The 57,261-nt window shown below is 67.1% G+C and carries 49 protein-coding genes (1 of these 49 only partly in view); 19 read left to right on the forward strand and 30 right to left on the reverse strand.

From position 1 onward, the window contains the following. Positions 1–172: 172 nt before the first annotated feature. The 6 genes from QFZ61_RS00005 to QFZ61_RS00030 form a co-directional block, all read right to left on the reverse strand. The gene (locus QFZ61_RS00005; RefSeq protein ID WP_307032147.1) at positions 173–1,186 is read right to left on the reverse strand and encodes a Gfo/Idh/MocA family protein; all 1,014 of its coding nucleotides are present in this window, start codon (positions 1,184–1,186) and stop codon (positions 173–175) included. A 41-nt stretch (positions 1,187–1,227) separates the two neighbouring features. Next, complete coding sequence (locus QFZ61_RS00010) at positions 1,228–2,145, reverse strand: sugar phosphate isomerase/epimerase (RefSeq protein WP_307032149.1); 918 nt, start codon at positions 2,143–2,145, stop codon at positions 1,228–1,230. A 56-nt stretch (positions 2,146–2,201) separates the two neighbouring features. Then, positions 2,202–4,130 (reverse strand): 3D-(3,5/4)-trihydroxycyclohexane-1,2-dione acylhydrolase (decyclizing), encoded by a 1,929-nt coding sequence (gene iolD / locus QFZ61_RS00015; protein ID WP_307032152.1) that lies wholly within the window; start codon positions 4,128–4,130, stop codon positions 2,202–2,204. A 39-nt stretch (positions 4,131–4,169) separates the two neighbouring features. Beyond that, on the reverse strand, positions 4,170–5,105 hold the full coding sequence (locus tag QFZ61_RS00020; protein WP_307032154.1) for a deoxyribose-phosphate aldolase: 936 nt from the start codon (positions 5,103–5,105) through the stop codon (positions 4,170–4,172). After that, a complete protein-coding gene (iolC, locus tag QFZ61_RS00025) occupies positions 5,102–6,103 on the reverse strand; it encodes a 5-dehydro-2-deoxygluconokinase (protein ID WP_307032156.1) in 1,002 nt (333 codons plus the stop codon). Before iolC ends, QFZ61_RS00020 begins: the two co-directional genes overlap by 4 nt. Before the next feature lie 181 nt (positions 6,104–6,284). Then, positions 6,285–7,370 carry an adenosine deaminase gene (locus tag QFZ61_RS00030; protein WP_307032159.1) on the reverse strand — a complete coding sequence of 362 codons (1,086 nt, stop codon included), beginning with the start codon at positions 7,368–7,370 and terminating at the stop codon, positions 6,285–6,287. Positions 7,371–7,418: 48 nt separating this feature from the next. Here QFZ61_RS00030 and QFZ61_RS00035 point away from each other — a divergent pair, with 48 nt between their 5' ends. Beyond that, positions 7,419–10,034: an excinuclease ABC subunit UvrA gene (locus QFZ61_RS00035; RefSeq protein ID WP_307032161.1), complete on the forward strand. Its 2,616-nt coding sequence runs from the start codon at positions 7,419–7,421 to the stop codon at positions 10,032–10,034. Positions 10,035–10,293: 259 nt separating this feature from the next. Then, positions 10,294–10,986: a transglycosylase family protein gene (locus QFZ61_RS00040; protein WP_307032163.1), complete on the forward strand. Its 693-nt coding sequence runs from the start codon at positions 10,294–10,296 to the stop codon at positions 10,984–10,986. Positions 10,987–11,104: 118 nt separating this feature from the next. On the opposite strand, the gene QFZ61_RS00045 is transcribed toward QFZ61_RS00040, so the two are convergent. Further along, complete coding sequence (locus tag QFZ61_RS00045) at positions 11,105–11,677, reverse strand: hypothetical protein (RefSeq protein ID WP_307032165.1); 573 nt, start codon at positions 11,675–11,677, stop codon at positions 11,105–11,107. Positions 11,678–11,822: 145 nt separating this feature from the next. On the opposite strand from QFZ61_RS00045, the gene QFZ61_RS00050 reads away from it, so the two are divergent. The 5 genes from QFZ61_RS00050 to QFZ61_RS00070 all read left to right on the forward strand — a co-directional run bounded on the left by QFZ61_RS00050 (position 11,823) and on the right by QFZ61_RS00070 (position 16,034). Next, positions 11,823–12,737, forward strand: coding sequence for an MSMEG_6728 family protein (locus tag QFZ61_RS00050; RefSeq protein WP_307032167.1), 915 nt, complete (start codon positions 11,823–11,825; stop codon positions 12,735–12,737). A gap of 251 nt (positions 12,738–12,988) precedes the next feature. Further along, positions 12,989–13,900: a nuclease-related domain-containing protein gene (locus QFZ61_RS00055; RefSeq protein WP_307032169.1), complete on the forward strand. Its 912-nt coding sequence runs from the start codon at positions 12,989–12,991 to the stop codon at positions 13,898–13,900. Between the two features lie 55 nt (positions 13,901–13,955). Further along, on the forward strand, positions 13,956–14,855 hold the full coding sequence (locus QFZ61_RS00060) for an SDR family oxidoreductase (protein ID WP_307032171.1): 900 nt from the start codon (positions 13,956–13,958) through the stop codon (positions 14,853–14,855). Between the two features lie 52 nt (positions 14,856–14,907). Next, positions 14,908–15,297 carry a DUF1622 domain-containing protein gene (locus tag QFZ61_RS00065; protein ID WP_307032172.1) on the forward strand — a complete coding sequence of 130 codons (390 nt, stop codon included), beginning with the start codon at positions 14,908–14,910 and terminating at the stop codon, positions 15,295–15,297. Between the two features lie 2 nt (positions 15,298–15,299). Continuing rightward, positions 15,300–16,034, forward strand: a complete 735-nt coding sequence (locus tag QFZ61_RS00070; RefSeq protein WP_307037931.1) for a YqjF family protein — start codon at positions 15,300–15,302, stop codon at positions 16,032–16,034. Between the two features lie 157 nt (positions 16,035–16,191). Here the strand turns inward: QFZ61_RS00070 and QFZ61_RS00075 are convergent, their stop codons facing one another. The 5 genes from QFZ61_RS00075 to QFZ61_RS00095 form a co-directional block, all read right to left on the reverse strand. Then, positions 16,192–18,006, reverse strand: a complete 1,815-nt coding sequence (locus tag QFZ61_RS00075; RefSeq protein ID WP_307032174.1) for a gamma-glutamyltransferase family protein — start codon at positions 18,004–18,006, stop codon at positions 16,192–16,194. A 3-nt stretch (positions 18,007–18,009) separates the two neighbouring features. Next, complete coding sequence (locus QFZ61_RS00080) at positions 18,010–18,153, reverse strand: hypothetical protein (protein ID WP_307032176.1); 144 nt, start codon at positions 18,151–18,153, stop codon at positions 18,010–18,012. Positions 18,154–18,155: 2 nt separating this feature from the next. Further along, entirely contained in the window at positions 18,156–19,550 is a 1,395-nt protein-coding gene (locus tag QFZ61_RS00085; protein WP_307032178.1) for an OFA family MFS transporter, read from the reverse strand. Positions 19,551–19,792: 242 nt separating this feature from the next. Next, positions 19,793–22,258: a Tex family protein gene (locus tag QFZ61_RS00090; protein WP_373427104.1), complete on the reverse strand. Its 2,466-nt coding sequence runs from the start codon at positions 22,256–22,258 to the stop codon at positions 19,793–19,795. Between the two features lie 5 nt (positions 22,259–22,263). After that, complete coding sequence (locus QFZ61_RS00095) at positions 22,264–22,869, reverse strand: heme-binding protein (protein WP_307032181.1); 606 nt, start codon at positions 22,867–22,869, stop codon at positions 22,264–22,266. A 177-nt stretch (positions 22,870–23,046) separates the two neighbouring features. Here QFZ61_RS00095 and QFZ61_RS00100 point away from each other — a divergent pair, with 177 nt between their 5' ends. Further along, positions 23,047–26,694, forward strand: a complete 3,648-nt coding sequence (locus QFZ61_RS00100; RefSeq protein ID WP_307032183.1) for a bifunctional RecB family nuclease/DEAD/DEAH box helicase — start codon at positions 23,047–23,049, stop codon at positions 26,692–26,694. A 141-nt stretch (positions 26,695–26,835) separates the two neighbouring features. On the opposite strand, the gene QFZ61_RS00105 is transcribed toward QFZ61_RS00100, so the two are convergent. From QFZ61_RS00105 to QFZ61_RS00115, 3 genes are all read right to left on the reverse strand, one after another. Beyond that, positions 26,836–27,906 (reverse strand): alkene reductase, encoded by a 1,071-nt coding sequence (locus tag QFZ61_RS00105; RefSeq protein WP_307032185.1) that lies wholly within the window; start codon positions 27,904–27,906, stop codon positions 26,836–26,838. A 98-nt stretch (positions 27,907–28,004) separates the two neighbouring features. Next, the gene (locus tag QFZ61_RS00110) at positions 28,005–28,907 is read right to left on the reverse strand and encodes a hypothetical protein (RefSeq protein ID WP_307032187.1); all 903 of its coding nucleotides are present in this window, start codon (positions 28,905–28,907) and stop codon (positions 28,005–28,007) included. Between the two features lie 36 nt (positions 28,908–28,943). Then, positions 28,944–29,603 carry a DUF6318 family protein gene (locus QFZ61_RS00115; protein ID WP_307032189.1) on the reverse strand — a complete coding sequence of 220 codons (660 nt, stop codon included), beginning with the start codon at positions 29,601–29,603 and terminating at the stop codon, positions 28,944–28,946. A gap of 188 nt (positions 29,604–29,791) precedes the next feature. Between QFZ61_RS00115 and QFZ61_RS00120 the strand changes: the two genes are divergently transcribed. From QFZ61_RS00120 to QFZ61_RS00130, 3 genes are all read left to right on the forward strand, one after another. Further along, positions 29,792–30,226 carry a pyridoxamine 5'-phosphate oxidase family protein gene (locus QFZ61_RS00120; RefSeq protein WP_307032191.1) on the forward strand — a complete coding sequence of 145 codons (435 nt, stop codon included), beginning with the start codon at positions 29,792–29,794 and terminating at the stop codon, positions 30,224–30,226. 39 nt (positions 30,227–30,265) lie between these two features. Further along, complete coding sequence (locus QFZ61_RS00125) at positions 30,266–30,688, forward strand: very short patch repair endonuclease (RefSeq protein ID WP_307032194.1); 423 nt, start codon at positions 30,266–30,268, stop codon at positions 30,686–30,688. Positions 30,689–30,999: 311 nt separating this feature from the next. Continuing rightward, entirely contained in the window at positions 31,000–31,257 is a 258-nt protein-coding gene (locus QFZ61_RS00130; RefSeq protein ID WP_307032196.1) for a hypothetical protein, read from the forward strand. Between the two features lie 33 nt (positions 31,258–31,290). On the opposite strand, the gene QFZ61_RS00135 is transcribed toward QFZ61_RS00130, so the two are convergent. From QFZ61_RS00135 to speB, 10 genes are all read right to left on the reverse strand, one after another. Then, a complete protein-coding gene (locus tag QFZ61_RS00135) occupies positions 31,291–32,556 on the reverse strand; it encodes a restriction endonuclease (protein ID WP_307032198.1) in 1,266 nt (421 codons plus the stop codon). Further along, positions 32,543–34,774: an McrB family protein gene (locus QFZ61_RS00140; RefSeq protein ID WP_307032201.1), complete on the reverse strand. Its 2,232-nt coding sequence runs from the start codon at positions 34,772–34,774 to the stop codon at positions 32,543–32,545. The genes QFZ61_RS00135 and QFZ61_RS00140 overlap by 14 nt, the downstream gene beginning before the upstream one ends. Before the next feature lie 120 nt (positions 34,775–34,894). Further along, positions 34,895–35,149 (reverse strand): hypothetical protein, encoded by a 255-nt coding sequence (locus QFZ61_RS00145; protein ID WP_307032203.1) that lies wholly within the window; start codon positions 35,147–35,149, stop codon positions 34,895–34,897. A gap of 94 nt (positions 35,150–35,243) precedes the next feature. After that, positions 35,244–35,675 carry a thioesterase family protein gene (locus QFZ61_RS00150; protein WP_307032204.1) on the reverse strand — a complete coding sequence of 144 codons (432 nt, stop codon included), beginning with the start codon at positions 35,673–35,675 and terminating at the stop codon, positions 35,244–35,246. A gap of 86 nt (positions 35,676–35,761) precedes the next feature. After that, entirely contained in the window at positions 35,762–37,705 is a 1,944-nt protein-coding gene (locus QFZ61_RS00155) for an ABC transporter ATP-binding protein (protein ID WP_307037932.1), read from the reverse strand. Positions 37,706–37,812: 107 nt separating this feature from the next. After that, positions 37,813–39,546 (reverse strand): ABC transporter ATP-binding protein, encoded by a 1,734-nt coding sequence (locus tag QFZ61_RS00160; protein WP_307032206.1) that lies wholly within the window; start codon positions 39,544–39,546, stop codon positions 37,813–37,815. Positions 39,547–39,802: 256 nt separating this feature from the next. Continuing rightward, positions 39,803–41,956, reverse strand: a complete 2,154-nt coding sequence (locus tag QFZ61_RS00165) for an MFS transporter (protein ID WP_307032208.1) — start codon at positions 41,954–41,956, stop codon at positions 39,803–39,805. 4 nt (positions 41,957–41,960) lie between these two features. After that, positions 41,961–42,446: a MarR family winged helix-turn-helix transcriptional regulator gene (locus QFZ61_RS00170; RefSeq protein WP_307032210.1), complete on the reverse strand. Its 486-nt coding sequence runs from the start codon at positions 42,444–42,446 to the stop codon at positions 41,961–41,963. Between the two features lie 164 nt (positions 42,447–42,610). Beyond that, positions 42,611–44,275, reverse strand: coding sequence for a thiamine pyrophosphate-binding protein (locus QFZ61_RS00175; protein WP_307032212.1), 1,665 nt, complete (start codon positions 44,273–44,275; stop codon positions 42,611–42,613). Then, the gene (gene speB, locus QFZ61_RS00180) at positions 44,272–45,363 is read right to left on the reverse strand and encodes an agmatinase (protein WP_307032213.1); all 1,092 of its coding nucleotides are present in this window, start codon (positions 45,361–45,363) and stop codon (positions 44,272–44,274) included. Before speB ends, QFZ61_RS00175 begins: the two co-directional genes overlap by 4 nt. Before the next feature lie 346 nt (positions 45,364–45,709). On the opposite strand from speB, the gene QFZ61_RS00185 reads away from it, so the two are divergent. After that, complete coding sequence (locus QFZ61_RS00185) at positions 45,710–46,534, forward strand: type IV toxin-antitoxin system AbiEi family antitoxin domain-containing protein (protein WP_307032215.1); 825 nt, start codon at positions 45,710–45,712, stop codon at positions 46,532–46,534. 263 nt (positions 46,535–46,797) lie between these two features. Here QFZ61_RS00185 and QFZ61_RS00190 read toward each other — a convergent pair whose 3' ends face one another. Further along, a complete protein-coding gene (locus QFZ61_RS00190) occupies positions 46,798–47,373 on the reverse strand; it encodes a helix-turn-helix domain-containing protein (protein ID WP_307032217.1) in 576 nt (191 codons plus the stop codon). Positions 47,374–47,629: 256 nt separating this feature from the next. Between QFZ61_RS00190 and QFZ61_RS00195 the strand changes: the two genes are divergently transcribed. Beyond that, positions 47,630–49,156, forward strand: coding sequence for a sodium:solute symporter (locus QFZ61_RS00195; RefSeq protein WP_307032219.1), 1,527 nt, complete (start codon positions 47,630–47,632; stop codon positions 49,154–49,156). A 146-nt stretch (positions 49,157–49,302) separates the two neighbouring features. Here QFZ61_RS00195 and QFZ61_RS00200 read toward each other — a convergent pair whose 3' ends face one another. Further along, the gene (locus QFZ61_RS00200) at positions 49,303–49,539 is read right to left on the reverse strand and encodes a hypothetical protein (RefSeq protein ID WP_307032221.1); all 237 of its coding nucleotides are present in this window, start codon (positions 49,537–49,539) and stop codon (positions 49,303–49,305) included. Positions 49,540–49,845: 306 nt separating this feature from the next. Here QFZ61_RS00200 and QFZ61_RS00205 point away from each other — a divergent pair, with 306 nt between their 5' ends. Beyond that, complete coding sequence (locus QFZ61_RS00205; RefSeq protein ID WP_307032223.1) at positions 49,846–51,036, forward strand: VIT1/CCC1 transporter family protein; 1,191 nt, start codon at positions 49,846–49,848, stop codon at positions 51,034–51,036. After that, positions 51,036–51,971: a matrixin family metalloprotease gene (locus QFZ61_RS00210; RefSeq protein ID WP_307032225.1), complete on the forward strand. Its 936-nt coding sequence runs from the start codon at positions 51,036–51,038 to the stop codon at positions 51,969–51,971. Before QFZ61_RS00205 ends, QFZ61_RS00210 begins: the two co-directional genes overlap by 1 nt. Before the next feature lie 41 nt (positions 51,972–52,012). On the opposite strand, the gene QFZ61_RS00215 is transcribed toward QFZ61_RS00210, so the two are convergent. Both QFZ61_RS00215 and QFZ61_RS00220 read right to left on the reverse strand, forming a co-directional pair. After that, positions 52,013–53,146, reverse strand: coding sequence for an LOG family protein (locus QFZ61_RS00215; RefSeq protein ID WP_307032226.1), 1,134 nt, complete (start codon positions 53,144–53,146; stop codon positions 52,013–52,015). A gap of 9 nt (positions 53,147–53,155) precedes the next feature. After that, the gene (locus QFZ61_RS00220) at positions 53,156–53,650 is read right to left on the reverse strand and encodes a polyketide cyclase / dehydrase and lipid transport (protein ID WP_307032228.1); all 495 of its coding nucleotides are present in this window, start codon (positions 53,648–53,650) and stop codon (positions 53,156–53,158) included. Between the two features lie 65 nt (positions 53,651–53,715). Here QFZ61_RS00220 and QFZ61_RS00225 point away from each other — a divergent pair, with 65 nt between their 5' ends. Further along, positions 53,716–54,543 (forward strand): gamma-glutamyl-gamma-aminobutyrate hydrolase family protein, encoded by an 828-nt coding sequence (locus QFZ61_RS00225; RefSeq protein ID WP_307032230.1) that lies wholly within the window; start codon positions 53,716–53,718, stop codon positions 54,541–54,543. A gap of 78 nt (positions 54,544–54,621) precedes the next feature. Here QFZ61_RS00225 and QFZ61_RS00230 read toward each other — a convergent pair whose 3' ends face one another. Further along, positions 54,622–55,842: an MFS transporter gene (locus QFZ61_RS00230; RefSeq protein ID WP_307032232.1), complete on the reverse strand. Its 1,221-nt coding sequence runs from the start codon at positions 55,840–55,842 to the stop codon at positions 54,622–54,624. 167 nt (positions 55,843–56,009) lie between these two features. Here QFZ61_RS00230 and QFZ61_RS00235 point away from each other — a divergent pair, with 167 nt between their 5' ends. From QFZ61_RS00235 to QFZ61_RS00245, 3 genes are all read left to right on the forward strand, one after another. Beyond that, on the forward strand, positions 56,010–56,459 hold the full coding sequence (locus QFZ61_RS00235; RefSeq protein WP_307032233.1) for a MarR family winged helix-turn-helix transcriptional regulator: 450 nt from the start codon (positions 56,010–56,012) through the stop codon (positions 56,457–56,459). Between the two features lie 136 nt (positions 56,460–56,595). Beyond that, complete coding sequence (locus QFZ61_RS00240; protein ID WP_307032235.1) at positions 56,596–56,949, forward strand: helix-turn-helix transcriptional regulator; 354 nt, start codon at positions 56,596–56,598, stop codon at positions 56,947–56,949. A gap of 2 nt (positions 56,950–56,951) precedes the next feature. Beyond that, positions 56,952–57,261, forward strand: partial view of an SRPBCC family protein gene (locus QFZ61_RS00245; RefSeq protein WP_307032237.1) — the 5' portion only. 185 nt of this gene lie beyond the right edge of the window; only the first 310 of its 495 coding nucleotides appear in the window; it begins with the start codon at positions 56,952–56,954; the stop codon falls past the right edge of the window.

The following is a 57,261-nucleotide window of genomic DNA, read 5'->3' on the forward strand; positions in this document are numbered from 1 at the left end:
TCACCAGAAATCCCTTTGCTGTGACCACAGAGGACGGACGGTTTTATTTCCATCTCGCACCCGATGACGGAGCAGACGTCAACGGCACCGAGTTGTTGACGTACCAAGCCGGCCCTAAGGTGGCGCACGCACTGCGGCTGGATTCCGTCCGTGGCGCCGGTGGCGCGCCCGCCTAGGCGTAGAGGGCGGGCCGGGCGTGCAGCCTGACGGGTACCTTTTCGCCGTTCTTCTGCGCTTCGACGCCCGCCGCGCAGCACGCGGCGGTGGCATAGCCGTCCCACGCGGAGGGGCCGCCGATCTCACCGCGGAGCGCAGCGTCGACCCAGGACTGGATCTCGGCGTCGTAAGCCTTGGCGAAACGTTCTTCGAAACCGGGGGTGACGTTGCCGCCCCAGCGCCCGCCGGCGCGGACATAAGGGCCGTGATCACCGCCGATGCTGACGGTGCCTTCCTCGAAGGCCGCCTGCGTCGCCACTTCGTACCCGAACCGAGCGTTGACGTAGATCTCCACGTCGGCGAGGACCCCGGATTCAGTCTCAATCAGAACGTGTTGCGGGTCGTGCTGCCCGGCGGGCGCGTTCTTGGTGGGCTTGCCCAAACGGACCTGGACGCTGGTGATTTCCTCACCGGTGAAGAACCGGACGGCGTCGAACTCGTGCACCACCGAATCGTTGATCAGCATCTCGTTCGTAAACCCGGGAGGCGTGGTCGGGTTGCGGTGCTGGTGGTGCAGCATCAGCAGGTCACCGAGCTCACCGTTCCGGATCATGGCAGCCAGGGCCAGGTACTCGGCGTCGAACCGGCGCATGAAACCGACCTGGATGCGTTTACGGCCCAGCTTCTCCTCGGCCTGCACCACCTGCCAGGAGGATTCGACGTCCGGGGTGAGCGGCTTTTCGCAGAGGATCGGGATGTCCCGGGCGATCGCCGCCAGCAGGAGCTCCTTATGCAGGAAACCGGGGGTGGCAATGAGGACGGCGTCGACGTCCCCGTTGTTGAGCGCTTCTTCCGCGTCGGCCAGAGCGACGGCGTCCGGGATGCCGTCGACGGCAGCGCGGGCGCGCGCGAGGTCGACGTCGACGACGGCTGCCACGTCGGCCCCGGAGATCCGGGTGTTCAGCCGCTGGATGTGGTCAGCGCCCATACGGCCGGCGCCGATGACAGCGACGCGAAGGGTTTTCGTCATGGAGTCGTCCTTAGGAGTGAGGTGGCCGGCATGGGTGGGCATCAGCTGACCGTGGTGCGTGAGCCGCAGGAGAGCAGGTATTGCCGCGTGCGTTTGGCGATCGGCAGGGGAACGTCGAAGGCGACCGGATACATGTCCTGTTCGACGATGCCGAAGATCGGCCGGTCCAGCCCCTCGACGGCTTCGATGACGGCACGCAGGTCCGGCAGGCCGCCCGGCGGCTCGGTCATGACGCCCTCAAGGTTCGCGGCTGCCCAGGTCATGTTTTCCGCTTTGACCTTCGTCAGGATGTCAGGGTTGATCTGCTTCAAGTGGAGGTAGCCGATCCGGTCCGGGTAGTTCTTGATCAGTTCCAGGCTGGAGGCACCGCAGTACTCAGCGTGGCCGGTGTCCAGGCACAGGTTCAGGTACTGCGGGTCGGTCGCATCGAGCAGGGTTTCGATGTCCTGCTGGGCGCCGACGTGGGAGTCCGCGTGGGGGTGAAACTGTTGCTTCAGGCCGAAGTCCCGCAGCAGCGTCTCGCCCAGACGGTTGTGGCCGGCGAACAGGTCGTTCCAGGCCTCCCCGGTCAGCTGGCTGCTCTCCAGGGCTTCGCCGGTGACATCATCCCGCCACATTCCGGGGATAACCACCATGTGTTCGCCGCCCATGGCCGCGGTAAGCTCAGCGACTCTGCGGGCCGGCTCCCACGCGGTCTCCCATTGGTCCAGGCCGCGGTGGAACGCGGTGAATACCGTCCCGCCGGTGACCTTGAGGTCGCGTTGCTGGAGCTCCTCGGCCAGGCGGGCCGGGTCTGGAGGCAGATAGCCGTACGGGCCCAGTTCGATCCACTTGTAACCGGCTGCGGCGACTTCATCGAGGAACCGTTCCCAGGGGGTCTGCTTGGGGTCGTCGGCAAACCACACTCCCCAGGAGTCCGGTGCGGTGCCGATGATGAGCTTGTTCTCGTGGTCCGTCATGACAGCGTTCTCTTTCTCTTCCGGGAGTCTCTTCCGGGAGCTGGTTCAGCCCGATGTCACCCGAGCAATTTGCGCTGGCGTTTTTTGTGGCCTGCGTACGTCTCGTACGCCTGCCGGGTCGACTCGAGTTCCGATACTTGGGAAACGGGAACGTCCCACCAGGATTCTGAACTCGGGGCGTCCAGCAGGGGGTCGGATTCGACGTGGATCAGGATGGGGCCGCCACGTTCGGGGGCGGCTTTGGCGTCCCGGACGGCCTGTTCGAGTTCGTCGATGGCCTTCTCGCCCGGATCGATCCGGAACACCTTCACACCCAGGCTCTCGGCGTTCAGGGCGAGGTCCACGGGCAGGATGTCGCCCTCATCGAAGCTGTGCTGGTCGTCGTCGAGGCTGCGGTACCGGGTCCCGAACCGTTGGGAGCCAAGTGATTCGGAGAGCGAACCGATGGAGGCGTAGCCATGGTTTTGAATGAGGACCACAATCAGCTTGATCCGCTCCGCGACCGCGGTGACCAGTTCGGTGTGCATCATGAGGTAGGAGCCGTCCCCCACCATTACGACGACGTCGCGGTCCACCCCGCCCCTCGCAGCTTCCGCCAGCACTGCACGTTTGACGCCTAGACCGCCGGGGATTTCGTAGCCCATGCACGAGTAGGCGTACTCCACGTGGTAGCCGAACGGGTCCCGTACCCGCCACATCTTGTGCAGGTCACCGGGCAGGGATCCGGCCGCGCAGACAACAACGTCACGGGCGGCCATGGCCCGGTAAGTGGCACCAATTATTTCGTTCTGGGAGGACAGCGGGCTTGCGCGGGTCTCGAACGCTGCATCCACGGTGGCGTCCCAGCGCTGCTTCTCTGCCGCCACCTGTTCTTCGAGGTCCGCACCAACGCGGTAGCCGCCGAGGGCCCGGTTCAGCTTGACCAGTGCCTTGCGGGCGTCAGCCACGATCGGCAGGGAGCTGCCGTGTTTGTAGGCATCGAGCGGGGCGACGTTGATGTTGATGAACTTGACGTCCGGGTTCTTGAAGGCCGTCCGGGACGCCGTCGTGAAGTCCTGGTAACGGGTGCCGATTCCGATGATGAGATCGGCGTCGGCCGCGAGGGCGTTGGCCGCCGTCGTCCCGGTGGAGCCGACCGCGCCGAGGGAGGACTGGTGGTCCCAGGGCAGAACGCCGACGCCGGCCTGGGTGTTGCCCACCGGGATGCCGGTCAACCGGACGAACTCCGCGAGTTCCTCGTGGGCGTAGGCGTAGAGAACACCGCCGCCGGCGATGATGAACGGGCGTTTGGCGGCGCGGATCAAGTCGGCGGCCCGGCGGATGTCCTCGTCGTCGGCGTCCGGGCGGCGGATCCGCCATTCGCGGTCGGCGAGGAATTCCTCCGGCACTTCGAGCGCCTCCGCCTGGACGTCCTGGGGCAGTGAGATGACCACGGCGCCGGTCTCAGCCGGGTCGGTCAGGACGCGGAGGCCGTTATGGAGGGCGGAAAACAGCTGCTCGGGCCGGGAAACGCGATCGAAGAATTTCGAGAGCGGACGGAAGGCGTCATTGACGGTGATGTCGTAGGCGTAGGGCTGCTCGAGCTGCTGCAGCACCGGGTCGGCGGCGCGCGTGGCGAAGCTGTCGCTCGGGAGCAGCAGCACCGGCAACCGATTCGCTGTGGCCAGGGCGGCGCCGGTCAGCAGGTTCGAGGACCCCGGGCCGATCGAGGTGCTGACTGCGAACGTCGCACGCCGGCGCGTGTGCCGGGCGTAGCCGACAGCCTGGTGGGCCAGGGCCTGTTCGTTGCGGCCCTGGTAGTACGGCATGATCGACGGGTCGAGTTGCTGGTACTGCTTGAGCGCCTGGCCCACTCCGGCGACGTTGCCGTGGCCGAAGATCCCGAAGATGCCCGGGATCAGCCGCTCCCGGTAGTCCTGGCCGGCGATCGAGTCGACGGTGTACTGCCGGGACAGGTACGCGACAACCGCCTGTGCGACGGTCATGCTGCGGGCTCCCGTGGGTGTTGCTGTTCGCATGGTGATCTACTCCGGTCCTTCCGCGGCGTGGTTGAAGAGGGACGCTGCACTGGCGACGGCGCCTGCAACGTCCCCGTCGGCGGGGTACAAGACCGTCCGTCCGACGGTGAGTCCCTGCACCCCTGGCAGCGCCAAGGCTGCCTGCCAGGTAGCGAACACCTCATCCTGGGGGCCGTCCGGGTCACCGCCCAGGAGGACCGTGGGCATGGTGGTGGCGGCCATGACCCGCTCCATCTCGGCCACGACCGGAAGCTTCATCCAGGTGTAGGCGCTGGTGGAACCAAGACCCCCGGCGATGGCAATGGACCTGATCACGGCGTCGGTGGACAAGTCGTTGCGGAGCCTGCCCTTCTCGCGGACCGACAGGAAAGGCTCCACCATGGCGATCAGCTTGCGCTCGGCAAGGGAGTCGATGGCCTTGGCGGTCGCTTCGAGCAGGGACACCGTGTCCGGGTCCCCGAGGCAGATCCGGGTGAGCATCTTCCCGCCGTCAGCACCCAGAGCCTGCAGCGCCGCGGCGGTGTGGCCGGTGAAGCGGTCATCAACTTCGTTGACCAGATCCGCCAGCCCGCCGCGGTTCATCGACCCGAAGACCAGTTTGCCGTCGAGGGCGCCCAGCAGGAGCAGGTCATCCATGACATCAGGGGACGCCAGGACGCCGTCCACGGCCGGATGGGCCAAAGCGATCTGCAAGCGGTCCAGGAGCTGGCGGCGATCCGCCATGGCTGTTGGGTCGGCGCCCACGGCCAGGGCCCCGCGGGCCGGGTGGTCGGCAGCGACAATGAAGTTCTGCCGCCCCGCTCTGGGTCCGGGGTGGCGGCGGCGGGCCGCAGCTGCCCGGGAAACAGCGTCCGGGTCTTCCAGCCGGGTGGTGCTCAGGTGTGCGTACCGGCGGGGATCGTCATTGAGGGCGTTGTTCGAGGCCAGTGGCGTGAGGGTCACAGGGTTGTTCCTTCGAAGCTGAAGGTGGACGGAACCGGCCGGCCGCGTTCCGCGAGCAGCGCAACAACCTCGTCCGGCGTCGGCATCGCATCGGCGCAGGACAGGCGGGATGCCACGATGGCACCTGCCGCGTTGGCGTAGTCGAGAATTCCGGCCAGGGGCCAGCCGGACAGCAAGCCGTGGCAGAAGGCGCCGCCGAAGGCGTCTCCGGCACCCAGCCCGTTGACGGTCTCCACCGGCACCGGCGCGGAGACCACCCGCTCGGTGCGGGTCTTGGCCATGACCCCCGCGGAACCGAGCTTGACGACGGCGATTTCGACGCCCGCGGCCAGCAACCGGTCAGCCTGCTCGTCGGGGGTCCCTTCCCCCACAGCGACCGCGCACTCGGTGTCATTGCCGATCGCCACCGTCACCTGGGGCAGGATCTGGGCGATCTGGGTCCGGGCTTCCTCCCTGGAAGGCCAGAACATGGGGCGGTAGTCGAGGTCCAGAACGGTGAACTGTCCCTCCGCCAGGTCCGACCGGGAGCGGGCTTCATGGGCCTTGCGGTGGGCCGCACGGCTCGGCTCGGCGCACAGGCCGGTGACCGTGGACCAGAAGATCCGGGCTTCCCGGATGGCGTCCAGATCCAGCTCCTCGGGCGTGATCTGCAGGTCCGGAGCCGTCGGCAGCCGGCCGTAGAAGTAGAGCGGGAACTGATCAGGGGGCATGATGGCGCAGAACGTCACCGCCGTCGGCCACTGTCTTACCGGGGAAACAAAGCAATCGTCCACGCCGAACTTCCGCAGCTCCCGGTGCAGGTAGGCGCCGAAGGGGTCGTCGCCGGTGCGGGTAATGACCGCCGCGCGGCGCCCGTGCCGGGCAGCGGCCACTGCCACGTTCGCGGGAGAACCGCCGAGGTACTTGCTGAAGGAGGTGACGTCCTCAAGGCCCACGCCAACATCATTGGGGTAGATGTCGACGCTGATTCGCCCGATCGTGAGTAGTTCGTGGGTCACGGCAGCGGGCCCTTTCTTCTCAGATTCGGTACCTCTTCGACAGCCGGAAACCGTCAGGCAAGCAGTGCGGAACAGCGGAATCCACAGGATGGAACGTGTTCAGGACCACAATATGGATTACTTTGCACTACTGCTCATGTCCAGTCAAATGTATGTTCGGACAAACTTTCCGCGGCGCTCCTTAGCGGCCTGAGGCGGCCAGCTCTGCAAGCAGCTCGGTTTTGCGTTCTTCGCTGGCGAACGAGGACCGGATGGAGTTGGCGGCGAGGCGCACGCAGTCGAACTCGGACAGCCCGATCACGGACCTGAGCTGGGCAAAGTTGTCATCGACATAGCCTCCGAAGTAGGCAGGGTCGTCCGAGTGCACGCTGACGTTCAGCCCGGCGGCGAGCATGCCCGGCACCGGGTGCTCGGCCAGCGTGTCGACAGCGCGAAGGCGCACGTTGGAGAGCGGGCAGACGGTCAGCGGCATGAGTTCGTTGAACAGTCGCTCCACCAGCTCCGGGTCTTCCATGCAGCGGATGCCGTGGTCGATGCGTTCGACGTCCAGCAGGTCCAGCGCCTCGATGATGTACGACGTCGGGCCTTCCTCGCCGGCGTGCGCGGTCCGGTGCAGCCCGGCCTCCTTGGCCCGGGCGAAGAGCCGTTCAAACTTCGACGGCGGATTGCCCACCTCGGCTGAGTCGAGTCCGATCCCCGCGATCGGAGCTTCCATCGCGAGCAGCTGCTCCAGCACCTGCAGCGCCGACTCCTCGGAGAGGTGGCGCAGGAACGCGGCGATCAGCAGGGTCGAGATGCCGAACTCGTGCAGCGAGGTGGCCAGCACGGAAGCGACACCGTTGACGCAGGTCTCCAGGGACACCCCACGGCTCAGATGCGCCTGCGGGTCGATCATGATCTCGGCGTGCCGCACCCCAGCGGCGGCGGCCCGTGTCAGGTACGCCCGGGTCATGTCCGCGAAGTCCTGCTCGGTCTGCAGCACCGCCATGTTCGCATAGTAGAGGTCCAGGAACGAGCTCAGGTCCGAGAATTCGTATTTGGCCCGGAGTTCGTCCACGTCCGCGTAGGGCAGCGCGATCCCGTTGCGTTCCGCGAGCGCGAAGATCAGTTCCGGCTCCAGCGTGCCCTCGATGTGCAGGTGCAGCTCGGCAACCGGCAGCACGTGGACTTCTTCGGGAACCTCGGCGAACTCGGGGCCCCCCTCAGTCTGCGGCTCATCCTGCGGCATGTTCTGCGGCACTTCGGCGCCGACGGCGGTAGTTTCCATTCGGTAAGGATATGCCTGCCGGGGTCAAGGCCGGATACAGTCAACTAGATGCAGAATACCCAGCAGGCTTCCGATCTTCCCGGTCTTATGCCGGACCTCCCCGTGGACGGCTTTGTCCGGGTCCGCGGTGCCCGGGAAAACAACCTGCGCAACGTGGATGTGGACGTGCCGCGCGACGCCATCGTCGCCTTCACCGGCGTCTCCGGCTCCGGCAAGTCCTCGCTGGCCTTCGGCACCATCTACGCCGAGGCACAGCGGCGCTACTTTGAATCCGTCGCCCCCTACGCGCGCCGGCTGATCCAGCAGGGCCACAACCCAAAGGTGGAGCTGATCACCGGCCTGCCGCCCGCCGTCGCGCTCCAACAGCGCCGCGGCACACCCAGCTCCCGCTCCACCGTCGGCACGGTCACCACCCTGTCCAACTCGTTGCGAATGCTGTTCTCCCGTGCCGGCAGCTATCCCGACGGCGCGGCGTCGCTGGACTCGGACGCATTCTCCCCCAACACCGCTGCGGGCGCCTGCCCGGAATGCCACGGCCTGGGCATTGCCCACACTGTCAGCGAGGCCTCCCTGGTCCCGGACCCCTCGCTGAGTGTCCGTGACGGTGCGATCGCCGCCTGGCCCGGCGCGTGGCAGGGCAAGAACCTGCGGGACATCCTCACCCACCTCGGCTACGACGTCGACACTCCCTGGCGGAAGCTGCCCAAAAAGGACCGCGACTGGATCCTCTTCACCGACGAACAACCCGTCGTGGAGGTGACCCCGCAGCGCGACCGCGTCGCCAAACCGTACAAGGGCCGGTTCTGGAGCGCGAAAAGCTACGTGCTGCACACCCTCGCGGACTCCAAGAGCACCACCATGCGCGACCGCGTCCTGCGCTTCATGGAAACCGGCCCCTGCCCGCGCTGCGGCGGCAGCGGCTTGCGGCCCGAAGCCCTCGCCGTGACTTTCGCCGGACGGACCATCGCCGAGCTCAACGCCGTCCCGATGACCGAACTGGCGCAGATTATCCGCCCCACTACCGAGCTCACGTCCGCCGGCACGGCGTCGCGCAAGCTGTCCTCCGGCGAATCCAACGAGGTGGCCGTCGCGATCACCCGCGACTTGCTGCAGCGCGTCACCGTTCTGCTGGACCTCGGCCTGGGCTACCTCGCACTGGGCCGCTCCACCCCAACCCTCTCCCCCGGCGAGATGCAGCGGCTGCGCATTGCCACTCAGCTGCGCTCCGGGCTGTTTGGCGTCATCTACGTCCTGGACGAGCCGTCCGCCGGACTGCACCCTGCAGACGCCGAACCCCTCCTCGCGGTCCTGGACCAGCTCAAGTCATCCGGCAACTCGGTGTTCGTAGTGGAGCACAACATGGACGTGGTGCGGCGCGCCGACTGGCTGGTCGACGTCGGCCCGCGCGCCGGCGAGGGCGGCGGCGAGGTGCTCTACAGCGGTCCGGTCGCAGGACTCGCAGAGGTGGAAGCCTCCGTTACGCGGCCTTATTTGTTCCCGGAGGGCGGGGGCCGCGACCGCGGGCTGCGGGACTCCGACGCCGGTGCTGGCCACCCTGCCGCGTCGGCCGGCTCCCGTTCGGCGTCGGCCGGTTCCCGCCGCGAACCGGCCGACTGGCTCGAACTGCGCGACATCAGCCGCCACAACCTGCAAGACCTCGACGCTACCTTCCCGCTCGGCGTCCTGACCGCCGTCACCGGCGTCTCCGGGTCCGGGAAGTCAACGCTGGTCAGCCACGTCCTCGCCGAGGTGGCGGGCAACTGGCTGCACCCGGGCGCGGATAGGGCGGACCCGGCGGCCTCGCCGGAGGAACTGGCCGAGGACGGCGAGCAGCTGGGCGTGCCGCTGAGCGTCGGTCCGGTGTCGGGGCTGGAACGGATCGACCGCCTGGTAAAGGTGGATCAGAAGCCGATCGGCCGCACCCCGCGTTCCAATCTCGCAACCTACACCGGGCTGTTCGACGCCGTCCGCAAGGAGTTCGCCGCCACGGACGAGGCCAAGGCACGCGGCTTCGGCGCCGGACGATTCTCCTTCAACGTCGCCGGCGGCCGCTGCGCAACCTGCCAGGGCGAAGGCTTCGTCGCCGTCGAGCTCCTCTTCCTGCCCGGCAGCTACGGCCCGTGCCCGGAGTGCAACGGCTCGCGCTACAACCCGGAAACCCTGGAGGTCACCTACCGCGGCAAGAACGTCGCTGAGGTGCTCGGCATGACGGTCGACGCGGCCGCCGACTTCCTGGCCGGTGTCCCGGCCGCGGCCCGCGCCCTGCAAACCCTGCGCGAGGTGGGCCTGGGCTACCTTCGGCTCGGCCAGCCTGCCACGGAGCTGTCCGGCGGCGAGGCCCAGCGGATCAAGCTCGCCACCGAACTCCAGCGTGCCCAGCGCGGCCACTCGCTGTACCTGCTGGATGAGCCCACCACGGGACTGCACCCCGCCGACGTCGAACTGCTGATGGCCCAGCTGCACCGCCTGGTCGACGCGGGCAACACGGTGGTGGTTGTGGAGCACGAGATGGACGTGGTGGCCGCCGCGGACTGGGTGATCGACCTTGGACCGGCCGGTGGCGATGCCGGCGGCAAGATCGTCGCGGCCGGGGAACCCGCCGTCGTCGCGCGTTCCAAGACCAGCCGGACCGCGCCCTACTTGGCGGCGGTGCTCGGCGGCTGAGCAGCCGCCGGGAATCTGGAGGCCTCACGGGCCTTGCCCAGAATCAGCCTACTGATGATAACAGCTTGATAACGGAGGCGACCTCGGTTAGCGTGGAGACCGTGTCCGGACTCCGGGCATGTATGCCCGGTGCTACCACACCACCAGATACTGCCCGACCGGTAGACACCTCAATGACCTCTATTGTCAGGGGCGGGCAGTAGTGCGACAACGTCCGGGGACGGACCGAGCACCGGTGGCCCTCAGGAGCATCTATCCCATGAAGACCTCATCACTTGCTACTGCCGCGCGCCGTGGAGCCACTTTGGCCGCGATTTCCGCCGCCGGCGTCGCCCTTTCCGCGACGGCAGCAACCGCTGCAACCCCGACCGCGACGACCACTTCCACCTGGGATGCACTGGCGCAGTGTGAGAGCGGTGGCAACTGGAGCATCAACACCGGCAACGGTTTCTCCGGCGGCCTGCAGTTCACGCCGAGCACCTGGGCGGCCTTCGGCGGCACCGGCTCGCCGGCCAGCGCCACCCGTGAGCAGCAGATTGCCGTGGCCCAGAACGTCCAGGCCACCCAGGGCTGGGGAGCATGGCCTGCCTGCGCCGCGAAGCTTGGTTTGAGCGGTGGCGGCGGCGCAGCGGCTCCGGCACAGGTTCCGGTCCAGGCCGCACCCGTCCAGGCTCCGGTTGCGCAGGCTCCGGTCCAGGCCGCATCCGTCCAGGCCGCACCGGTCCAGGCCGCTCCGGTCCAGGCCGCTCCGGTCCAGGCCGCTCCGCGGCACGCTGCCCCGGTGGCCTTGAGCGGTGAAACCTACACTGTGCAGAGCGGTGACAGCCTGAGCAAGATTGCCCAGTCGCTGAACCTTCCCGGCGGCTGGCAGAGCCTGGCCGACGCCAACGCTGACACCATCAGCAACCCGAACCTGATTCTGGTCGGACAGGTCCTGCAGCTCCCCGCCTAAGGGACGCTGCGTAAGCTGCCTCGGCGTGACCCCACGCCGGGGCAGCTTGGCTCAACGTAATTAAACGACGACGTCGGGGCGCCCTTGGGGCAGCCCCGACGTCGTCGTTTAACCGTTCTCAGGCAGAACGCGGAAGTTCCCGGATGATGCGGACCTTCCAGACGGAGTCATCGCTGGTGTCCAGCAGGGCCACGGTGCCCTGGGCCAGATGCAGGGCGACCCGCTTGGCGGCGAGCAGTTCCAGGTAGAGCTGTTCGTTCATCCGGGCCGGGGTGTCGATGACATACTTCACGGCGTCGCGGACCTTGCGGTAGTTGTCGCTGCGCTCCCGGTGCAGGTGCAGCTCGAGCAACCGCCGCTGCCGCAGCCGGGGTTCATGCCGGTTCAACCAGGACACGGCCGCATGGACGGCCACGACGAGAGCCAGCGAAATGACGTAGATTTCCCAGCCGCTGGAAAGCAGGAAGAGCGGCAGGTTGGCGATCGCAACGAAGGCGATGAAGAGCCGGAAGGCCAGCAGGCGCCGCATCGTCAAGGCCACCGAGGCCAGTGCCGCGCGGAATCCATGTTGTTCCTTGCGGGCCGCCGCGGGATCCAGGGTGAATTCTTCGAGAACCAGGATGCCGTTGGCTTCCGGGCCGAGCATTTGTCCATATTTCGGCGCAAAGGGCGCCGTCGATTCAAGGGTCATGGCGGGTCTTCCGTGGAGCTTGGGTGGATGCGTCAAATGATAGATCCCTGTGCTGGGAGCTGTCTGTAGGCATCCGTAATGTGAACACGCTCACCAGCGGCACCCAGCAATTGGTGATGCGGCTCCGTGGCCCCAAACTGGAAAGATGCAAACATTCCTGCCCTTCCCCGATTTCCGGCAAAGCGCCGCGGCCCTGGACCGTGCGCGGCTCGGTAAGCAGCGCGTCGAAGCGCTGCAGGTGCTCCGCGCGCTGGTGATTCCCGAGTACGGCTGGCAGTCCCACCCGGCGGTCCGGATGTGGATGGGCCATGTTCCCGCCCTCACGATGTACGGCCTGGCCATGGTGGACGAGTGGACCGCACGCGGCGGTGAAGACACCACCCGGGACAGGATCCTGGAGTTCGCCCCACAGGCCGCGCACCCGGACTACGCCGCGAAGATCCAGATGCCGTACTGGCTGGGCGACCCCGGCTTCCACCTCAGCCACCGCTCCCGGCTGCTCGCTAAGGACCCCCGGTCTTACACCGAGGCGTTCGCCGGCACGGACCCGGACCTGGAATACGTCTGGCCCGAACCCAAGCACGAGCTGCTTCCGCTGGACCCCGCGGGCGACCGCATGTGGATCCTGCGCCTGCCCCTGGGTGACGCCGACCCGGAGTCGCTGGACACCGTGACCCTGCCGCCGGCACGCCGCGGTGCCGCTGCCGGTTCCGGTTCTGCCGGGGAGGATGACTACCAGTTCGTCTACGCTGACAACGGCTCCCGCCGGCCGGACAAGAACGCGCGCAAACGCCCGGCCAAGCCGTTGGTCAAGAAGCCCACCCGCAAGCGGCTGGCGCAGGAAGAGGCGTTCACCACGCTGCCCGGAAAGTCTGTCGTCGCTATCCCGTTCGACGGCGGCCAGTCCTTCGCCGTTGGCCAGGTCTTGGGCCGTCCCATCGAACTTGAGGGCCAGTTCGCCCGCAACTTCAAGGTAGACGAGATCATCTCCCGCCAGGACTTCGACTACCCGGCCCTGCTGCAGGACCCGCGGGTCTTCTTCCCGATCGCCGCGCGGTAGCTGGCCGGGCTTCTCGCCTCCCCCGGCGCCAGTCGCACGCCCACTCGCGGGTTCGGTCCGCCGTCGCACGCCCGCTCGCGGGTTCGCGTCGCAGTCGCCGTTTGCAAACGTCGAGCTGGACCGGAACCCGCGAGCCGGCCGCGGCGCCGGTTTCTTTACTGGGGAAATTTCCTTTAGTCGCATATGGTGTCAGCCACCGCGCCACCGCGCCGGGTGCGCGGGTGTTACGCCAGAGTTGCTTGGGGGAAGTCATGGCAGCAGGAGATGGAGCCGCCGAACAGTCACGCTTGGCCGCTGAACGTGTCACGCGCTTGCGCAGGGAGTTGGAACAGGCCGAACGAAACGCGCATGCCTGGTCGGTGGGCGCCGCCGGCGAGGCGATGGTCGCAGCGAAACTCAAAGAACTCGAGCCTTATGGCTGGCTCGTGCTCCACGACGTCCACTGGCCGGGTCGGCCTAAAGCGAACCTTGACCATGTGCTGGTCGGTCCCGGCGGCGTGCTGGTTGTTGACGCCAAGAACTGGAGCGGTGAAGTCCGTCTCTGGGAGGGCAACCTCCGGCAGAACGGCGCCTCCCGTGAAAGGGAAGTGTCCGGCGTCCTCCATCAGGCTGCCGCCCTCGCTGCCGTCCTCGAACCTGACCATCGCCGGCTGGTTCAAGGCTGGATCTGTTTGGTGGGCCAGCCGGAGCTTAACGGCACGACAAACAGCGGCATCAGAATCGAGGGCTTGAACACTATAGGACGAGCGGTGGCAGCGCTCCCGGCTGTGCTCGATCCGGCGCTGGTCCCCACCGTCCACGCCTATTTGCAGGAACTCCTGGGCGGCGCCACCAGCCCCCGGCTCCTCACCACGGCCCAATTCGCTGGTTTTGGATCTGCACAGTCGGGGCCGGCCGAGCTCAGGTTGGGGGACGCTCCCGCGGCGTCACTGCAGCAGTGGCGCGGGCGGCCGGCGCGGGCCGACCGGACGGCCAAAGCATCTGCCAGCCGCAAGCGGCGCGGGCGGTCCAAGCAGCCGAGTTGCCTCGGCGTGCTCCTGCAGTTCCTGCTCCTGATGGTGATAGCGCTCGTCTTGCTGAATGTCGCATCGGGTGTGCGGCCAGCGGCGCCGACGGTTCCGCATCCGGCTCCAACGGTCGTTCAGACGGTTCCGGCGCGTTAGCGCTGCCACTGCCCGCGGACGACGCTCACCCGCGATTACTGGCAGACTGGCCGGTATGACTGTACTGCTGGCCGGTTGCGGCGATTTGGGTACCGAGGCCGCGCTACGCTTTATCGCGGCAGGGCACCGCGTTGTGGGCTGGCGGCGGTCGCCCGGCAAGCTCCCGCCGTCCATTGAGGGCGTTGCGGCGGACCTGACGCGCGGGGAACTGCCGCTGGTCCCGGCGAACACCACCGCCGTCGTCGTTGCCATTGCCGCGGACTCCCCCTCGGAGGAGGCCTACCGGGCAGCCTATGTGGACGGCCTGTCGCACGTGCTCGACGCCGTGGCAGCCTCCGGCGCGCCGATCCGCCGCATCTTGTTCGTGTCCTCCACCGCGGTTTATGGCGACGCCGACGGCGGTTGGGTGGACGAAACGACGACGCCGAGCCCCGGCGGATTTTCCGGCCGCATCATCCGCGAAGCTGAAGAATTGCTCTACCGCCGCCTCAACGACACGGGTATTTCGCCGGTGGTGTTGCGGCTTGGCGGTATCTACGGACCGGGACGGACCCGGCTGATCGACCAGGTACGCGGCGGCAATGCGTCCCTCCCTGCGGGCTCGCGCCTCACCAATCGGATCCACCGCGACGACGCCGCCGCCGCAATTGTCCACCTGTGCACCATGGCCGCCGAGCCTGCGCCGCTGTACCTGGGCGTCGATACCGAGCCGGCCGAACTCGGCGAGGTACTGCGGTTCCTGGCCGGCGAACTGGGCCTGCCGGAGCCGGAGCCCGCTGCCGGGGTTAGAGCCGCTGGCGGCACTGGCGGCACCGGCGGCGGCGAGCCGTCACGCGGCGGAAACAAGCGCGTCAGCAGCGCGCTCCTGCGTGGAACCGGCTTCGATTTCCAGTACCCAAGCTTCCGCGAGGGTTACCGCTCAGTTCTGGCCGACGTCGGTCAACGGCATCCCTGACGCGACGTCTAACCCGAACTAGCTTCCGCACCTGACGCACCGAAGGGACACTATGGATTTCCAGCAAATCATTGAGACGGTCGGCCGGTTCATGGACTTCGCCGGGGTCGCGATCATGGTTGTCGGGGCCCTGGTGTCAGTCCCAATGGCACTGAAGGGATTCCAGCCAAGGAGTTTGCCCGCCGGCACTGAACCCCTGTCTGTTTATCGTTCCTACCGGCAATTGCTGGGCCGCTCCATCCTGTTGGGCCTCGAACTGCTGGTGGCGGCCGACATTATCCGAACGGTCGCGGTGACGCCGACCTTTGAGAGCGTCGGGGTGCTGGCCGTCATCGTGCTGATCCGGACCTTCCTGAGCTTCTCTCTGGAGTTGGAGATCACTGGGCGGTGGCCGTGGCAGAAAGAGGCGAGGACGGCGCAATCGGCCTCGAATCCGCAATGACTATGCTCACCGACCCCTGGCCAGCGCCGCCCGATTTGCCCCGTCCGATCGTCATGAACCAGTGGTGGAAGGATGCCGTCTTTCTGCACTGGCGCATTCCCCATGCGGTCGCGGCAACGTATATGCCTTCCGGCGTCGCCCCGGACGAGTTCGACGGATCGGCCTGGGTGGGTCTCATCGGCTTCCGCATGCAGGGCGCAGGCCTGGGCAACGGGCCGGGAGTCCCCTACTTTGGCAGCTTCAATGAGATCAATGTGCGGCTCTACTCCCGCGAGCCCGATGGGACCAGGGGCGTTGTGTTCCTCAGCCTTGATGCCTCCCGGCTGGCGGTAGTCGTGGCGGCCCGCGCGGCTGGCATCCCCTACGTCTGGTCCCGGAGCCGCTTCAGGCCTGCCGGTGCCGATGATCCCTCGACCGGGTATTCCGTGCGGCGCTTTCGCGGCGGCGCCCGGAGCGATTTTGCTGTGGTTCCCAAGGTCGACGTCGAAGCGACCGATCCGCTGTCTGTCCACCTGACGGCGCGGTTTGGTCTGCATTCCCGCTTTGCCGACAACTCCCTCTACATCCCCAATACCCACAGACCCTGGCCGCTTCTCACGGCCGAGCTCACCGAGGTGGACGACCAATTGGTTGCAGCGGTAGGCCTTTCAGTCTCCGGGCCGCCTGAGTCTGTCCTGTTCTCCCCCGGTGTCTGGACGCAGTTTGGCCGGCCCCGGGTGCTCGCCAGTACACGCTGAGGCGGAAGCCCGGCGCGCGCCCGGGCCGGGAGCGGGGACCCACCGCGGACCACGCACCGCCCTCCCCTGGTTCATCCCGCCGCCAGGCCTCGCTGGGCGCCAGGCCTCACCTCGCCCCGTGGAAGCTCGGCAAAACCCGGACGAGGGCCGGCGTCCGCTACCTCCCGGCGGCGTAGCCCTGGGCGCCGCGTGGGTTGGCTGCGGCCTGCAGTACCCCGGTCGCGGGGTCCCGGACGACGGCAGACAGGCGGCCCAACGTCCAACCGCCTGCTTTCGTGACGACGTGGCCGCGGCGTTCAAGGCCCTCGATGACCTCAGCGCCCAGTCGCTCCTCAACCACTGCTCCGCCAGGCTCCCAGGTGCGCGGCCAGAACGACCCGGGCATCGACGTCGTATGGAACGTCGGTGCATCGATCGCCTGCTGCGGCGAGTAGCCGCCGACTATCGTCCGCAACAGGTACGGCAGCTGCCACTGGTCCTGCTGGTCGCCGCCGGGTGAACCGAGCGCAGTCACTGCCCGCCCGTTCCGGAACACCAGCGTGGGCGTCAGGGTGGTGCGCGGCCGTTTGCCCGGAGTCAGGGTGGACGGTGTGCCCGGTTCCAGCCAGGTCATCTGCAGCCGGGTGCCAAGGCAGAAGCCCAACTCCGGAATCGCGGGCGAGGACTGCAGCCAGCCGCCGGACGGCGTGGCGGAGACCATGTTGCCCCAGCGGTCCACGACGTCGATGTGGCAGGTATCGCCTCGGGTTTCCCCGTTGGGGGCCACAGTAGGTTCTCCCACGCCCAGCCCGCCGGAGCCTGCCCCGGCCAGCGCCGGCGGCGTGTACTCCGTGCGCAGGGGCGGCAGGAAGGGCTCGCGACCCGGCACCACGCCGGGCCGGAATTCGTGCGATGCCTCGTCGGTAATCAGGGCCCGGCGGCTGGCGCAGTATTCCTCGGACAGCAAGTATTCCAGCGGCACGTCGGTGTCGCCGTAGTACGCCTCGCGGTCGGCCAGGGCCAGCTTCTGGGCTTCCAGGATGGTGTGGGCCCCGAGTTCCGTTGACGGATCCAGGAAGCGGTCCTCAAACCCGTCGAGGATCGCCAGGGTCTGCAACAGCGCAGGGCCCTGTCCCCACGGACCGGTCTTGGCGATGGTGTGGCCGCGGAACTCGACGGTGGCCGCAGCCTCGTAGCCGGCCTCGAAGCCCGCCATATCAGCCAGAGCCAGGACGCCGGCGTGGTCGGTGCCGGACGAATGCCGGTGCGGGGTCTGGACGGACCCGACCATTGCGTGCGCGACGAAACCCTCGCGCCACTCCCTGCGGGCGGCATCAATGCGCGCTTCACGGGACCCGCCGGCACCCTCCCCGGCTTCCACGAGCCTTTCCAGCGTCCGGGCGTAGGCGGGGTTCCGGACCAGCTCGCCTTCGGCCGGGATCCTGCCGCCCGGCATCCACAGCTCCGCGGAGGTGGGCCAGTGATCCCGGAACAACTCAGCCACCGTCGCGATCGTCGTGCCGACGCGGCCCAGCATGGGGTGCCCGTCCCGCGCGTAACCAATAGCAAACTCCAGCACCGCGTCCAGCTCCCAGGTGCCGTGGTCGCGCAGCAGCACCAGCCAGGCGTCGACGGTGGCGGGCACCGCGGCGGCCAGCGCACCGGAGCCCGGAACCAGGTCCAGGCCCTCGGCGAGGTAGTGCTCAACCGTGGCCGCAGCCGGCGCCGGGCCCTGGCCCATCAGCACCACCGGCGTGCCGGGGTCCGCGGCGGCCACGAAGACGCCGGTCATATCGCCGCCGGGACCGTTGAGGTGGGGTTCAACGACGTGCAGCACGAAGGCGCCGGCAGCGGCGGCGTCGAACGCGTTACCGCCGCGTTCGAGCACCGCCTGAGCGGCCGCCGTCGCGAGCCAGTGCGTGGAAGCACTCATCCCGAACGTGCCTTGCAGAGTGGGACGGGTAGTGAACTGGTCAGGCGCGGTGAACGTCACGGATCAGCCGAACAGCGCAGTCACGCGGGTCAGGGTCTCATAGACCCCGTAGGCCAGCGGTACCCCGACGAGGGCCCAGGCCACCGCCAGTCTGCCGGTGGACGCCTTGGCGGCGTCATGCGCGCCCCGGTTGTGTGCAGTACTCATCTTTAGGCCTCCATGGCGGGTTCGTTCGACCGGTCACGGTCCGGGCGTGGTTCGTGGAATCGCGTGTCAACCGGCTTCACCAGCAGGTTGGCCACGAAACCGATCACCAGCAGGGCCACCATGGTCAGCAGCGCCGGCTGGTAGGACGCGGCGGTCAACTGGCCGGGCTTGCCCTGGGCATCGAGGATCGCGTTGACAATCAGCGGTCCGGCGACGCCGGCCGCGGACCACGCGGTCAGCAGCCGGCCGTGGATCGCACCGACCTGGAAGGTGCCGAAGAGGTCACGCAGGTACGCCGGCGCTGTGGAGAAGCCGCCGCCGTAGAAGGAAATGATGAAGAACGCCAGCGCGACGTAGAGGATGGTGGTGGTCGACCCGGCCAGTGCCAGCAGGATGTAGAGCACCGCGCCGACGCCGAGGTAGACCATGTAGATGCGTTTGCGGCCGGTCACGTCGGAGGTGGCGGACCAGGCAAAGCGGCCGGCCATGTTGCCGATCGAGAGCAGCCCGACGAACCCGGCGGCGACGGCGGCACTCACGAGGGACGCGCCGTCGGACTGGCGGAAGAAGTCCTGGATCATCGGAGCGGCCTGCTCGAGGATGCCGATGCCGGCGGTGACGTTGCAGAACAGCGCAATCCAGACCAGCCAGAACTGCTTGGTCTTGACGGCATTCTTCGCGGAAACGTTTTCCGTGGTGACCAGCTTGGCCGCCTTGACCTTGGACGGGTCGAAGCCGGCGGGCTTCCAGCCTTCGGCGGGCACCCGGATGGTGAAGGCGCCGAACAGCATGTACGCGAGGTAGACGACGGCGAGGGTCAGGAAGAGCTTGCCGACGGAATCGCCGCTGGCCACCCAGCCCTTGGCTCCTGAGTTAGGGTCGTACATCTTCAGCAGTGCGGTGGAGACGGGGCTGGCGATCAGTGCGCCGCCGCCGAATCCCATGATGGCCATGCCGGTGGCGAGGCCCGGACGGTCCGGGAACCACTTGATCAGGGTGGACACCGGGGAGATGTAGCCAATGCCCAGGCCGATGCCGCCGACGACGCCGTAGCCGAGGTAGACGAGCCAGAGCTGGTGCGTGAAGATGCCGAGCGAGCCGATCAGGAAGCCGCTGGCCCAGAACACGGCCGAGGTGAACATGGCTTTGCGCGGGCCGTTCTTGTCCACCCAGGTGCCCATGATCGCTGCCGACAGGCCCAGCATCACGATGGCGATGGAGAAGATGACCCCGATTTCGGTCAGGCTGGCGCCGAAGTGCTTGACCAGGGCGGTCTTGTAGACGCTCGTGGCGTAAGCCTGGCCGATGCAGAGATGTACCGCGAGCGCCGCCGGCGGGACCAGCCAGCGGTTGAACCCCGGCGGGGCGATAGTTCGGTCACGATCCAGCCAGCCCATGTTTGTTCCCTTTGTTCGTCGACGACATCAGCGTCACGGCAGTTAATTGGCGCCTTCCCCAGAGGCAGAGGCCTTAGACCATGTTTACGTCCGTTGCCTCCGGCAATCATGGTGCAGATCACATCCGGACAGCGCAAGTTCCCCCGGAACGGCAGGGAGTTCACGGTGAGCGGTAGCTTTTACGCGATAAGCGGTCACGCGGCGGGCGCCCGGACCCCCACTCCAGCCCCACTCTCCCAGCCCTACTTTCCCAGGCCAGCCTGCCGGAGCGCCTCGGCCATGGCTGTGTTGGCGGGCGCCGGCCTGGGGGCTGCTTGCGCCGGGGACTTGGGGTTGGTTTTGGCGGAACCCTTTGCTGCGGTCTTTTGGCTCACCGGCGCAGAAGCTGAGGTCCCGGACTGGCCCTGCCGGTTCCGGCTGTCCCTGCGCTGGCCCTCCCGGCCCGGCGCTGCGCGTCCTCCCATGGCGGGCGGTTCGTCGTCGAGCCGCAGGGTCAGCGAAATGCGCTTCCGCTCCGGGTCCGCTTCAAGCACCTTGACGCGCACCACCTGACCGGACTTCACCACTTCGCGCGGGTCGGAGACGAACCGATTGGCCAGCGCGGAAACGTGCACCAACCCGTCCTGGTGCACGCCGACGTCCACAAAGGCGCCGAACGCCGCCACGTTGGTGACGGTGCCCTCCAGCACCATGCCCGGCTTGAGGTCGGAGATCTTCTCGATCCCCTCCAGGAACGTCGCCGCCGCAAACGCCGGCCGCGGGTCCCGGCCCGGTTTCTCCAGCTCGGTGATAATGTCCCGGACCGTTGGCAGCCCAAAGGTTCCGTCCACGAAGTCCTGCGGGTTGAGCGCGGACAAGCCTCCGGCGCCCTCGCCGCTGTCACCGCGGGTACCGCCGGCCGCCTTAATTTTCCGGGCCAGCGGGTAGGCCTCGGGGTGCACGCTGGAGGCGTCCAGTGGCTCCGCTCCCCCGCTGATCCGCAGGAAGCCGGCGCACTGCTCAAACGCCTTGGCACCGAGCCGCGGAACCTTCTTTAGTTCGCTGCGCTTGGCGAACGGGCCGTGCTCGTTCCGGTACGCCACGATGTTTTCACTGAGCAGCGGCCCGACGCCGGCCACTCGGCTCAGCAGCGCCGGCGAAGCGGTGTTGACGTCCACGCCCACGGCATTGACGCAGTCCTCGACGACGGCGTCCAGGCTGCGGTCCAGCTTCGCTGCCGTGACGTCGTGCTGGTATTGGCCCACACCGATGGACTTGGGCTCAATCTTGACCAGCTCCGCCAGCGGATCCTGTAGCCGCCGGGCGATCGACACCGCGCCGCGCAAGGACACATCCATCCCGGGCAGCTCGGCCGCGGCCAGCGCCGACGCCGAATATACTGACGCACCGGCCTCGGACACGACGAGTTTCTGCGGCGCAGCGCCGGTGTCCGAACCGAGTTGTTTGAGCAGCTCCGTGGCGAGCTTGTCGGTCTCCCGCGAGGCGGTGCCATTGCCGATCGCCACGAGTTCTACCCGGTGCTTTCGTGCCAGGCCCACGAGTGTGCGTATCGCCTCGTCCCACTTCCGGGCCGGGGCGTGCGGGTAGACCGTGTCCGTCGCGACCACCTTGCCGGTGCCGTCGACGACGGCGACCTTCACGCCCGTGCGCAGCCCCGGGTCCAGGCCGAGGGTCGCCCGGTTGCCGGCGGGCGCGGCGAGTAGCACGTCCCGGAGGTTGGCGGCGAAAACCCGGACGGCCTCGTCCTCGGCCGCGGCAAACATCCGGCTCCGCAAGTCTCCGCTGAGGCGGCTGAGGACCCGGGAGCGCCAGGCGAGTTGTGCTGTCTGCACCAGCCAGGCGTCGGCGGGCCGGCCCCGGTCGGAGACCCCGAGGAACCTGACCACGGCCGCCTCGTAGCGGCCGCGCGCGGCGGCCAGCCCGGCGTCGTCGTCGGGCTCGGCCTCGCTAAGGTCCAGCTCCAGCACCCCGTCCTTTTCACCGCGCAGCAGCGCGAGCACCCGGTGCGAAGGCATGCCGGCAGGCGCCTGGGAGAACTCGAAGTAGTCCTTGAACTTCTGCCCCTCGGCTTCCTTGCCTTGTCTGACACGCGAGACCATCCGGCCCTGCGTCCAGAGCCGCTCGCGCAACGTGGCGGCGAGGTCGGCGTCCTGGGCGACGCGTTCCACCAAAATCGCCCGGGCGCCGGCCAGCGCCGCGGCGGCATCGGCGATCGAATGTTCAGCGTTCAGGTACTTCGCGGCTTCGCGTTCCGGATCCAGCTCGGGCCGCTTCAGCAGTTTGTCGGCGAGCGGTTCCAGCCCGGCTTCCCGGGCCAGTTGCGCCTTGGTGCGCCGCTTGGATTTGAACGGCAGGTAAACGTCCTCCAGCCGGGACTTGGTGTCCGCGGCGGCGACGGCGGCCTGGAGTTCGGGGGTGAGCGCACCTTGCGCCGAGATCGATTCGAGAACCGTCCGACGGCGGTCTTCCAGCTCGCGCAGGTAGCGCAGCCGTTCCTCCAGCGTGCGCAGCTGGGTGTCGTCCAGGGTGCCGGTAGCTTCCTTGCGGTAGCGGGCTATGAACGGGACCGTGGAACCGCCGTCGAGCAAATCCACAGCGGCCTTGACCTGCCACGGCTGGGCGCCGAGTTCGGCGGCGATCTGGCTCTCAATCGGTGCGGTCGGGGCGGGGAGGTGCGGGAGTACGTTCACCCAGCCATTTTGCCTCATCCTGCTCAGGCGCCGGGCGTCCCCGGGGCCCCTGCCGGCTCCTGCACGTCCTGCACGACCTCGTTGCGGCGCAGGAACCACGGCTTGAACGGCGGGTCGAAGCGGGCGAAGCGCGGCGGACCCACCGGCGTCAGCCCGGCAAGGGTCAACGCTGCCTGCAGACCGTCGTTGCGGCGCTCAAAGGCCGCTTCGGAGCCGGCGCCCGAGAAGCGGACCACCGCCGCAAGCGACCCTGCCACGGGCCGGATCGTGACCTTGGGGTCCGCCGGGACCGGGGCGGTCTCGGCGGTCATCCCCGCTGGAAGCACAAAGGCAACCGCGAAGCCCGCCGGCGCACCGCTGCCCGGCAGAGGACCGCTCTGCAGCACCGGGACGGTCATCGCAATCTTCTGCGGCGACCCGGTTCCCTGGATGACCGGAGCGGTCATCGCCAGCTTCTGCCGGGCAGTGTTGTTGCCGCTGATGTAATTGAACAGGTACCGAAAGGCAGCGTTCCCGGCCCGGTCGAAGCTCGCATCGACCTGCACCTCGGCCACTACGTGCGCCGGATAGCGGCGCAACTCGAAGTGCGGATAGCGCTGGACGAGCTCGTAAGGCTGCTGTTCGGTCATGGTCTTACCGACCCTACGCCAGTCCCCGGACAGCGAACAGACCCCGTTGCTCGATCTTTGGCCCGGCTCCGGCTGGCCCGGCCGCTTTTACTGTCAGAGGGCTTTGGTAGCTTGGCAGGAGAGATAGCAAAGGCGGTCCGACCGGCTCCGCCGGCGGTCCTATGAAGCGGGGGCACAGTGTTTTTCCTTGAACCGGAGGTACCCGGCGCGGCCCGGGATCTGATCTACTCCGCGAGTGATCTCGTGGTGGCCGCCGACTGCGAGTACCAGCTGCTCCGGAAGCTCGACGAAAAATTGGACCGCGCCCCCAAGGCGGACTTCGGCCCCGATGAGATGCTGCAGCACGCGGCCGACCTCGGCGATGTCCACGAGCGCAAGGTTCTGGACGGGTTCGTCAGCGAGTTCGGTCCGTGGGATTCCGCCCGCGGGCGGGGCGTGTACGACGTCGTTCCCGCCACTACCATGGACCGCGCAACCTTGATAGCGAAGCACAGCGAATCCATCGAGGCGCTGCGCGCCGGAGCCGACGTGGTCTTCCAGGCAGCCTTCTTCGACGGGCAGTTCCACGGCCGCTCCGACTTTTTGGTGCGCCAGGGCGACGGCGGATACGCCGTGTTCGACACCAAACTGGCCCGCCATGCCAAGGTCACCGCCCTGCTGCAACTGGCCGCCTACGGCGATCAGCTGCAGACGGCAGGCATCAGGGTGGATCCGACGGTCACCCTCGTGCTCGGCGCCACCGTGCAGCGCGACGACGGCGGCTTCGATTACGTCCGCAGCCACCACAAGCTGGCCGAAATCCTGCCGGTGTTCCGCGAGCGGCGGGAGCGTTTCCTGGCCCTGACGGCGGCCCACATGGCGCAATCCGGCACGGTCCGCTGGGGCGCCGAAGGCATCACCGCCTGCGGCCGGTGCGACTACTGCCGGGAACAGGTCCAGGCCACCGATGACCTGCTCCTCGTGGCGCGGATGAACTCGGTGCAGCGCAAGAACCTGCATGAACTCGGGATTTACACCGTCAAGGACCTCGCCCGGGCCGAGCTCGCGAAGCCCTCGGCCGTGCTCCTGCGGTTGCAGGAGCAGGCCCGGATCCAGAGCGGCGTCGGCGCCGCGGACGGCCAGGTCCAGTACGTAAAGGACGGCGAGGAGCACACGCTGCGCTACGCCGTCGTGCCGGATAACACTTTGGGCGAACTGCCGCCGCCCAGCCCGGGCGACATCTTCTTCGACTTTGAAGGTGACCCGCTGTGGCAGGAAACGGCGACGGGTGTGTGGGGACTGGAGTATTTGTTCGGCGTGGTCGAGAACCCTACCGGGCCGGAGGATCCCGGACTGTTCCGGCCCTTCTGGGCACACGACCGGAAGGCGGAGAAGCAGGCGTTCCTGGACTTCCTGGAGTACGTGGAGAAACGACGCCGCGACTACCCCGACATGCACGTGTACCACTACGCCGCCTATGAGAAGACCGCCTTGCGCAAGCTCTCGGTACTGCACGTGGCCGGTGAGGACATCGTCGACGGGTGGCTCCGGGACGGTCTGCTGGTGGACCTCTACCAGACGGTCCGGAACAGCGTCCGCATCTCCGAGAACTCCTACAGCATCAAAAAGCTTGAGCCGCTTTACATGGGCACGAACCTGCGCTCCGGCGACGTCAAAGACGCGGGGGCGTCCGTGGTCGCCTACGCCCACTACTGCGAGGCACGTGACAACGACCGGCCCGAAGACGCAGCAAGGATCCTCGCCGGCATCTCGGACTACAACGAGTACGACTGCCTCTCCACCCTGGAATTGCGGAACTGGCTGCTGGCCCAAGCTGCTGAGCGCGGCATCGTGCCGGGCGGAGGCGCCGGTCCCGGCGGGGAACCCGGCCACGGGACCGGCGCCGGTGGCGGGGGCGCGGACGCCGGTGCGGACGGGGACGCGGACGCCCGCTCCACTCCTGACGCCGCCCTAGGCCAGGCCGAGCTGGCGCTCATGGCGTTCGCCGAGCCCGGACGGGACCTGCCGGAGCAGGACCGGAAGGCCCTCTTGATGCTGGCCGCGGCCGTGAGCTACCACCGCCGGGAGCGCAAATCGTTCTGGTGGGCACACTTTGACCGGTGCGAACAGGGGCCGGACACCCATTCCCGGGACCGGAACGTCTTCCTCGTCGAGGCCGCGGAAATCCTTGACGACTGGCAGCAGGAAGGCAGGAAATTGCCCGAGCGCCGGGTCCGGCTGACCGGTACCGTCAGCCCCGGCTCGGACCTGCGCGAAGGCAGCACGTGGTTCCGCATGTACGAGCGCCCGCTCCCCGCCGGCTTGTCGGGGACCGGCAAGGACGGAACGGGGCGGAGCGGCTGGTTCGGTACGGAAGTGCTGGAACTCGGTCATGAAGACGGGAAGGACTCCGTCGTCATCCGTGACAGACTGCACCGGAACATCCCGCCGCATAATGACCTTCCCAGTGCCCTGACCGAGGACCAACCGCTTGCCACCAAGAGCCTGGAACAGGCCTTGGAGTCGCTGGCCACCAGGGTGGCGGCAGGGCTGGCGTCCGGTTCCATTCCCAGCCACCCCGCCCTGGATCTGGTCCGGCGTCTGCCGCCGAGGCTGGCCGGCGGTGCGCCGTTGCCACAGCCAGGCGAGGGCCCGGACCGTTTCATCGATGCCATCACAGCGGCGGTCTTACGCTTGGACCGCTCCTACCTCGCCGTTCAGGGACCGCCCGGTACGGGCAAGACGCACGTGGGCTCCCATGTCATTGCCCGGCTGGTGGCCCGCGGCTGGAAGGTCGGGGTGGTCGGTCAGTCCCACGCCGTGGTGGAGAATCTGCTGACGACGGCGGTCACGAAAGCCGGCGTCGATCCCGCACGGGTGGCCAAGGACGTCAAGCACAACAATCCCCTGCCGTGGCAGTCGCGCACCGCCAACGAGGTGACCGCATTGCTGGCAGCACCTGGCGGGTCCCTCATCGGCGGGACGGCCTGGACCATGACGGGCGCCGCTGTCCCGCCCGGTTCGCTAGATCTGTTGGTAATCGACGAGGCCGGTCAGTTCTCCCTCGCCAACACGCTGGCCGCGGCCCAAGCGAGCAGCCGTTTGCTCTTACTCGGTGATCCTCAGCAATTGCCGCAGGTAAGCCAGGGCAGGCACCCTGAGCCGGTCGACGAATCGGCGCTCGGCTGGATTTCCGCCGGGCACGCCACGTTGCCTTCGGAGCTCGGCTACTTCCTGGCTGACTCGTGGCGGATGAACTCCGCCCTCTGTCTGGCCGTCTCCGAGTTGTCCTACGAGGGCCGGTTGCACTCCGCGCCCTCCGCAGATCTTCGGCGTCTGGAGGGAGTTCCTGCCGGGATCGAGACGGTGATGGTGCCGCACAGCGGGAACACGACGTCGTCTGCCGAGGAAGCGGCGGAGGTCGTCCGGCAGGTCCGCCGGCACCTGGGACTGCAGTGGGACACGCCAGATGGCGGGCGACCCCTGCAAACCGGCGACATCCTGGTGGTGGCCGCCTACAACGCCCAAGTGAACCTCATTCGGGAGGCACTCGACCGGTCCGGCCTGTCCGGGGTGCGGGTAGGAACAGTGGACAAGTTCCAGGGGCAGGAAGCGGCGGTCGTGATCGTGTCGATGGCGTGTTCGGCGGTGGCGGAGGCGCCACGCGGCCTGGAGTTCCTGCTCTCCCGCAACCGGATCAACGTGGCCGTCTCGCGCGGGCAGTGGCGCGCCGTCATCGTCCGGTCCCCCGAACTTACGAACCACCTGCCGCGGCATCCCGAGGGTCTAGAACAACTGGGCGGCTTCATCGGGCTCTGCCAACGGTCGGTCGCTGCCGGCTCCTAGCTGAACATGTTCGTTGCTCGCTGGTTTCTGCGACGGACATGCTCGTTCTTAAATGCGAACAGTGGACAGGATGGGAGTCCTGTCCACTGTTCGCGGCTTGCGTTGACCCTCCCCCGCAGAATTACGCGGGAGCAAAGGGCCCTAGTTCTGGTAGGCCGGGTAGTCGGTGTAGCCCTCAGCTCCATCAGCGTAGAACGTCGCCTGATCGGGCTCGTTCACGGGGAGCCCTTCGCGCCAGCGGCGCACCAGGTCCGGGTTGGCGATAGCGGGTCGTCCCACGACGACAGCGTCGGCGTAGCCGTCCGAGACCAACGACTTGGCTTCTTCGCGGGTCGTTACGACGCCGAAGCCGGTGTTCAGCAGGAAAGCCCCGCCGAAGCGCGAGCGCAGGTCCTGAACCAGTTCGCCAGTCGGCAGGTTGTGCAGAACACTCAGGTAGGCCAGTTTCAGCGGGGCAAGCGCGTCCACCAGGTAGGCGTAGGTCGCCCGGACGTCGTCGTTGTCCAGCTCGAAGGCGCCCTGGACGTTGTGCTCCGGCGAAATGCGGATGCCGACGCGGTCGGCGCCGATGGCGTCGACGACCGCCTGGACCACTTCGATGACGAAGCGGGCCCGGTTTTCGGGTGAGCCGCCGTAGTTGTCGTCGCGCTGGTTTGCAGCCGGGGTCAGGAATTCGTGCAGCAGGTAGCCGTTCGCGGAGTGAAGTTCGACGCCGTCGAACCCTGCTTCGATGGCGTTGCGGGAGGCGAGAACGAACTCTTCACGGATGCCGGGGAGCTCCTCCGCGGTCAGGGCGTGCGGGACCGGGAACGGCTGCTTGCCCTCGTAGGTGCGGGTCACGCCGTCGATCGCGATGGCGCTCGGGGCGACGACTTCGTAACCGCCTGTGGTGGCTTCGTGCGTGACGCGGCCGGCGTGCATCACCTGCGCGAAGATTCTGCCGCCCTCAGCGTGGACGGCGGAAGTGACCTCAGCCCAACCCTTGAGCTGTTCTTCGGTCACCAAGCCGGGCTGGCCGGGGAAGCCGCGGCCAGCGGGGCTGGGGTAGGTTCCCTCGCTGACGATCAGGCCCAGCGAGGCGCGCTGCCGGTAATGCTCCACCACCAACGGTCCGGGAATGCCTTCCTTGCCCGAGCGAAGTCGGGTCAGAGGTGCCATAACGAGTCGGTTGGGAAGTTCCAGCTCGCCGAGAGTCATTGGGGAAAACAGCATGCGCAGTTCCTTTCGCGGTGGATGAGGTCCACAGGTGCAAGCATCCGGGCAGGCGGAACTATTCCGGTTGAGACTCGGATCACGCCGGTGATGCCGACTCAGCGCGGCGGTGTTGGGACTCCCGGGCATCCCTGGCCCTGCGGGTTCTTCAGGCAGTCGTCGGCGTAGTTGCGTGTGATGGACCGCCAGACGCTGACGGTACGAGGCGGGCCACTGAACTGCCCTTGGCCGGGTATCGGCAGCGGCGGCCCGCCGTTGACGGAGTAGGTCCCTTGGAAGTGCGTTGTCAGCACCACGGAGAAGTCGCCGGTTTCGGCGTACGCGTGGCTCGTGGCCGTCTTTTCGCCCCAGCGGTCTTGGGGCAACGGCCCGCCTGCTGCTGTCGTGGGGCCGAGGGCAGTCCCGTCGCCGTAGTTCCAGGTGTACTGGACGGGTTTTGCCGTGACATGGACATCCTGGTTCAGGATTTTTACGTCGAACTGCTGCTCGACCGCCTGGGCATAGAAGTTGGTGTCGGCGCCCCGAAGTGTGTGCGGGCTGGGTTGAGCTGTTGCTTGTCCCGGCGCGACTGGCAATTTTTGAAATTCAGATTGAATCAGGGCTGCGATGCGCGGTAGCAAGTCTTCGGGCTTCGGATCAAAGAGGCAGGTTGGACCGGAGTGAAAGCTCCACACCGGGTTTGGCACCCCTGCGGGGGCTTTGAGCCAGACGACGGGTATACCGTCTTTACCGTCCGGCCCGTTCTTGCAGTCAACGAGAACGGCAAGACACTCGGTGTCGAAATCTCCACCACCGAGGTGGCATTGGAGTTCGTACTTGTACTGAAAGGGGTCAGTGATGGCGGACCCTGGAGGGGCCCATACGAATCCTCCTGCCCCCGGATCAATCATCCAGCCACCAACGTCGATTGTGTCTTCGCCCCAATCACCGGTTATCGGCGGCCCTTGGCCTTCGGCTGGCACAAACCCCAAGCCGATTAGGCTATTTATTGCGAAAGTCACTCCCAGAACTGATGTCACCACCCCCGCTCGCATCCTCTAGCCAACTATCGGCTGGATGTTATTCACATACCAGGATCCGTCACGATATACAGCGAGCATCAAGTTGCCGGTGTCATCCGGTTTCGGATCGGAACGATACAACGAGCCGTCACTATTGAAGTATGAAATAGCCGACTGAGACGCCTGTATTGCCACTTGGTAGTTCCCGTCGGGAGCCACCAGAAAGGTCGTGCTCACGGAGGGAGTCTGGGTTCGTCCACCTGCTAACCAGCGCCCGTCAGTGTGCCACCCGGTTATGACCGCCTTTGCTCGCTCGCATGACCGGCAGCCTGGACTGGTGAGGGCGGCTAGTCGCGCCACATCACCCGTCTCATAGCCGTAGCTCAAGAGTGCAAACCAATACCGGGCGAAAGCCTCGAGACCCTCCTTGGTCTCCGCCTTCGCAGCATCCGGGAGTACTGGGACCGGGACGTTCTGCGCCCGGCCGGTGGCGTCGGCCGGTTTATAGCTCGCGGTCGGCGTCGGGGTGACACTCGGGGTGGGGGTAGAAGCAACAGACGGCCCACTGCTACTCGTCTCTGCCGCCGCCGGCGGTGGCTGGCCACCCGTGCAGGCTGTCCCGGCGAATACTAAAGCGGTGAGCAGGGCGCCTGCAGCGGTGAGCCGATGGCGAGCGATTGGAGTGCAAGATGTCATGTTCAGCTAATCCCCCGATAGAAAATCAAGACGCCTGAATCCAAACAATGCCTAAGGGTAACTGACGCGCATTCCGGCCGTAAGAGTTATCCACAGCCTTTCTCCGGCGCAGCGGACGACGCTACGGGCGGTAGGACAGATTCCCCTCGCCTCTGGCGGATTTCTACAAGGGGCAGAAGAATGTGCACATGATGTTCGAACACGAAGAAGACAGTCCGATCCTGAAGCTCAGCGAGGACCAGAGCTGGAAGCTGATCGAGGGCACCAAGCACGGCAGGCTCGTCGTCATCGTCGCCGGAGAGCCTGACATTTTCCCGGTGAATTACGCGGTCGCCGACCGTAAGCTCTACCTCCGGACGGCCCCGGGCAACAAGCTCGCCGAGCTGACGATCAATTCAAAGGTGCTTTTTGAGACGGACGGCATCCTCTCCGATGAGGCGTGGTCTGTGGTGGTTCGCGGTACGGCCCGCGCCTTGGAGCAGTCCGGCGAGATTGCCGCAGCCGAATCACTGGGACTCAAACCCTGGGTGCCGACCCTGAAGGACTTTTACGTCGAGATTGAACCGACGTCGACCAGCGGCCGCCATTTCCAGTTCGGCGAGCACCCGGAGCGGGAAATCTAACCGAACCGCACGCCACCGGCTGCCGCCTAGACTTAAGGCATGGCGGACAGTCTGACCCCGGAGCGGCGAAGCTGGAACATGTCGCGAATCCGGGGCAAGAACACCAAGCCCGAACTGCTCGTCCGCAGATTGCTGCACGCCAAGGGATACCGCTACCGCCTCCACGGCACTGCCCGCGGCGGAAAGCTGCCCGGAAATCCGGACCTGGTGTTTGCCGGCCGCCAGAAGGTCATCTTCGTGAACGGCTGCTTCTGGCATTTCCACGACTGCCGGGTCGGCCAGCACGCGCCCAAGTCCAACGCCGAGTTCTGGGAAACGAAACGGACCCGCACTCGAAACCGCGACGCCGAGCAGCGCCGCCAACTCCGTAGCTCGGGCTGGGAGGTGCTCACCGTCTGGGAGTGCCACCTGAAAGACCTGTCAGCCCTGGAGCACGAACTCGACGCCTTCCTTGGCAGTTGAGCCAAGAGCCAAGGGCCCCAGGAGGATGGAAACTTCCGCCCGCGACACGCCGAGGATTTCCCCGGAGCCACATCCGATAGGCACAGAGGTTACGCCGGTAGTCTCAGCATCGCCGGCGCTGCCCCACTGCTGGTAGCACAACCGCCACAGCCGCCCCGGAGGGCTGCGGGACAGCGTGAGCACTCATGAAGCCAGCCGATAGAAACTCGTCCGAGACAGGCTGGCGGAGGTGGGCTAAAATTTCAAACCGGGGACATAGGACTCTATTGGTCAGTACGTGGGGGTACTCCTTACTCCGCAGGAGAAACACGATGCCACGCTTGTTGTTGTCCACCGAGAACCGCTCACGCAACTCAGCCCGGAGCGCAGAACCGCACGGCGACCTGGGGCCTTTGCGCCGCCAGGTGTTCGCCATCACTGACGCCATTCTTTCCGGGACTGCCCCGGAAGAGGCCGCGGTTCGGGAGCAGCTTCGCTGGCACCTGGCAGACAATCCGGACCAGCCCGAGAAGGCCCTCCTGAACCACCTGCTCTCTGTTTCCACCTCCCTGCAGGACGACAGCGCCTGAACCCCGCTGGGTGAACCTCGGGCTGGGGCGTTGTCAGCTCGGCGTCGCGGTCACGGTCCGGCTGATTGACGCCTGGCGCACCACTTCGCCCCACGACTGTTGCGCGAGGTCCGCCACGGAAGCCAAGATCTCGGCTGGCGGCAGGGACAAATCCAGCGGGAACTCCACGATGTCGATGTCCGTGTTGAGGATCCGGCGCAGCTTGATCTCACCGGCCCCTGGATATATCAACCACGCCGTCGGCACCCGCAGTGAGGTGCAGTACGCCAGCATCCGGTAGTGGTCCCCTGAGAGCGAGGCGCCGACGTCGGACGCCGCCTGGTACTTCGCGTCATAGACCATCACCGGCCGCCCGCCCAGCAAATGCACCGCGCCCGGCTGCACCATGATCCGGTCCGAATCGCGGACCGCCTCGTTCAGCATCGCGTTGTACCGCAACCGCATTTCCCCCGGGTATGCGCCCATGGCCTCGCGCAGCGCGATCCCGACGAAGTCCTCAAAAACCGTAGACATGTCCACCACGAACGACGCCGAGTGCTGCTGGCCGTCACCGGCCTCCGCCGAGGCGTTGCGTAGAATCACCTCGGCCAGCCGCAGGGCGGCGTGGTACCGGAGGTTCATCCGGCTGGCCCGCCACCGCGGCAGGGGAGCCCCGGACTGCAGCCGCGTCACGGCGTCGAGCTTGCCCTTCAGCCGCCGCAAGCGGCTGAGGACGTCCGCCCGCACCCCGGGCACCTGCGACATCCGCTCCAAAGCCGCGCGGAGTATGCGGTTTTCCGGGATGTCCTCGGTGAACTCGTCGTAGGAGACCTCCAGGGGCACCAGCATGCCCGGCCGGCGCGAGATCTGGTCGGAGATCCGGATCCTGCCCTTGACCGTGCGCAGCGACTCCTCGACGTTCAGGTAGCCCTGCAGCACCCCGCGGCTGAGGGCCCGGTCGGTGAGCTGCGCCAGCGACTCGGCCAGCGCACTCCACAGGTCACGGTTCTCGACGGCGGCCACGGCGTCATCCCGGAAGCCTTGGTTCTCGGTGTAGCCGAGCAGGAACAGCAACCGGTCAAGGCCCAGCCGTTCCTTGGGGCGTACCTCCAGCTGCACCGACGGGGTCCGCACGGACCCCACCTTGCCGACTGGCTCGATCCGGAACAGGCCCATCCCCAGCGGCGAGGCCTTTGCCAGCCCGCTGCCGTTGATGAAAGCGGCGCTGCCGGGGTCGATCCGTTCCACCACTCCCCTGGACAGCTCGTCCAAGACGATGTGGCGGAAGGAGCGTCCCGGCGCGGAGCTAGACGCGGGCAAGGCGGCCCAGCAACTGCTCGAGGCCGAAGCGCTCCTCCAGTTGCGCCCGGTTGAGCTGGCCGTGGTAGTGCTCCTCGAGCAACGGCATCAGTTCGTACTTCCAGATCCGGCGCAGCCCGGTGGGGGTCTGGGCGGCTTTCTTCATGAAGTACGACGGTCCGATCATCAGGTCCCGGTCCCACTCGTCAATCGCGTTGTTCAGCTCGTCTAGCAGCAACGCCGGCGTCGTGTCCAGGTCCTTGGCCTGCAGGAAGCGCAGCAGAGTGCCCTTCACGGGCTCGGTTTTGGGGTGCAGTTCGATGAAGGAGAAGCGGCGACGGATGGCCGCGTCCATCATCGCAATCGAGCGGTCCGCGGTGTTCATCGTGCCGATGATGTACAAGTTGTCCGGCAGCGAGAACGGCTCCGTGGGGCTGTACTGCAGGTTAATCCGGTCATCGCGGTACTCCAGCAGGAAGTACAGCTCGCCGAAGACCTTTGCCAGGTTTGCCCGGTTCATCTCATCGATGATCAGGAAGTAGGGCTTGGTCTCGTTGCCGGGTTTGGCGGCCTCCTCGGCGAGCCGGCGCAGCGGACCGGCGACCAGCTTGAATGACACCTGTCCTTCGTCGGTCTTGTCCGGACGATAGCCCTCGAAGAAATCCTCGTACGCGTAGGAGGGGTGGAACTGGACCAGCTTGACGCGTTCGTCGCCGGCGTCCCCGGCCAGCTCCGCCGCGAGGTGCTTCGCCAGGTAGGTCTTGCCCGTGCCGGGCGGACCGTACAGCACCAGCTGGCGATTCCCCTCCAGCAGCTCGGCGACCTCCTGCAGGGGTTCCAGGTCCATGTGCAGCGACGCGGCGAACTCGGCCGTCAGCGGGCGGAAACCCTCGGGGGCGGGTTCGACGACGGCCGCCGGCTCGGCGCCGTCGCCCTCCTCGGCTTCCGCTTCGGCGGGGAGCAGTGCCTCGAGCGCCTGGATCACCCGGGTGACGTCCACAATCACGCCGGAGCTGGCCAGCTGCCGCTGTACGTGCCGGGGCAGTTCGGACATGGCGTGTGCTTCGTCGAACCAGCGGACCTTGCGGCGCAGCCGGCGGTTGTCGTCGTGGTGTTCGGGTTCGCCCAGCACCACGCCCACCCGGACGGCGCCGGAGCTTTGGTACAGCGTGAGGTCGCCGGGTTTCATCACGGTCAGGAAGGCGAAGACGGCGGTTTTGGTGTCCTCGCGCTCGACGTAGCTGAGATGTTTGTAGTCTTCGTCGACGGCGTGCTGGACCAGGCCTGCGGTCACGCCGGGATCGAGCAGGCGGAGGTGCTCGACGTCGAGCGTCACCGCTTCCTCGTCCTGCCAGGCGGCGAGCAGCTCGGCGCTGTCGTGGTGGCTGCGCAGCAGCCAGGCACGACGGCCGGGGTCACCGACCTTGCGCCATTGGCTGACCAGTTGCCGGGAGTACCAGTCGATCCGTTGCCCGGCCTGCTCGTCCAGGTGCAGCCGGATGCGATGGATGTCCGCCGAAATTTCCTCGTCCGTGTCGCCCTTGGCGCCGCCGACCAGCGAGGCGAACGCGTCGCGGATTTCCTGGCGTTCGACGTCGGCTACGACCGGTTCGAAATAGGCGGGCCAGACCAGGAACTCGATGCTGCGCCGGATCGCCGGCTGGTCCTCGGGGGTACCGGCGGTGAGTTCGTGGAAGGCCAGCGGGTCCTTGATGGCTGCCTGCACCGCGCCGGCGGGCCGCTGGGCGACGTGCCGGACGAAGCGGCACAACCACTTCAGCTGGTCCCAGATGGTCCAGTTGAATTCCGCGGTGCGGTCACGGATCACCCCGTGGTCGGTCATGCCCGCGTACAGCTCATCGGGGAGCTCCAATGGCGGTTCCAGCCAGGAGGCGGCCTCGGCAACCCGGGCCCGTTTTACCTTCAGCGACTTCACCTCATGGGCCAACGGCAATGACTGCAGGAACAACAGCTCCACGGCGAGCTGTTTTGCACCGCGGGTGGCGCCCTCGAGGTTTTCCCGGAGGTTGGTCATCATCGGCGCCTTGGGGTCGGGAATGCCACGTTCGAGTCGCTCCAGCAGTTCCGAGCTCGCCGCCACCGACCAAGTCCGGGTGCGACCGTCCAGCGGCGACGCTTTCCCCAGCAGACCCGGGCCCAGCACAAACCACGCCGCGTCTTCGATTTCCTTGGAGATCCCGAGGGCGCGGTGCATGGCAGGCTTTTTGTTGGGGGTCATGCCCTCAATTTACAGGCTTAAGCTGCCGGCCCGCATTCCGGCCGGCGTTCCGCTGAGCGGCCGCGCACGGGCAGCGCACGGGCACCGTGGGTACGCCGTGGCGGCGCCGTGGGTGCGGCTTTACTTGTGGCCGGCCGCGCGCTTTACGCCGAAGGTGAAGTAGCTGCCCGGGCCGACGAAGTTGACCAGCGTCGCGGCCCGCCAGAGCGCTTTGCTTCCGCGGATTTCCTCCGCCGGCCGCCGCGAGATGTCGCGCTGGGCGGCCACCAGGAGCGACAACTGCACCAGAGAAGCCGTGATGGTGCCGAACTTTGCCATCGGCGAGAGTTCTTTCCAGGTCTTCTTCGGCGGCTTCATCTTGCTTCGTTTGGCCATGGTCGGTGCTCCTAGCTTCGCGGTGAAAAAGTTCCGGGGCAGACATCCGCCGGGCCTGATCAGTCTAGGACCGATCCAGTCGTCGAGGTAGGGCCTAGTGGGTCTGGCGGGGCGCCATAAAAGGGGCGAGCTTGGCCTTCTGCTCCGGGGTCAGCCGCAGCACCCGGCCGGTTGCCTCGTCCACGAACGCCAGGTGGCTGCTCGCTTTCACGCAGTCCTCGCCGGTGACCGGGTCTTGGACGAGGTAGTGGATGTCGAAGCTGGCGCCCTTGACGGCGCCGATCCACAGCTGCACCACCGCCGGGACGTTGCGGTACTCCAGGGTCCGGACGTAGCGGATCTTGTGCTCGACGACGAGCGCCAGCGTGCCTTCGGGCACCTCGTTGAAGAGCGGCACCTCCGGTTCGATCCCGGGCAGGCCGGCTCCGCGCGGCGGCCCGAAGGCGGCGATCCGGGCCTCCTCCAGAATCCGGACCAGCTGAACATTGTTGATATGGCCGTAGGCGTCCATATCGCCCCAGCGCATCGGTACCCGCACCTCAAGGCGCCGCGGCTCGGGCTCCCCGGCGCTCCCCTCAGCGCCGGTGCTGCCGCCGGGGGCCGTCGCGGCGCTCAGCTGTGCACCGCCGTCGGTTCCTCGGCGGCGTTGTCCGCAAGGGTCTCCCCTGCGTCTTCGCCGGCGAACTGGGACATGTACAGGCGGTAGTACGCGCCCTGGAGTTCCAGCAGCTCCGCGTGCCGGCCCTGTTCGACGATCCGGCCGGCCTCCATCACCAGGATGGTGTCCGCGTCCCGGATGGTGGAGAGGCGGTGGGCGATCACGAAGCTGGTGCGCTCGGTCCGCAGCGCAGCCATGGCCTTTTGGACCAGGGCTTCGGTGCGGGTGTCCACCGAGCTGGTGGCCTCGTCCAGGATCAGCAGCGAAGGGTTGGCCACGAACGCCCGGGCGATGGTGATCAGCTGCTTCTCACCCGCGCTGACGTTGTTTCCTTCCTCGTCGATGACCGTGTTGTAGCCGTCCGGCAGCGCGCGCACGAAGCGGTCGACGAAGGTGGCCTTCGCCGCCGCCAGGATTTGCTCCTCGGTGGCGTCGAGCTTGCCGTAGCGGATGTTCTCGTAGATGGTGCCGCCGAAAAGCCAGGCATCCTGCAGGACCATGCCGACTTTGGACCGCAGTTCGGCCCGACTGAGCCGGGTGATGTCGACGCCGTCGAGCGTGATGCTGCCGGAGTTGAGCTCGTAGAAGCGCATCACGAGGTTCACGAGGGTGGTCTTGCCTGCGCCGGTCGGGCCGACGATGGCAACCGTGTGGCCGGGCTCGGCGTTGAAGGACAGATCCTCGATCAACGGTTTGTCCGGGGTGTAGCTGAAGGTGACGTGCCGGAATTCAACGTGCCCGTCGGTCTTGGCGGGGAGGTGCGCGGTGGCGGTCTCCGGGTCCTGTTCGTCGGCGTCGAGGAACTCGAAGACCCGCTCGGCGGAGGCCACGCCGGACTGCAGCATGTTCGCCATGCCGGCCATCTGTCCGAGCGGCTGGGTGAACTCGCGCGAGTACTGGATGAACGCCGTCGCGTCGCCGAGGCTCATGCCGCCGGACGCTACCCGCAGGCCGCCGACGACGGCGATCCCCACGTAGCTGAGGTAGGAGACAAACTGCATGACGGGCATGATCATCCCGGAGACAAACTGGGCGCCGAAGCTTGCCCGGTAGAGCTCCTCGTTGCGCTCGTCGAAGCGGGCCAGCATGTCGGCGTCGCGGCCGAACACGCGGACCAGGTCGTGGCCGGAGAATGACTCCTCGATCTGGCCGTTCAGCTCCCCGGTGTTCTTCCATTGGGCGGCGAAAAGCTTCTGGCTGCGGGCGCCGATAATCCCGGCGGCGGCGCCCGAGAGCGGCAGCGCGACAAGGGCGATCAGGGCCAGCTGCCAGGACACGATGAACATCATGATCACGATGCCGATTACCGTCAGTGCCGAATTCACCAGCTGCGCGAAGGCCTGCTGCAGCGCCTGCTGGATGTTGTCGACGTCGTTGGTCACCCGGGAAAGCGTGTCACCGCGCTGGCGGGTGTCGAAGTAGTTCAGCGGCAGCCGGTTGAGCTTGTTCTCGGTGTCGTCCCGGAGCCGGCGGACCACCCGCATGACGAGCACGTTCAGCACATAGCCCTGCAGCCACAGGAACACATTGGCGACGAAGTACATCACCAGCACGACGCTGATCAGGAAGGCCAGCTTCTGGAAGTCGATGCCCACCCCTGGGGTGACGTCCATCCTGGCCAGCATGTCGGCGAAATTGTCCTGGCCCTGGGAGCGCAGGCCGGCAATGAACTGCTCCTTGGAGGCACCCGCCGGCAGCTGCTTGCCGACCACCCCGCCGAAGATCACGTCCATAGCCTGGCCCAGGATGCGTGGCGCGATCACGTTGAGCACGACGGCGACAGTCACCATCGCGAGCACGGCGACGATGCCGGCGCGTTCGGGTTTGAGCAGGCCCATGAGGCGTTTGGCGGAGGGCCAGAAATGCTGGGCCTTCTTGGCGGGCATGGCGCCGAACATGCCGCCGTCGGCCTCGCCGGGGGTGAATTCCTCCTCGACGAAGTCCTCTTCGGGGGTTTGCGCGCTCACTTCGTCGGCAGCGGCCGAGCTGAGCTTTTCGTTGGTGCTCACGCGATGGCCTCCGCGGTCAGCTGGGATTCGACGATTTCCTGGTAGGTGCTGGAGCTCGTTAGGAGCTCCTCATGGGTGCCGCGGTCCACGATCCGGCCCTTGTCCAGCACCAGGATCTGGTCCGCGTCGGCGATGGTGGAGACGCGCTGGCCCACGATGATGACGGTGGCGTCCGCGGTTTTGGCCTTAAGGGCCCTCCGGAGCAGGGCGTCAGTGGCGACGTCCAGGGCGGAGAAGGAGTCATCGAACAGGAAGACCTTTGGTTGGACCACGAGGGCGCGGGCGATGCAGAGCCGCTGGCGTTGGCCACCGGAGACGTTAGTGCCGCCCTGCGAAATCCGGGCGTCGAGCCCATTCTTCTTCTCGCGGACGAAGTCGGCGGCCTGGGCGACGGTGAGGGCGTCCCAGAGTTCCTCATCGGTGGCCTCGGACTTGCCGAAGCGAAGGTTGTGCTCGATGGTGCCGGAGAACAGGTACGGCCGTTGCGGCACCATTGCTACGCGTCCGGTGATGTCGGCGCGGTCCAGCTGGGTGACCGGGACGCCGTCGAGCAGCACCTCGCCCGAGGCGGCGTCGAAGAGCCGAGGCAGCAGGGCCAGCAGCGTGGTCTTGCCCGCGCCGGTGGAACCGATGATCGCGACGGTCTGGCCCGGTTCGGCGGTGAAGCTGATGTCACTGAGCACCGGTGCCTCAGCACCAGGGTAGGCGAAGGAGACGTTCCGGAATTCCACCCGTCCGGCTCGTGCGGCGGGGGCCACCGGGGTGAGCGGCTCGTGGATGGAGGGTTCGACGTCGAGCACCTCGCCGATCCGGTCCGCGCAGACCGAGGCGCGCGGAATCATCATCGCCATGAACGTGCCCATCATGACGGCCATCAGGATCTGCAGCAGGTACTGCAGGAACGCCGTCAGCGACCCCACCTGCATCTCACCGGCGTCGACGCGCTGGCCGCCGAACCAGAGCACGGCGGCGGTGGAAATGTGCAGAATCATGCCGATTGCCGGAAACATCAGGACGAACAAGGCGCCGATCTTCAGCGACACGTCGGTGAGCTCCTTGTTGCCCTCGCCGAAGCGCTGCGCCTCGTGCGGTTCCCGGACGAAGGCGCGGACCACGCGGATGCCGATGATCTGCTCGCGCAGGATGCCGTTGAGCCGGTCGATCTTCACCTGCATGGAGCGGAAGAGCGGCATCAGGCGGACGACCAGGTAGCCGACGACGACCACGAGCAGCGGCACGGAAACCCACACCAGCCAGGACAGGTTCAGGTCCTCGCGGAGCGCCATGACGATGCCGCCGATGCACATGATCGGGGTGGCGACCATGAAGTTCAGCGCCATCAGCATGAGCATCTGGACCTGCTGGACGTCGTTGGTGCCGCGGGTGATCAGCGTCGGGGCGCCGAAGACGTTTACGTCCCGGGCGGAGAAGCTGCTGACCTTGCGGAAAACGCCGCGGCGCAGGTCACGGCCGAAAGCCATCGCGGCTTTGGAACCGAAGTAGACACCGGCGATGGCGGTGACCACCTGGATGAGTGCGACGCCGAGCATGACACCGCCGGTGCGCCAGATGTAGTCGGTGTCGCCGCGGGAGACGCCTTCGTCGATGATCTGGGCGTTGAGGCTGGGCAGGTACAGGGCCGCGATGGTGGAGGCCAGCTGGAAGACGATGACAGCCGCGATATACGGCAGATACGGCCGGGAATAACGCCGCATGAGGGTGACAAGCATGCCCACGGTCCTTAAGAAGGGGTCACAAAAAAATACGTTTTCGATTGCGCGAAAGAAAAGCTACTAAAAGTATTAGCGGCAGGGGCTGACAGCCTTAGCTGTCCTACTCTACGAAATCCACCGCCGGGGTGAAACCTCCGGCCGCTAATGTCCCTTCAACCACGGTCCGCTGGACCGGAAGCAGAAGGTGTGGCGCAGAAAAGCGGCCCCGCGGCACCCCTTGTCGGGGGGCCACGGGACCGCAGTCCGGTGGTGCTTATTCGCTGCGGTGCCGACCGTGGGTGGCGATGTAGTCGGCGGCGGCCCGCTGCAGCTTGCGTTCCTTGGCCAACTGGCGCCGGAGGGTTGTGAGCTGCTCGCTGACGCGGGCCTGCTCCGCGGCGATCGCACGCTGCTCTGCCGCCTGCTCCTGGACCGCCCGGAGCGCCTCTGCCAGCTGCACCTGCTGCTCTGCGAGCAAACGCTGGGTCTGCAGCAGCAGCGGCAGGACGTCGGCGTCATTGGCGCGGGCGTCGGCCACCAGAGTCCTGGCCCGCAGGCGGGCGCCTTCACGCTCGGCCCGGGCCTCGCCGTCGTCGTTGCGGCTGGTCTCCTGCTCCGTCCGGCCGGCGGACGGGAAGCGGGATTCATTGGCGCGTTGCCGGCTCAGGACCTCGATGAACTCGCGGTCCAGGTCGACGATTCCGGTGGCTTGGTGTTCTTCGTCGGCGGACGACTCGGACGCCCCGGTGCCCTCTGCCCCGCCGGCGGCGACGGCGTGCGCCGCTGCCCCGGCGTCGATGTCGGCACCGGAACCGGTGACGGCGGCGGACGCGGCCGCAGAAGGCGACGCTTCCGGCTGGATGTCCACCGTGCGACGCAGCGGCTTTTCCTTGATGAACAGCACGGCAACCAACGCCACGATGCCCACGATCGCTGAGATCATGAAGATTTCCGCCGTCGCGTCACCGTAGGCGGCGCGCATGATGTCGCGGATCTGCGGCGGGAGGTCCTTGAGGTCCATGCTGCCGCCGCTCGATCCGCCCTTGACCGGGATACCGGCCGCGGCCAGGCCCTCGGCGGCAAGGTCCTTCACCCGGTTACCCAGGATGGCGCCGAGTACGGAGACGCCGATGGCGCCGCCCACGGAGCGGAAGAAGGCCACGGAAGCGCTGGCGGTGCCGATGTCGGCGGCCCGGACGGTGTTCTGCACGGCCAGCACGAGGTTCTGCATCAGCAGGCCGAGCCCAAGGCCCAGCACGGCGGTGTAGAGACCGGTGACCCAGAGTTCAGTGGTGTGGTCGATGGTACCGGCAAGGCCGAGGCCGCCGATGAGCAGGATGGAACCGGCGATCAGGTAGCGCTTCCACTTGCCGGTGCGGCTGATCAGCTGGCCGGAGAGCACCGAGCCGATCAGGTTGCCGGCGATCATCGGCAGCGTCAGCAGGCCGGCTTCGGTGGGGCTGGCACCGCGGGCCACCTGGTAGTACTGGCCGAGGAAGGCGGAGGAACCGAACATGCCGACGCCCACAGCCACGGAGGCCAGGATGGAAAGCGCGGTGGTGCGCTCGGAGATGATCTTCAGCGGGATGATTGGCTGCGCCACCCGCGACTCGACGAAGACCAGCAGGGCCAGCAGGGCGATGCCGCCGCCGACCATCGCCACGGTCTGCCAGGACCACCAGTCGTAGTAGTCCGGGTTGCCGGCGAAGGAGACCCAGATCAGCAGCAGGCTGACGCCGGAGGTGAGCAGGATGGAACCCATCCAGTCGATCTTGGCCGGTCGCCTGACGTACGGCAGCTTCAGCGTGATCTGCAGCAGGATCAGGGCGACAACGGCCAGCGGCACGCAGACGAAGAAGGTCCAGCGCCAGCCCAGCGGGCTGTCGACGATGAAGCCGCCGAGCAGCGGGCCGCCGGCGGTACCGACAGCCATCACGCCGCCCATGTAGCCGGAGTACTTGCCGCGGTCCCGCGGCGGGATGATCGAGCCGATGATGGCCTGGGCCAGGGCCGTGAGGCCGCCCATGGCGACGCCCTGGATGACGCGGGCGGTCAGCAGCAGCGGGATGGTGTCGGAGAGACCCGCCATCACGGAGCCTGCAACGAAGATTACGATACTCAGCTGCACCAGCAGTTTCTTGTCGAACAAGTCCGCAAGCTTGCCCCAGATCGGGGTGGTGGCGGCGTTGGCGAGCAGCGCGGCGGTGATGACCCAGGCGAAGTCGGTCTGGGTGCCCTTGAGCTCCGACATGATGGTCGGCAGCGCGTTGGCGACGATGGTGCTGCTGATGATTGCGGTGAAGAACGCCGCCAGCAGGCCGGTGAGCGCCTCCATGATCTGCCGGTGGGTCATCGCCACCGGGGGTGCGGGTTGTGATTGTGGGGCGGGCGCCTGGGCTGGCCCGGCGGCCGCAGCGTGGCTGGCCATATGTTTACTCCTCAACAAAGGTGGTCGTGTCGGTGGGTCCGGCCGTCTTTGCCCGGGCTGAGTTCCGCAAGGATTCAGCTAGTTTCTTCAGGGTGCGCGCAGTCTCTTCGACGTCGTCCTCGCTCCAGTCCTGCAGGAAACCCTGCAAGGTAGCCGCCCGTTGCGCCTCAATGGAACGGAGCTTTTCAACCCCGGCCGGCGAGAGCGCAATCAGCTGCGCCCGCCCGTCCTCAGGATCGGGACGGCGCACCACATAGCCGTGGTCGACGAGCTCAGCCAGGTGCCGGCTGAGCACGGGAGCGCTGACGCCGAGCCGTTCCGCAAGCTGCGTGGCTCTGGTTTCGCCCTCCCCCACAAAGCGCAGCACGCCCTGCAACGCCACCCCCGTGTCGTCGCCGCGCAGGCTCGCTGCGGCGACGCACCGGACGGCGCGCTGAAGATCGAAGATTTGGTGGACCAGCTTGGCGGCAGTGGTCGAAGCAACTGACATGTTCGGACGCCCCTTAATTGTTTGCCCGAAGCAACAATACGCCATATTGGTTGCTTTGGGAAACTAAGAGGCGCCCGGGGAAAGCGCGAACGTACACTTCAGGCCCCGGATCCGGGCGGATTCGGGGCCTGAAGTGTACGTTCGCGCTGTTGGGGTAACGCGGGTTAGACGTCCAGGTGGGTCGGAGCGAACATCTTGAGCAGGGTTTCGACGACGACGACGTTGGGGCCGTCCGCGGCGAAGCCCGCCTTCAGGGCCTCCCCCACGTCCTCCGGGGCTACCCGCACCGCCGGCACACCGAACGCCTCGGCCAGCTTGACGAAGTCAGGCCGGGCAAGCTCGGTGGCGGTGGCCTTACCGAAGGCCCCTGTCATGTATTCGCGCAGAATGCCGTACCCGCCGTCGTCGACGATCAGCCATGTGACCGGGACGTTGTGCTGCCTGGCGGTGGCCAGTTCCGAAATCGAGTACATCGCCGAGCCGTCGCCGGAGACCGCGAGCACCCGCGCGGAGCCGCCCGTTTTGCCGGTCGTTTCCAGGCCCACAGCACCGCCTATTGCCGCCGGGAACCCGAAGCCGAGGCCGCCGGCGCCCTGAGCCGAGTGGAACTGGCCCTCGCGGGCGTCCCAGCAGCTCCAGGCCCAGTAGGCGGAGATGGTCATGTCCCAGAAGGTCTGCATCTGGGCGGGAACGGCCTCGCGGATGTCGGCCATGAACTTCAGTTCTTTGCTCAGGTCCTGGGACTCCAGCCGCGCCCGGACCTTGGCGAGGGTGTCCCTGACCAGTTCTTCGGGCGAGCTGCCGTGCCAGTCCGCGCGTTCCCCATGCGGTTCGGTCAGCGCCTCGTCGAGGGCGGCGAGCGCCTGGCCAGCGTCCGCACGGATCCCCAGGCCCGGCCGGTTCGACTCGAGCACGCGGGGTTCGGCGTCGACCTGGATGATCCGGCCGCGTGGTTCAAAGGTGAAGTAGTTGGAGGTGACTTCGCCCAGCGAGGAGCCAATGACGATCAGCACGTCGGCGTCCTCGAGCAGCTCCGTCATGTGCTGGTCCTCGATCCAGGACTGGAGGGAGAGCTCGTGGTTCCAAGGGAAAGCACCGTTGCCGCCGGGCGTGGAGATCACGGGGGCGCGCAGTTTCTCCGCGATGGACAGGAGTTGCTTCTCGGCCCGCCCGCGCCGGGTGCCGCCGCCGGCAATGATCGCCGGGCGCTTCGCCTCGGAGAGCCACTTCACGGCTTCACGGATCAGCTCCACACGGGGCGGATTGTCGGCGGCTTCGGCGAGCGCATCCTCCACCGGCGGCACCATGATCGGATCGAGCAGAACGTTCTGCGGAATCTCGAGCCAGACTGGACCCTGCGGCGAGGAGATGGCCTCGGTCCAGGCGTCCTGGATGGCCGAGGGGATGCCGGAGGCGTGCTGGATCAGCCGCTGGCTCTTGGTCACGTTGGCGGCCGACGCCTTCTGGTCATCGAGCTGGTGCAGCATGCCCTTGCGGCGCGCGCCGAGGCCTTCGAGCGGGATCTGGCTGGCTACGACCACCATGGGGACGCCGGTGGCGTAGGCTTCCTGCAGCCCGGCCAGCGAGGTCAGCGCGCCGGGCCCGGTGGAGAGGAACAGGACACCGACTTCGCCGGTGGCCCGTGAGTAGCCGTCAGCGGCGAAGGCCGAGTTGTTTTCCACCCGCGAGGAGACGAACTGCAGTTTTCCGCGCCCCATGGCGTCGAAGAGGCCCAGGGCATGCTGGCCGGGGATGCCGAAGACGGTCTTGGCGCCAAGCGCTTCCAGGGTCTCGACGACGAGGTCGCCGCCGTTGCGCACGCCGGTCACTTGGCAACTCCGGTTCCGGCGGGAGCCGGGGACGCCGCCGCCGCGAAGCCTGCCGGGCGGCGGGACTCCTGGCCGAGGACCTGCGCGGCGTAACCGTTCCGCGCAGCCGTCCGGTCGCCGTCGACGGCATTGTCGGCCATCAGGGTGAGCAGCTCATATGCGACGTGACTTCCCGCGACGCCGGTGATGTCGGCATGGTCGTACGCGGGGGCCACCTCGACGACGTCGGCCCCCACGAGGTTCATGCCGCGGAAGCCGCGGATGATTTCGAGCAGTTCCCGGCTGGTGATGCCGCCGGCCTCCGGCGTGCCGGTGCCGGGCGCGTGCGCCGGATCCAGGACGTCGATGTCGACGGAGATGTAGAGCGGGCGGTTGCCGATCCGGTCGCGGACCTTGGCCACGGTTTCCAGCACGCCCTGGTAGTAGACGTCGGCGGAGGTGACGATGCCGAAGCCGAAGCGGTGGTCGTCGTCGAGGTCCTTTTTGCCGTATAGCGGGCCGCGGGTGCCGATGTGACTGATCGCCTCGGTGTCCAGGATGCCCTCCTCGACGGCGCGGCGGAAGGGGGTGCCGTGGGTGTATTCGGCGCCGAAGTAAGTGTCCCAGGTGTCCAGGTGCGCGTCGAAGTGCAGCATGGCGATGGGCTGGCCGGCCCGCTCGGCTGCTGCGCGGAGCAGGGGCAGCGCGATGGTGTGGTCCCCGCCAAGGGTAAGCAGCTTGCTGCCGGCGGCGGTCAGGTCCAGCGCGTTCTGTTGGATGCTTTCGATGGCTTCATGGATGTTGAACGGGTTGACGGCCATGTCCCCGGCGTCGGCGATCTGGACGTTCTCGAAGGGGCTGACATCCCAGGCCGGGTTGTAGGGCCGCAGCAGGCGGCTGGCCTCCCGGACGTGGTTGGCGCCGAACCGCGCCCCCGGACGGTAGGAGACGCCGGAGTCGAAGGGAACGCCGACCACGGTGACGTCAGCCTTGGCCACCTGGTCCAGCCGCGGCAGGCGGGCAAAGGTGGCGGCGCCGGCGTAGCGCGGGATGCGGGAGGAATCGATGGGGCCAAGGTTGCCGTTGGCCTCGCTGCGCAGCTCGTCCAAGAGAGGCGTCTCCTTCGGGGTTCAGTGGGTGGTGTGACTGCCATCATACACTCGAAAGTTGCTTGTTGCGCATCAGATGTTTACTCCGCTTGCACTTTCCCGGCGACCGGCTGTGGCGCCGCTGCGCTCCTGCCCAGCTACTTCTCACCTGCCCGGGTCCGGCGTTTGGCAAAGCCCGGGATTTCGCGGATGTACGGCGGGGCGGGCCGGTCGTCTGGCAAGTAACTGGGCGGGAACGCAGCCCCTTCCGCCCGAGAGTCATCCATGAATGCCAGCCAAGCCCGAATTGTCCAGATAGCAGGAAAGTCGGGTGCCGGAAACCGGTGGTGCACCCTGTACTGGCCCTATGGACCTTTTGACCTATCTGGACCGGGTGGGCGGCGTCGCCAGAACCGGCCAACTCCTGTCTGCGGGCTACAGCCGCACGGACGTTGCCCGGCTCGCCGCAGTCGTTCGCCAACCACGGCGGGGTGTCTTTGTCCTTCAAGGCTGCAAGCCCGAATTCCTCGCAGCGGTGCTGCACAATGCCCGGGTTAGCTGCGCCAGTGCCGCCGGCCACTACGGCCTGTGGCTGAGGCAGCCGCCGGACCGTTACCACCTGGCCTGCAACCACGGTCACGGCAGCGGTTTCGTGCGGCATCGGACGGTCAGGTTTCAGGGCCCCGCCGAAATTCCCGTGGCTGCGGTCGAAGACGTGGTGCTGCACGCTTTGGGCTGCCTCGCTCCCCCGGCCTCCACCGCCATCGCGACGTCAGCCATGCGGCTACTGGGCGTCCCGTTGGAACTGCTGAAATCCGAACTCACGGCCGACCGCTCGGGCAGAGTCCGCGAAGCACTGCGCCAACTGGATCTGCGGGCTGAATCGATCGTCGAGGTCGATGCGCAGCACCTCTTCACAACCAACGGAATCGGCTACGACGCGCAGGTCTACTTGGCCGGAATCGGGCGCGTCGACTTCCTGCTGAACGGGTTCCTGATAGTCGAGGTGGACGGCTTTGCGTTCCACTCGAGCCGTGAGGCACTCCGCCGGGACCTGGGCCGGAACAACGCAGCGACTCTCAACGGTTTTGCCCAACTCCGGTACATGCCCGAGCATATTTGGTTCGAACCGGACCGGGTCTTGGCAGAGATCCGGGCAGTGCTGGCCCAGGGGCCGCGCCACACCATGTAATCGCCGCGGGGCAACACACTGCAACCAGCACTTCCGCAACGCAACTCCACGCCCTGCGGCGACGCTCCTGCCCAGTTACTCCGCAACCCGCGGCGGGCTGCCCGCGGAAATCCGGGGTTTTTGCCCAAGCCCGGCCAGACCAGCGGAAGTAACTGGGCAGGAGCGTTGGCCGGGGAGCCAGGCGCGTTCCAGCCAGGTGCAGGAAAGGTTGCCGCGAACGCGGCGGCGGAAGGTGCGGGAGCGGGACGAACGCGGCGCAGAGGCTAGCGGCTGGCGGCGGGGACCAGGACCCAGAGCACCTCGACCGGGTGGTCCGTGGGATTGACCCAGGTGTGCGGCTCCCTGCCGGGAAAGGTAACGGTATCGCCGGTTTCCAGCTCGAATTCCTCGTTGGTGAGAACGAGCCGGATGCGGCCCTTGACCACATGGAGCACGTCGACGTCGCAATCCACCGCGTAAAGCTCAGACTCGCCACGGCCGCGCGGCTCAATCACGGCCTGGATGATCTGCACCCGGCGCTCCGAGCGGGCCGTGAGCAGGCGCTCGACGATCCCCCGGCCGCCGAGGGAAATCCGCGGCCCCTCGCCGGCCTTGGTGAGGTGGGTCTCGGGCGCGGCAAACAAATCGCCGATGGAGACGGAGAGCACCTGGCACAGGGTCACGAGCGAAGCGACCGACGGCGACGTTAGGTCGCGTTCCACCCTGCTCAGGAATCCTTTAGTGAGGCCCGTGGCGTCGGCAACTTGTTCTATGGTGAGCCGCTGCGACTGCCGGGCGGCACGGATCCTGGAGCCGATCGCTACCGGAGCGTTGCTCGGTTCCACGGGTAGAGCCTTCATGGGAGAACCTTTCACGGCCGGCCGCGCGGCCCATCCTTGCAGCCAATCCTAGCCTCAGGCCACGGCCACACCACGCAGCAGGACACCGAAAGCATGCCTTGACTGTAACTGCGGTCACAGCCTAGTGTTTGGCAACAAGTGTTGCCTAAAAGGCAAAACAAGCCAATTCGACCTACCGTCACGCAGTTAATGAGCCTGCCGCAGCGCTGCGGGCCGGCTCATCCAGGCTGCCAGAAAACGCTCCAAGGAGCCTTCAATGGACCCCAGTTTCGTCAATATCGCCATTGTGGTGGCGTATCTCGTCGCCATGCTGGTTTTCGGGTGGTGGGGCAAGTCCCGCACCAAGAACAACAGCGACTTCCTGGTGGCCGGCCGCCGGCTTGGCCCGTTCCTCTACACCGGAACCATGGCCGCCGTGGTCCTTGGCGGCGCTTCCACTGTCGGAGGGGTGGGGCTCGGCTACAAGTTCGGTATCTCCGGTATGTGGCTCGTGGTCGCGATCGGCGCGGGAGTGCTGCTGCTCAGTTTGCTCTTCGCCAGCACCATCCAGAAGCTCAAGATCTACACCGTCTCCCAGATGCTGAGCCTGCGCTACGGCAGCCGTGCCACGCAGACCTCCGGCATCGTCATGCTCGCCTACACCCTGATGCTCTGCGCGACGTCCACCGGCGCCTACGCCACCATTTTTGTCGTCCTCTTTGGCTGGGACCGGTCACTCGCGATCGCCATCGGCGGCGCGATCGTCCTGATTTACTCGACCATTGGTGGCATGTGGTCCATCACCCTGGCAGACCAAGTCCAGTTCGTCATCAAGACCGTCGGCATCTTCATGCTGATGTTGCCGTTTACACTCAACGCCGCCGGCGGCCTGGACGGCATCCGCAGCCGGGTCGACGCCAGCTTCTTTCAGATTGACGGCATCGGCCTGCAGACGATCATCACCTACTTCGTCGTTTACACCCTCGGTCTGCTGATCGGCCAGGACATCTGGCAGCGCGTCTTCACCGCCAAGACTCCCACGGTGGCCCGGTGGGGCGGCGCCACGGCCGGCATCTACTGCATCCTCTACGGTGCGGCCGGCGCCCTGATCGGCCTCGGCGCCCGGGTTGCCCTTCCGGACATTGACGTCAAGGCCCTCGGGAAGGACGTTGTCTACGCCGAAGTCGCGACCAACCTCCTGCCCATTGGCATCGGCGGCCTGGTGCTTGCCGCAGCCGTGGCCGCCATGATGTCCACCGCGTCCGGCGCCTTGATCGCCGCCGCCACGGTGGCCCGCGCCGATGTCCTGCCGTTCGTCGCAAGCTGGTTCGGCAAGAACATCACCACCGAGGACACCGACAACCCGGAGCACGACGTCCGAGCCAACCGCCTCTGGGTCCTTGGCCTCGGCGTGGTCGCGATCGTCATCGCCATCATCACCAAGGACGTCGTTGCAGCACTCACCATCGCCTACGACATTCTCGTGGGCGGCCTGCTGGTAGCCATCCTGGGCGGCCTGGTGTGGAAGCGCGGTACCGGTGTGGCGGCGGCTGCCTCGATGGCTGTGGGATCGGTCATCACCCTCGGCACCATGATCTTCCTGGAAATCAACGCCGAGGTCCCGCTGGACGGCATCTACGCCAACGAACCTATCTACTACGGCCTGCTGGCCTCTGCAGTGGTCTATTTCGCCGTCTCCCTGCTAACTAAGCCCACGGATCCGGCCGTTATGAAGAACTGGCACGAGCGTGTGGCCGGCGGATCGACGGCAGAAGACGACAGGGTTCCGGCCCTGAGCCACTAGCGGTACAGCACCGGCAAAAGAGCCAGGACCGCACGACGGCGGCGCCTCCCCGCGGGGGCACCGCCGTCGTGCTGTTTAAGTTGCAAGGCCGACCAGATTTGCCCAGCCGGCGGCCCTACAGCCGGAGGCGCGTTTCTGCCCGGCGCCTACTCTTCCTCTTCTTCCGCAGGCGTGCGGAACTCATCCGCGTCAAGGGGCTCTATCGGCTGCTCGTCGCCCAGGAAATCCTGTTCATCCAGTGGGACCCGCTGGTCCGCTTCCTCCAGCAGCTCCTCGTCCACGGTGTCCACGTCAACGACCGGGGCATCCTCGGCATAGTCGTAGGCGGGATCGGATTCGACAGAATCCCTGGCCGGCTGGCCAGCCTTTGATCCGGTGTCCATGGTGCAACCTCCATACGCTCGGCTGCGGCAGTCCGGTACGATCATCCGTCGCCGGCACCCCACGGGGGCCGGGGAAACGGCTCGGGCGGGCCTGCCGGTGAACCCGCCCTGACCTTCATTCGAACACCGCGCGCGGCGGTGGTCAAGGGCCCGGTCACAGGGCCAAAGGCCAGCCTCAACGACCCCGATCTTTAAGGTTCGCCGAAACTTTCCGCTGAGGATTGCCAGCCAAAAAACCGCGAAATTACGGGGTATGCTGGAACCGCAATGGGGCCGGACCATGCCCTTTCGAGCCCAGGAGTTACCGTGTCTCAGCACGCCCCATCTGACAAAAACCACTCTGCCCGCAGCCCCGCTGCGGTGCCCCCGTCAAAGCCCGTTGAGGGCTCCGCGGCGGCCCACACAGCAGGCTCCCCGGCCCCAAGCTCAGCCGACATCCGGCGCTGGCGGCAATACCTTGCTGACGAACGTGCGGAGGCCCGCGTCTACCGCGACCTGGCCCAGAACCGCGACGGCGAGGAGCGCGCCATCCTGCTGGCCCTGGCCGAAGCCGAGAGACGCCACGAAGCGCACTGGCTGCAGCTACTTGGCGAGCATGCCGGCCGGCCGCGCCCCGCCTCATTGCGCAGCCAGTTCCTCGGCTTCCTGGCCCGGCATTTCGGCTCCGTGTTCGTCCTGGCCCTGGCCCAGCGCGCCGAGAGCCGGTCACCGTACGCCAACGACCCCTCCGCGACCCCGGCGATGGTGGCCGACGAGCAGATCCATGAGGAAGTCGTCCGCGGCCTGGCCACCCGCGGCCGTAACCGTCTCGCCGGCAGCTTCCGCGCCGCCGTTTTCGGCGCCAACGATGGCCTGGTCAGCAACCTCTCGCTCGTCATGGGCATGGCTGCCTCCGGCGTCAGCAGCGCCGTGGTGCTCCTCAGCGGTGTGGCCGGCCTGCTCGCAGGCGCATTGTCGATGGGTGCCGGTGAGTTCATTTCGGTGCGTTCCCAGCGTGAGCTGCTCGCAGCGACCCGCCCCACGCAGATCACCCTCGCAGCAGCGCCGTCTTTGGACCTCGAGCACAACGAGCTCGTGCTCGTCTATCTGGCCCGCGGCATGTCCCGCGAGGCCGCCGAGCACCGAGTCGCGGAACGGATGGGGCTGCTGGACTGCGACTGTGATCCGAGCCTGTCCCTGCGGCCCGAACTGCCCGAAACCGAAGACCAGCACGAGGCGGTCGGCACGGCGTGGAGCGCCGCAGCGTCGAGCTTCTGCTTCTTCGCCTCCGGGGCCATCGTGCCGATCATTCCCTTCGTGCTCGGCATGACCGGGATCGCCGCGCTCGTGGTCTCCGCCGCCTTGGTGGGGATTGCGCTGCTGCTGACCGGCGGCGTCGTCGGTCTGCTCTCCGGCACCTCCCCTGCCAGCCGTGCGCTGCGGCAGTTGGCCATCGGTCTCGGCGCTGCCGCTGTTACGTACCTGCTCGGAATGGCGTTTGGCGCGGCGGTCGCTTAGTGGATGATTCCGGACAACCGGACGACCGTCCCCGGCACGGGCGTGCCCGCAGCGGCTTTCGGGTGGTCCGGAATCTCGCGGCGGTGGTCGTGATCGCCGGAGGCGCGTTCCTGGCCGTGGGGCTGGTATCCGGGGATCCCCGGGTCGCCGGGTTGGTGAACATCGACGGCGGCGCGAAGCCGGACCGTGCGCGCGGAGCGGCAGAGCACCCGACGGCCAGCGCTGTGCCTCGGAAGGCCGGGGTTTCCGGAGACGGTGCGTCGCCGGCTGTCCCGCCGCCGGGCTTCGAAGAACAGGACCAGCCGCTGGGACAGCCCCCGGAACCGGCCTCCCGGAGCACCTCCTACAAGTTCCTCGCCACCAACGCCGACGGCAGCCCGGTGGGCTATTCGCCCTGCCGGCCGCTGCACTACGTGGTCAATGCCGCACTGGCCCCAGAGGGCGGCGCAGACCTGGTGAACAACGCGATCGAGACCGTATCGAAGGCAACCGGGATCCGGTTCATCAACGACGGTGCCACCACCGAGGCCCCGTCCCCGTCCCGCGCCCCGTACCAAAAAGACGCCTACGGCGAGCGCTGGGCTCCCCTGCTGATCGCGTGGACGACGCCGGAGCAGGCACCCCAGCTGAAGGGCCCGGTGATCGGTACCGGAGGAAGCACCCACTTCAGTTTCGGTGACGGACCCAAAAGCTTCGTCACCGGCAGTCTCGAGTTGGATGCGCCGCAGATCAGGACCGATCTGGGACGCGGAGACGGCTCGGCCTACGCAACGGCCGTGATACTTCACGAACTCGGCCACGTGATGGGCCTGGAACACGTCGATGACCCGACCCAATTGATGTACCCCGAGATCGGGGCGCCCGACGGGCTGGCCGCCGGTGACCTGAACGGTCTGCACGAACTGGCTCGCGCCCAGTGCCGCAAGGACCTCTAGGGGCAGGGAGGCACCGGGCCCCGGCCCCTCCACGGACCCTTCTAGCCGTCCAGCACGGCGAGCGCTTCGTCGACGGTGTCCACCAGGAAAATCCTGTCTTCCATCCGCCGGCCTGAGGCCAGGCTCTGCAGCAAAGGCCAGGCCGGGAACCGCAGCAGCCAGTGCTCCTTACCCACCAGCACCATGGGCGTGATGGTCTCCGGCGCTCCGTAGTAGTTCTCGCAGGCGTCTTGGAAGATTTCCTGCACGGTGCCGCCGGAACCGGGCAGGAAAATGACGCCGCCGTTGCACAGCTCGAGCAGGACCGCTTCGCGGATAGCGTTGGCGAAGTACTTGGCAATGTGCGTGGCGAAGAAGTTGGGCGGCTCATGGCCGTAAAACCAGGTGGGAATCCCCAGCGACGGCGTGCCGTCCGGATGGCGTTTGACGACGGCGGCGGCGGTCCGTGCCCAGGCGGACACTGAGGGCCGGAAGCCGGGCACGACGGCGAGGTCAGTCAGCGCCCGGTCGAAGACGGCCTGGTCGACCCCGCTGAGGTAGGCGCCGAGGTTCGCCGCCTCCATGGCGCCGGGGCCGCCGCCGGTGGCAACCACCCGGCCGTTCCGCGCCAGCAGCCGGCCCAGCTGGGCTGCCTCGGCAAACGCGGCCGAGCCGCGGCTCGCGGCGTGCCCGCCCATAACGCCCACCATGCTCCGGCCAAGGCACAGCTCAGACCGGGTCAGCTCATCAAGCGCATCGCCGATGGAGTGGTCATGCAGGGCCGCGGCGAGAGTGGCATCGAGCCGGTGCCGCTGGCCCGGGCGGATGCTCCATTGGTACACCCGGGCGTCCAGGGTTTCCTCATAGCGGGTTTCAGCGACGCCGGCGTACAGTTCCTGCGGGGTATAGAGCCGGCCCCGGTAAGGGTTGAACGGCACTTTTTCCAGCTTGGGAAAGATCAGGGCACCGCCGCCGCGCAGCGCAACCTCCACGCCGTCGTCGAACGTGCAGCCCAGGAAGATGGCGCCCTGGGCGTCGAGGGACTCCAGCGTCTCCCGCCTGCCGCGCAGATCCAGCGACTGCAGGTGCCAGCCGTGCATGGACCGGGCGCCGCTGGCAACCAACTGGTCGAAGCTACGGAGGCTCTCGACCTCCAGGGTCCGCGGACTGGGGTGCAGGCTGCGGGCAGCGCTCATCCGCTGGCCTCAGGAAAGAGAGCCGGAGGGAGCGCCGGACCCCGGCGCCGCGTCGGAGGCCAGATAGGCGTCAAGCTTCGCGAGGGTCTGCTCGATGCTGGCCGGATGGCGGCGGAGGTAGCCGGCGAGACGCAGGAGGATCCTGGCCCGGACATTCCGCGCGTCCCATTGTTCAGTGACAAGGGTGCCGGGGTTGCCGGCTGCGTCGGCGGCAGGTTCCAACAGGTAGCGCCAGATGTGGCCGCCGAAGTGCCGCCAGGCGATCCGCCGGCCCTCCTCGAATTCGCAGACGGTGTTGAGGATCTTGTAGTCCAGCATGATGTTCATTTCCATGCCGAACTTCGCGCCGAGGGAAAGCCGTTCGGGACCGCGGGGCTGTGCGCCCTTGACCGTGTCGGAGCCGTCGATCACGCTGTGCAGCGCGGGCGTGGCGAGCACCTCGAAGATGGCTTCCGGAGCGGCCGCGATGAAACGGCTGCGGGACACGAGATATCTGTTGGTCATCCGGCAATCCTAATCCCGTGTTGTGATGCAGGATTCAGGGGCCGGCCGATGGTGCAGAATGAGTCATGCAGATTTCATCCCCGGCCGCTGCCAGCCGTCCCCGCATCGGCATTCCCCTGCGGCTCAGCAGTTCCTCGGACCCCGACCCCCGGGTGGCGGAGGCCAACGGGCTCTTCGATTACATCGTGGACCTGGTGCGGGAGGGCGGCGGGGAGCCGGTGCCGCTTTCGTCCACAGAAGGACTCGGCGGGCTCGACGGCGTTGTACTCCCGGGCGGCGGCGATCTGGATCCCCGGCTCTATGGCGAGACGCCCGGCGGAACGTGCTACGACGTCAATCCGGCACAGGACGACCTCGACCTGGCGGTGGCCCGGCAGTCGATCGAAGCCGGTCTTCCCTTGCTGGGCATCTGCCGGGGCCATCAACTCCTGAATGTGATCTACGGCGGAACCCTGATCCAGGACATGGACCCCGGCTCCGTGCCGCACCAGGAGCCGGAGCCGGTCCACGAATTGGGTCCCTGGGCCTGGCATGCGGTCGCGATCAGCGCCGGCTCCAAGGTTGCGGCGCTGTATGCGCCGCCGGCGGGTGCCGCTGCGGGAGAACGCCATCCGGAAGGTGCCGGAGAGGAAGCCGGTGATGGTGCCGACGAGAGGTCCCCGCTGACCGTTAAGATCGCCTCCGGCCATCACCAGGCCGTTGCCCGGGTAGCCGACGGACTCGTCGTCACCGCCGTGGCCGACGACGGGACGGTGGAAGCACTGGAAGATCCGCAGCGCTGGGTCGCTTCGGTCCAATGGCATCCTGAGGCCCTGGAGCTTCCCGCCGCGGAGCGGCTGGCACCTTTCCGGGCTTTCGTGGACGTCTGCCGGAACGGCGCCACCGCGGGTTAGAGGGGGTGCGGCGTTAGGGCTCGTGCCGGCTTAGGGCTCGTGCCGGCTGGGCCTTTGCGGGGTAGAGCGTTTGCCGGGTTAGAGCCGCTGCAATTCGACGGCGTCCGGCCCCACGGCATCCGGCACGGCCAGTCCGGCGTCGTCGTTCCTGCCACGCCTGGCGGCACCAGCGGCGAACGCCATGACACCCGAACCCAGCAGGGTGGTGATGGCGCCCGCCCAGATCGGCGCGGTGTAGCCCAGCCCGGCGGTGATGGTCACGCCGCCCAGCCATGCACCCAGGGCGTTGCCGACGTTGAAGGCACCGATGTTGGCGCCGGAGGCCAGGGTCGGTGCGGCGTCGGCGTACTTCATCACCCGCATCTGCAGTCCGGGGACGGTGGCGAAGCCAAAACCGCCCAGCAGCACCATGGAGGCGATGGTCATCGGCTGGCTGGCCGCAGTCAGGGCGAAGACGACCAGGACCACGACCAGCGCGGCCAGCACCACCAGCAGCGTGCGGTCCACATTCCGGTCGGCAGCCTTGCCGCCGACGGTGTTCCCGATGAAAAGGCCGACGCCGAAGAGGATCAGCAGCCACGGCACGGTGGCCGCGGAGAAGCCGCTGACTTCGGTCAGCGTGAACGCGATGTAGGTGAAGGCGCCGAACATTCCGCCGTAGCCAAGGATGGTGACGAAGATCGATAGCCATACCTGTCCGGATCGGAATGCTTTGAGCTCGCCGCGGAGGCCGCCCGGGGCAGTCTCGGCCGCGCCGGTCTTCGGCACGAGGGCGAGGATTCCCGCCAGGGCCAGCACCCCGATGCCGGCAATGGCCCAGAAGGTGGAGCGCCAGCCGGCGGCCTGGCCGAGCATGGTGCCGAAGGGCACGCCCAGGACGTTGGCGGCCGTCAGTCCGGTGAACATGATGGCGATTGCACCGGCCTTCTTGGTGGGGCCGACCATGCTCGCGGCGACCACCGCACCGATTCCAAAGAACGCGCCGTGGGCCAGTGCGGCGATGATCCGGCCGACCATCATGAGCGTGTAGTCGGGGGCGGTGGCCGAGACGAGGTTGCCGGCGATGAACAACACCATCAGCACCGCCAAAACCGGCTTGCGCTCGAAGCGGGTGACGGCGGCGGTCAGGAGGAGCGCCCCGACGACGACGGCGAGGGCGTAGCCGGAGATCAGCCAGCCGGCGCTTGCCTCGCTGACGGCGAAGTCTGCGGCCACCTCGGGCAGCAGACCCATGATGACGAACTCGGTGAGTCCGATTCCGAACCCGCCGAGGGCGAGTGCTATCAGGCCGATGGGCATGGTGGCTCCTTCAAAACTGTACGGGGGGATGGGGGAAGCGTAAGATATTAGTTGCAGACGCGTTGTTTATTGTTGCATACGCAAATATAACGCGCAAGCAACTATCTTGCGGCTGCAGTCCGTTCATCGGACGAACACGGCCGCCCCGGCTGGAGAGGAGCACACAGATGGGTATCAAGGACGACGCCGTCGAGGTCCGCGCACAAGGCTGGCGGACCCTCGCGGCCCTGCACGGACTGATCGAGACCGAGTTGGAGCGCTCGTTGCAGGCCGAAGCACAACTCTCGGTTGTCGAGTACACGGTGCTGGACGCGCTGAGCCGGCAGGACGGCTGGCACATGCGGATGCAGCAACTGGCCCGGGCGACTGCCCTGAGCCCGAGCGCCACCACGCGGCTGGTCAACCGGCTCGAGGAACGTGGCCTACTGACCCGGATCCTCTGTGATGATGACCGGCGCGGAATCTACACCGAGCTCACGACCAGCGGAGTGGCGCTGTTGGAGCAGGCCCGGCCCGTGCACGACGGCACCCTCGAACGGGCCCTGGCCGAAGCCCACAAGACGCCCGAGCTCGCTCCCCTGGTCGACGCCCTCCCCCGGTTGCACGCCGCCGTCTGACACGCCGCCGCGGAGAAACCGGATACAGCTGGGGTGACCCCTTGCCGACTTGCCGCCGCGGACGTATGGTTAAACAACCAAATGGTTGATCAACCACAAGGTTGACGGCAATGGGTCATTAAACAAGGGAGTGACCGTGCCCCTCGACGACGGACACCTCGACGGCGCCTTCCTGGCGCTCGCCGATCCTGTCCGCCGTCGGATCATCGCCCGGCTGAGCCGCGGCCCGGCCACGGTCAACGAATTAGCGGAACCCTTCGCGATCACCAAGCAGGCGGTCTCGAAGCACATCCAGGTCCTCGAGCAGGCAGGCCTCGTCACGCGCACGCGGGACGCCCAGCGCCGGCCCGTCCACCTGAACCCGGCACGGCTGGAGGCTCTCACCGCTTGGATCGACCAGTACCGGCTGGTCTGCGAGGGGCAGTTCCGCAACCTCGACGCCGTGCTCCAATCCCAGGCCGCTGAGCGCGGCCCGGAGGCAAAGGACTGATCATGAGCAACGCCTTGAAACTCTCGGTTCCGGAAGGGCTGCCTTTCATTGACTTCGAGCGGGATTTCGACTTTCCCGTGGCGGATGTTTTCCGCGCCCACAAAGAACCCGACCTTGTGGCCCGGTGGCTGGGCCCCCGGAGGCTTCGGATGGACGTGGACCACTACGACTTCCGCACCGGCGGCAGCTACCGCTACACGCACACCGGGCCGGACGGCGTCGCGCACCTGTTCACAGGGGTCTTCCACACTGTGCGGGACAACGACTTCGCCATCCAAACCTTCGAGTACGGCGGCTATCCCGACGTGGTGA

The sequence above is a fragment of the Arthrobacter sp. B3I4 genome, assembly GCF_030816855.1.
Lineage (GTDB): Bacteria > Actinomycetota > Actinomycetes > Actinomycetales > Micrococcaceae > Arthrobacter.

Coding starts and splice junctions, on each gene's coding strand:
- QFZ61_RS00005 (WP_307032147.1), bottom strand. CDS start 1,186: ATGACGAAAACCCTTCGCGTCGCTGTCATCGGCGCCGGCCGTATGGGC.
- QFZ61_RS00010 (WP_307032149.1), bottom strand. CDS start 2,145: ATGACGGACCACGAGAACAAGCTCATCATCGGCACCGCACCGGACTCC.
- iolD (WP_307032152.1), bottom strand. CDS start 4,130: ATGACCGTCGCACAGGCGGTTGTCGCGTACCTGTCCCGGCAGTACACC.
- QFZ61_RS00030 (WP_307032159.1), bottom strand. CDS start 7,370: ATGGAAACTACCGCCGTCGGCGCCGAAGTGCCGCAGAACATGCCGCAG.
- QFZ61_RS00035 (WP_307032161.1), top strand. CDS start 7,419: ATGCAGAATACCCAGCAGGCTTCCGATCTTCCCGGTCTTATGCCGGAC.
- QFZ61_RS00040 (WP_307032163.1), top strand. CDS start 10,294: ATGAAGACCTCATCACTTGCTACTGCCGCGCGCCGTGGAGCCACTTTG.
- QFZ61_RS00045 (WP_307032165.1), bottom strand. CDS start 11,677: ATGACCCTTGAATCGACGGCGCCCTTTGCGCCGAAATATGGACAAATG.
- QFZ61_RS00050 (WP_307032167.1), top strand. CDS start 11,823: ATGCAAACATTCCTGCCCTTCCCCGATTTCCGGCAAAGCGCCGCGGCC.
- QFZ61_RS00055 (WP_307032169.1), top strand. CDS start 12,989: ATGGCAGCAGGAGATGGAGCCGCCGAACAGTCACGCTTGGCCGCTGAA.
- QFZ61_RS00060 (WP_307032171.1), top strand. CDS start 13,956: ATGACTGTACTGCTGGCCGGTTGCGGCGATTTGGGTACCGAGGCCGCG.
- QFZ61_RS00065 (WP_307032172.1), top strand. CDS start 14,908: ATGGATTTCCAGCAAATCATTGAGACGGTCGGCCGGTTCATGGACTTC.
- QFZ61_RS00070 (WP_307037931.1), top strand. CDS start 15,300: ATGCTCACCGACCCCTGGCCAGCGCCGCCCGATTTGCCCCGTCCGATC.
- QFZ61_RS00080 (WP_307032176.1), bottom strand. CDS start 18,153: ATGAGTACTGCACACAACCGGGGCGCGCATGACGCCGCCAAGGCGTCC.
- QFZ61_RS00085 (WP_307032178.1), bottom strand. CDS start 19,550: ATGGGCTGGCTGGATCGTGACCGAACTATCGCCCCGCCGGGGTTCAAC.
- QFZ61_RS00090 (WP_373427104.1), bottom strand. CDS start 22,258: ATGAGGCAAAATGGCTGGGTGAACGTACTCCCGCACCTCCCCGCCCCG.
- QFZ61_RS00095 (WP_307032181.1), bottom strand. CDS start 22,869: ATGACCGAACAGCAGCCTTACGAGCTCGTCCAGCGCTATCCGCACTTC.
- QFZ61_RS00105 (WP_307032185.1), bottom strand. CDS start 27,906: ATGCTGTTTTCCCCAATGACTCTCGGCGAGCTGGAACTTCCCAACCGA.
- QFZ61_RS00115 (WP_307032189.1), bottom strand. CDS start 29,603: ATGACATCTTGCACTCCAATCGCTCGCCATCGGCTCACCGCTGCAGGC.
- QFZ61_RS00120 (WP_307032191.1), top strand. CDS start 29,792: ATGATGTTCGAACACGAAGAAGACAGTCCGATCCTGAAGCTCAGCGAG.
- QFZ61_RS00125 (WP_307032194.1), top strand. CDS start 30,266: ATGGCGGACAGTCTGACCCCGGAGCGGCGAAGCTGGAACATGTCGCGA.
- QFZ61_RS00130 (WP_307032196.1), top strand. CDS start 31,000: ATGCCACGCTTGTTGTTGTCCACCGAGAACCGCTCACGCAACTCAGCC.
- QFZ61_RS00140 (WP_307032201.1), bottom strand. CDS start 34,774: ATGACCCCCAACAAAAAGCCTGCCATGCACCGCGCCCTCGGGATCTCC.
- QFZ61_RS00145 (WP_307032203.1), bottom strand. CDS start 35,149: ATGGCCAAACGAAGCAAGATGAAGCCGCCGAAGAAGACCTGGAAAGAA.
- QFZ61_RS00150 (WP_307032204.1), bottom strand. CDS start 35,675: ATGCGCTGGGGCGATATGGACGCCTACGGCCATATCAACAATGTTCAG.
- QFZ61_RS00155 (WP_307037932.1), bottom strand. CDS start 37,705: ATGTTCGGCGCCATGCCCGCCAAGAAGGCCCAGCATTTCTGGCCCTCC.
- QFZ61_RS00160 (WP_307032206.1), bottom strand. CDS start 39,546: ATGCTTGTCACCCTCATGCGGCGTTATTCCCGGCCGTATCTGCCGTAT.
- QFZ61_RS00165 (WP_307032208.1), bottom strand. CDS start 41,956: ATGGCCAGCCACGCTGCGGCCGCCGGGCCAGCCCAGGCGCCCGCCCCA.
- QFZ61_RS00170 (WP_307032210.1), bottom strand. CDS start 42,446: ATGTCAGTTGCTTCGACCACTGCCGCCAAGCTGGTCCACCAAATCTTC.
- QFZ61_RS00185 (WP_307032215.1), top strand. CDS start 45,710: ATGGACCTTTTGACCTATCTGGACCGGGTGGGCGGCGTCGCCAGAACC.
- QFZ61_RS00190 (WP_307032217.1), bottom strand. CDS start 47,373: ATGAAGGCTCTACCCGTGGAACCGAGCAACGCTCCGGTAGCGATCGGC.
- QFZ61_RS00195 (WP_307032219.1), top strand. CDS start 47,630: ATGGACCCCAGTTTCGTCAATATCGCCATTGTGGTGGCGTATCTCGTC.
- QFZ61_RS00200 (WP_307032221.1), bottom strand. CDS start 49,539: ATGGACACCGGATCAAAGGCTGGCCAGCCGGCCAGGGATTCTGTCGAA.
- QFZ61_RS00215 (WP_307032226.1), bottom strand. CDS start 53,146: ATGAGCGCTGCCCGCAGCCTGCACCCCAGTCCGCGGACCCTGGAGGTC.
- QFZ61_RS00220 (WP_307032228.1), bottom strand. CDS start 53,650: ATGACCAACAGATATCTCGTGTCCCGCAGCCGTTTCATCGCGGCCGCT.
- QFZ61_RS00225 (WP_307032230.1), top strand. CDS start 53,716: ATGCAGATTTCATCCCCGGCCGCTGCCAGCCGTCCCCGCATCGGCATT.
- QFZ61_RS00230 (WP_307032232.1), bottom strand. CDS start 55,842: ATGCCCATCGGCCTGATAGCACTCGCCCTCGGCGGGTTCGGAATCGGA.
- QFZ61_RS00235 (WP_307032233.1), top strand. CDS start 56,010: ATGGGTATCAAGGACGACGCCGTCGAGGTCCGCGCACAAGGCTGGCGG.